This is a genomic window from Methylobacter psychrophilus (assembly GCF_025583945.1).
Taxonomy (GTDB): Bacteria; Pseudomonadota; Gammaproteobacteria; order Methylococcales; family Methylomonadaceae; genus Methylobacter_C; species Methylobacter_C psychrophilus.
On sequence record NZ_JAOEGU010000008.1, the window covers coordinates 1 to 57,671 of the forward strand.

40 protein-coding genes and 1 pseudogene (1 of these 41 running past the window's edge) are annotated in these 57,671 nt (G+C 43.0%); 28 read left to right on the forward strand and 13 right to left on the reverse strand.

Annotated features, from left to right (window positions below):
- Nucleotides 1-142 precede the first annotated feature (142 nt).
- From N7974_RS05840 to N7974_RS05860, 5 genes are all read right to left on the reverse strand, one after another.
- The gene (locus tag N7974_RS05840) at nt 143-1,522 is read right to left on the reverse strand and encodes a sigma-54-dependent transcriptional regulator (protein ID WP_262964710.1); all 1,380 of its coding nucleotides are present in this window, start codon (nt 1,520-1,522) and stop codon (nt 143-145) included.
- The gene (locus N7974_RS05845) at nt 1,516-3,300 is read right to left on the reverse strand and encodes a sensor histidine kinase (RefSeq protein ID WP_262964711.1); all 1,785 of its coding nucleotides are present in this window, start codon (nt 3,298-3,300) and stop codon (nt 1,516-1,518) included. Before N7974_RS05845 ends, N7974_RS05840 begins: the two co-directional genes overlap by 7 nt.
- A gap of 150 nt (nt 3,301-3,450) precedes the next feature.
- The gene (locus N7974_RS05850; protein ID WP_262964712.1) at nt 3,451-4,578 is read right to left on the reverse strand and encodes a calcium-binding protein; all 1,128 of its coding nucleotides are present in this window, start codon (nt 4,576-4,578) and stop codon (nt 3,451-3,453) included.
- Nucleotides 4,579-4,747: 169 nt separating this feature from the next.
- Nucleotides 4,748-5,377: a DUF3231 family protein gene (locus N7974_RS05855; RefSeq protein ID WP_262964713.1), complete on the reverse strand. Its 630-nt coding sequence runs from the start codon at nt 5,375-5,377 to the stop codon at nt 4,748-4,750.
- A 218-nt stretch (nt 5,378-5,595) separates the two neighbouring features.
- Entirely contained in the window at nt 5,596-6,246 is a 651-nt protein-coding gene (locus N7974_RS05860) for an NAD(P)H-binding protein (protein ID WP_262964714.1), read from the reverse strand.
- A gap of 437 nt (nt 6,247-6,683) precedes the next feature.
- Between N7974_RS05860 and N7974_RS05865 the strand changes: the two genes are divergently transcribed.
- From N7974_RS05865 to N7974_RS05880, 4 genes are read left to right on the forward strand one after another with little or no spacing between them, the layout of a single operon-like run.
- Nucleotides 6,684-8,720: a TonB-dependent receptor plug domain-containing protein gene (locus tag N7974_RS05865; RefSeq protein ID WP_262964715.1), complete on the forward strand. Its 2,037-nt coding sequence runs from the start codon at nt 6,684-6,686 to the stop codon at nt 8,718-8,720.
- Nucleotides 8,721-8,723: 3 nt separating this feature from the next.
- Complete coding sequence (locus N7974_RS05870) at nt 8,724-9,269, forward strand: YfiR family protein (protein WP_262964716.1); 546 nt, start codon at nt 8,724-8,726, stop codon at nt 9,267-9,269.
- A 58-nt stretch (nt 9,270-9,327) separates the two neighbouring features.
- A complete protein-coding gene (locus tag N7974_RS05875; protein ID WP_262964717.1) occupies nt 9,328-12,228 on the forward strand; it encodes a response regulator in 2,901 nt (966 codons plus the stop codon).
- An 8-nt stretch (nt 12,229-12,236) separates the two neighbouring features.
- Complete coding sequence (locus N7974_RS05880) at nt 12,237-13,991, forward strand: two-component system response regulator (RefSeq protein ID WP_262964718.1); 1,755 nt, start codon at nt 12,237-12,239, stop codon at nt 13,989-13,991.
- Between the two features lie 297 nt (nt 13,992-14,288).
- On the opposite strand, the gene N7974_RS05885 is transcribed toward N7974_RS05880, so the two are convergent.
- The 5 genes and pseudogenes from N7974_RS05885 to N7974_RS05905 form a co-directional block, all read right to left on the reverse strand.
- Nucleotides 14,289-17,729, reverse strand: a complete 3,441-nt coding sequence (locus tag N7974_RS05885) for an AAA family ATPase (RefSeq protein ID WP_262964719.1) — start codon at nt 17,727-17,729, stop codon at nt 14,289-14,291.
- Nucleotides 17,730-18,051: 322 nt separating this feature from the next.
- Nucleotides 18,052-18,513, reverse strand: coding sequence for an SAM-dependent methyltransferase (locus tag N7974_RS05890; protein WP_262964720.1), 462 nt, complete (start codon nt 18,511-18,513; stop codon nt 18,052-18,054).
- Nucleotides 18,514-18,607: 94 nt separating this feature from the next.
- Nucleotides 18,608-19,075, reverse strand: coding sequence for an SAM-dependent methyltransferase (locus N7974_RS05895; RefSeq protein ID WP_262964721.1), 468 nt, complete (start codon nt 19,073-19,075; stop codon nt 18,608-18,610).
- The gene (locus tag N7974_RS05900; protein ID WP_317451585.1) at nt 19,072-19,791 is read right to left on the reverse strand and encodes an HsdM family class I SAM-dependent methyltransferase; all 720 of its coding nucleotides are present in this window, start codon (nt 19,789-19,791) and stop codon (nt 19,072-19,074) included. Before N7974_RS05900 ends, N7974_RS05895 begins: the two co-directional genes overlap by 4 nt.
- 11 nt (nt 19,792-19,802) lie before the next feature.
- A pseudogene (locus N7974_RS05905) lies at nt 19,803-20,231 on the reverse strand (type I restriction-modification system subunit M N-terminal domain-containing protein); the annotation flags it as partial.
- Between the two features lie 303 nt (nt 20,232-20,534).
- Here N7974_RS05905 and N7974_RS05910 point away from each other — a divergent pair.
- The 14 genes from N7974_RS05910 to gspD all read left to right on the forward strand — a co-directional run bounded on the left by N7974_RS05910 (nt 20,535) and on the right by gspD (nt 36,686).
- Nucleotides 20,535-20,873 carry a P-II family nitrogen regulator gene (locus N7974_RS05910; protein ID WP_243220450.1) on the forward strand — a complete coding sequence of 113 codons (339 nt, stop codon included), beginning with the start codon at nt 20,535-20,537 and terminating at the stop codon, nt 20,871-20,873.
- Nucleotides 20,874-20,877: 4 nt separating this feature from the next.
- Complete coding sequence (locus tag N7974_RS05915; protein ID WP_262964722.1) at nt 20,878-22,170, forward strand: ammonium transporter; 1,293 nt, start codon at nt 20,878-20,880, stop codon at nt 22,168-22,170.
- A 190-nt stretch (nt 22,171-22,360) separates the two neighbouring features.
- Entirely contained in the window at nt 22,361-25,972 is a 3,612-nt protein-coding gene (locus N7974_RS05920; protein ID WP_262964723.1) for a DUF748 domain-containing protein, read from the forward strand.
- Nucleotides 25,973-26,050: 78 nt separating this feature from the next.
- Nucleotides 26,051-27,736, forward strand: a complete 1,686-nt coding sequence (gene gspE, locus N7974_RS05925; RefSeq protein ID WP_262964724.1) for a type II secretion system ATPase GspE — start codon at nt 26,051-26,053, stop codon at nt 27,734-27,736.
- 1 nt (nt 27,737) lies between these two features.
- A complete protein-coding gene (locus N7974_RS05930) occupies nt 27,738-28,955 on the forward strand; it encodes a type II secretion system F family protein (RefSeq protein ID WP_262964725.1) in 1,218 nt (405 codons plus the stop codon).
- Between the two features lie 14 nt (nt 28,956-28,969).
- Complete coding sequence (gene gspG, locus N7974_RS05935; RefSeq protein WP_262964726.1) at nt 28,970-29,398, forward strand: type II secretion system major pseudopilin GspG; 429 nt, start codon at nt 28,970-28,972, stop codon at nt 29,396-29,398.
- Between the two features lie 130 nt (nt 29,399-29,528).
- Complete coding sequence (locus N7974_RS05940) at nt 29,529-30,083, forward strand: GspH/FimT family pseudopilin (RefSeq protein WP_262964727.1); 555 nt, start codon at nt 29,529-29,531, stop codon at nt 30,081-30,083.
- Complete coding sequence (locus tag N7974_RS05945; protein ID WP_262964728.1) at nt 30,070-30,474, forward strand: type IV pilus modification PilV family protein; 405 nt, start codon at nt 30,070-30,072, stop codon at nt 30,472-30,474. Before N7974_RS05940 ends, N7974_RS05945 begins: the two co-directional genes overlap by 14 nt.
- Nucleotides 30,471-31,184, forward strand: a complete 714-nt coding sequence (locus N7974_RS05950) for a prepilin-type N-terminal cleavage/methylation domain-containing protein (protein WP_262964729.1) — start codon at nt 30,471-30,473, stop codon at nt 31,182-31,184. Before N7974_RS05945 ends, N7974_RS05950 begins: the two co-directional genes overlap by 4 nt.
- Nucleotides 31,181-32,158 carry a type II secretion system minor pseudopilin gene (locus tag N7974_RS05955; RefSeq protein ID WP_262964730.1) on the forward strand — a complete coding sequence of 326 codons (978 nt, stop codon included), beginning with the start codon at nt 31,181-31,183 and terminating at the stop codon, nt 32,156-32,158. The genes N7974_RS05950 and N7974_RS05955 overlap by 4 nt, the downstream gene beginning before the upstream one ends.
- A complete protein-coding gene (locus tag N7974_RS05960) occupies nt 32,133-33,239 on the forward strand; it encodes a PilN domain-containing protein (protein ID WP_262964731.1) in 1,107 nt (368 codons plus the stop codon). The genes N7974_RS05955 and N7974_RS05960 overlap by 26 nt, the downstream gene beginning before the upstream one ends.
- Nucleotides 33,232-33,840, forward strand: a complete 609-nt coding sequence (gene gspM / locus N7974_RS05965) for a type II secretion system protein GspM (RefSeq protein WP_262964732.1) — start codon at nt 33,232-33,234, stop codon at nt 33,838-33,840. Before N7974_RS05960 ends, gspM begins: the two co-directional genes overlap by 8 nt.
- Nucleotides 33,833-34,429, forward strand: a complete 597-nt coding sequence (locus N7974_RS05970; RefSeq protein ID WP_262964733.1) for a hypothetical protein — start codon at nt 33,833-33,835, stop codon at nt 34,427-34,429. The genes gspM and N7974_RS05970 overlap by 8 nt, the downstream gene beginning before the upstream one ends.
- Nucleotides 34,422-36,686: a type II secretion system secretin GspD gene (gspD, locus tag N7974_RS05975; protein WP_262964734.1), complete on the forward strand. Its 2,265-nt coding sequence runs from the start codon at nt 34,422-34,424 to the stop codon at nt 36,684-36,686. Before N7974_RS05970 ends, gspD begins: the two co-directional genes overlap by 8 nt.
- Nucleotides 36,687-36,748: 62 nt before the next feature.
- Here gspD and rpiA read toward each other — a convergent pair whose 3' ends face one another.
- Nucleotides 36,749-37,402: a ribose-5-phosphate isomerase RpiA gene (gene rpiA / locus N7974_RS05980; protein WP_243220464.1), complete on the reverse strand. Its 654-nt coding sequence runs from the start codon at nt 37,400-37,402 to the stop codon at nt 36,749-36,751.
- A 77-nt stretch (nt 37,403-37,479) separates the two neighbouring features.
- On the opposite strand from rpiA, the gene ilvA reads away from it, so the two are divergent.
- The 3 genes from ilvA (at nt 37,480) to N7974_RS05995 (ending at nt 44,492) form a co-directional block, all read left to right on the forward strand.
- The gene (gene ilvA / locus N7974_RS05985) at nt 37,480-39,015 is read left to right on the forward strand and encodes a threonine ammonia-lyase, biosynthetic (protein WP_262964735.1); all 1,536 of its coding nucleotides are present in this window, start codon (nt 37,480-37,482) and stop codon (nt 39,013-39,015) included.
- Between the two features lie 643 nt (nt 39,016-39,658).
- Complete coding sequence (locus tag N7974_RS05990) at nt 39,659-43,480, forward strand: response regulator (RefSeq protein WP_262964736.1); 3,822 nt, start codon at nt 39,659-39,661, stop codon at nt 43,478-43,480.
- Between the two features lie 19 nt (nt 43,481-43,499).
- A complete protein-coding gene (locus N7974_RS05995) occupies nt 43,500-44,492 on the forward strand; it encodes a response regulator (protein WP_262964737.1) in 993 nt (330 codons plus the stop codon).
- 287 nt (nt 44,493-44,779) lie between these two features.
- Here N7974_RS05995 and mpl read toward each other — a convergent pair whose 3' ends face one another.
- A complete protein-coding gene (gene mpl, locus N7974_RS06000; protein ID WP_262964738.1) occupies nt 44,780-46,147 on the reverse strand; it encodes a UDP-N-acetylmuramate:L-alanyl-gamma-D-glutamyl-meso-diaminopimelate ligase in 1,368 nt (455 codons plus the stop codon).
- 129 nt (nt 46,148-46,276) lie between these two features.
- Here mpl and apaG point away from each other — a divergent pair, with 129 nt between their 5' ends.
- Together apaG and N7974_RS06010 are read left to right on the forward strand one after the other, a co-directional pair.
- Complete coding sequence (apaG, locus tag N7974_RS06005; protein ID WP_262964739.1) at nt 46,277-46,654, forward strand: Co2+/Mg2+ efflux protein ApaG; 378 nt, start codon at nt 46,277-46,279, stop codon at nt 46,652-46,654.
- Nucleotides 46,655-46,658: 4 nt separating this feature from the next.
- Complete coding sequence (locus tag N7974_RS06010) at nt 46,659-47,522, forward strand: symmetrical bis(5'-nucleosyl)-tetraphosphatase (protein ID WP_262964740.1); 864 nt, start codon at nt 46,659-46,661, stop codon at nt 47,520-47,522.
- Between the two features lie 112 nt (nt 47,523-47,634).
- Here N7974_RS06010 and N7974_RS06015 read toward each other — a convergent pair whose 3' ends face one another.
- Nucleotides 47,635-50,121, reverse strand: coding sequence for a TonB-dependent receptor (locus N7974_RS06015; protein WP_262964741.1), 2,487 nt, complete (start codon nt 50,119-50,121; stop codon nt 47,635-47,637).
- A 343-nt stretch (nt 50,122-50,464) separates the two neighbouring features.
- On the opposite strand from N7974_RS06015, the gene N7974_RS06020 reads away from it, so the two are divergent.
- The 5 genes from N7974_RS06020 to N7974_RS06040 all read left to right on the forward strand — a co-directional run.
- Nucleotides 50,465-52,942 carry a TonB-dependent receptor gene (locus tag N7974_RS06020; RefSeq protein ID WP_262964742.1) on the forward strand — a complete coding sequence of 826 codons (2,478 nt, stop codon included), beginning with the start codon at nt 50,465-50,467 and terminating at the stop codon, nt 52,940-52,942.
- Nucleotides 52,943-53,004: 62 nt separating this feature from the next.
- Entirely contained in the window at nt 53,005-54,258 is a 1,254-nt protein-coding gene (locus N7974_RS06025; RefSeq protein ID WP_262964743.1) for a sialidase family protein, read from the forward strand.
- A gap of 358 nt (nt 54,259-54,616) precedes the next feature.
- The gene (locus tag N7974_RS06030; protein WP_262964744.1) at nt 54,617-55,342 is read left to right on the forward strand and encodes an ABC transporter ATP-binding protein; all 726 of its coding nucleotides are present in this window, start codon (nt 54,617-54,619) and stop codon (nt 55,340-55,342) included.
- Nucleotides 55,339-56,751 (forward strand): DUF3526 domain-containing protein, encoded by a 1,413-nt coding sequence (locus tag N7974_RS06035; RefSeq protein WP_262964745.1) that lies wholly within the window; start codon nt 55,339-55,341, stop codon nt 56,749-56,751. Before N7974_RS06030 ends, N7974_RS06035 begins: the two co-directional genes overlap by 4 nt.
- Nucleotides 56,748-57,671, forward strand: partial view of a DUF3526 domain-containing protein gene (locus tag N7974_RS06040; RefSeq protein ID WP_262964746.1) — the 5' portion only. Its footprint extends 465 nt past the window's final position; only the first 924 of its 1,389 coding nucleotides appear in the window; the start codon lies at nt 56,748-56,750; its stop codon lies beyond the right edge, outside the window. Before N7974_RS06035 ends, N7974_RS06040 begins: the two co-directional genes overlap by 4 nt.

Here is a 57,671-nt window from a genome sequence, read left to right on the forward strand (position 1 = left end):
TGGGTGCGAATGCTCTGTTAGAAGCGGTATTCTACCTTCTCTGACCTTTCTCCTTTCTCCTTTCTCCTTTCTCCTCCTCCTTCCTCCGATATCTATAAATTACTCATACCAATTGGCGAAGGTATTGACCTAACCGATCAATTTATTCAGAATTTCCTGCAGTTAATCCATATTTTTTGAGCTTGTACCAAAGTGTGCGCTCACTGATTTTTAGTATACGTGCAGCCTTGGCTTTATTACCGGCGGATTCTGCAAGGGCTTTATTTAAAAAGGTCTTTTCCAGTGTTGCTACCCCGGCTTCCAAATCCAGATCGTCATTATCGACAGCAGACAATACTATGACCGGAAATGTGGTGTACAGTATTTCTTGGGGTAAATGCCTGACGCCTACCTCAACGCCTTGGCTTAAAACAGCCGCACGCTCCATCATATTTTCCAGTTCGCGGACATTGCCAGGCCATGCGTAGCCCATTAATGCCTGAGTGACCTCAGTCGAGAGCTTAACAGAACCGCCACCAAGCGACTGTCGATATTTTTCCAGAAAATAATGTGCTAATAAAGGAATGTCTTCGCGTCGTTCCCGCAAAGGCGGTAATTGAATTCCCAAGACATTGATACGATAATAAAGATCTTCGCGTAAGCGCCCTGCCTGAACAGCTTCCAGTGGAGCGCGGTTAGTTGCAGCGATAATACGGATATCGATATCTATGCTTTGATTACTACCCAAACGATCAATACGACTTTCCTGGAGTACGCGTAGCAATTTGGCTTGAATAGATGGGTTCATCTCGGTAATTTCATCCAGAAACAAGGTGCCTTCGTGCGCCAACTCAAATTTACCAACCCGATCCTTATGAGCGCCGGTAAAAGCGCCGCGAACATAGCCAAACAATTCGCTTTCCAGAATATCGGCAGGAATAGCAGCGCAGTTTATGGCAACGAATAAGCCATGACGACCTGAATGAGTATGAATGGCACGTGCTACTAATTCCTTGCCGGTTCCGGTTTCACCGATAATAAATATGCTGGCTTTACTAGGCCCTGCTTGTCGAATCAATTCATATATTTTTTGCATGGCCGGACATTGGCCGACGAACTCCCCCCAACCTTTATTCATTTCATCGCGCAGGAATTCATTTTCCTGAAGTACCCTGTGCACCTCAAGTGCACGCCGAACAATCATTTCCACTTGCGCGACATCCAGTGGACGGATTATAAAATCAAAGGCCCCCAGTTTCATTGCGGCAACTGCATTTTCGACCGTACCGTAGGCTGTCACAACAATCACTGGAATGGTTTGATTTTCGCTACGCAGAGTGGCCAATAACTCTAAACCACTCATACCCGGCATATTAAGATCGGTGATCACTAAATCAATCGGTTTTTCACGAACTATTTCCATTGCTGTTTTTCCGTCGGGCGCGGAAAAAACGACACAACCGAATTTACGTAACAATATTTCCAGCATCCGTAACGCATTGGGTTCATCGTCAACGACCAGAACACGTGCACCGTTTAACATAACTTTCCTCCCTGTGAAAATGGTAAAAACAGCGTAAAACACGCGCCGCCCAACTCACTATTATCGGCAACCAGACGACCTCCGTGGATAGCAACAATTTGCCGGGTAACAGTTAAGCCAAGGCCAATACCCCCCTCGCGGGTGGTAAAAAAAGGATCAAACAGGCGAGCACAATTTTCCGGTGGAATACCCGGACCATTATCTTCTATAGTTATCTTTATTGCTTCGATATCCGAATAATCAGTACGTACCCGTATTCGTCCACCTACAGGAATAATTTGAATGGCATTTAGAATTAGATTTAGAAAAACCTGAACCAGTAATTCCTCATCACATTCGATAATCTCTTTATTTTCAGGTAACAACCAGTCTATCTGTAGCGCTTTTTTATGTGCCTGCGTAGCAAGTAACTCGATCACTCGCTGGATGATTTTAGGCAGATTTTTAGGTTGCATATTGGGCTGTCTCGGACTGGCGCAATCCAGTAAGGTCGAAATTAAACGGTTGAGACGAGCGCTTTCTTCAATAACCATTTGCGTCATTTCCCTGCCTTCAGAGCTTAACGCCGTTTCCCATTGCAACATTTGTGCGGTGGTTTGCAAAATACCTAACGGAGTTCGTACTTCGTGTGCCATTATTGCTGCCATTTCGCCAACTACGGCTAATTTAGCTGCATGGATGACTTGTTCACGTGATCGTGCTAAATCATCAATGAGTTGCCCGAAGGCTGCACTCAATTCTCGTACCTCTTGTGCACCGGATACCTTGGGGCCAGCATAATCTGACGATTTTTGGAAGCATTGAACCCAAGCGGTTAAATCCAGCAGGGGCTTGGCAATTCGTCCCGCCACCCATTGAGCAACACCGCCAGCGACCAATCCCGTTATAATAAAAGCACTAAAAAACAACCACCACAAGGCCCAGATAGGTTGAAATGCTTGTTGTGTAGACTTAATAACCAACAATGACCAACCCATATTTGCATAGCCTTGATAACCCTTGGAAACAGCATAACCAACCAATACCGATGAATCAGTTAATGGTTGTCCGGTATGAACAGTGGTGCCGTTTTGTTCTTGGAGTCTCCAGCTTGCGAAGGTATCAGTCAATAGCAATTTTTGGCTACGCACGGCATCCGACGCCGCTATTGTCCGACCATCGGCATCCATTAGTATCACAAAACGCTCACCGGCATCTGCATGACTGGCTTGATCGAACAACCGGAAAATCTGCCGAAGATCAAACACCCCAAACAGTTGTCCAATGTCCCCGGTTGCGTAGTTATCAGGCACAGGAGCCCGGATTAACAGATCAGCCTGTTCATAAGGAGCCTGTAGCTGTAGAGTCTGCAGAAAAACTTCGCCGTTTGGTACTTGTACGGGTAACCAGTCGCCTTGCGGGAGAAAAGAGCTTCTGGTTAACGCAGGATCTCCGGCGGCAACAATCCGGTTATCTCTATTTAAGTAAAATAAACTTCGGTATGCCCCCGGATAACCATACTCCAATTCCGCCAAAAATTGCGCCAGGCGCTTGTCCACATCACCAATACGGCCTTCTTGAATAATATCCAGATGGCTCCATGAATGGACATTTTGTAACCGCTCAAAGACCAACATATCAATTTGATCCATCAACATGGCTGCGTCATTTTTAAGACTTCGGCCAATTTCAACCTCTAAAGCAACTTTCGATGCATAAAATGAAAGCGCTACTATGGGTACTGTCGCTAGAAGCAAAAGTACCAGAAAAGAAGTTAACAAGATGCGGTGAATGTTCATGAGGCATTATAAAGGCTGTCATTCATACAGCAAAATCAGACAACTTAAAAATACCCCGAACACAACGATTCCAAACCCTAAGCTCAATTCAACATTAGCGATGCTATTAGGATATTGCTCAGGTAATAAATTTTAATTTATAAAATCCACTCAACCTATAAGCAAATAGCCATTTCCTGATACATCCTGTGAAACGCCTGTAGGTGTTTGAGCGATTGCCAAGCCAGTCAAGGTAATCGAGGTATCAATCTGTCCATCATTATTGAGATCATAGTGAAAAGTAGCACCTTTATAACTATCGGCACCCTGATTTTCCAATGCCATTACCTGCTTACTGATGCCTGCCTTCCAACCCCAAATATTAATGTGATCACCGGCACTAAAGTCTGTCAGGGTTGACCATGTAGTAGCTCCGCTACGACCGTCCAGAAATATTGTGTCGTTACCACTGCCACCGGTCAAGAAATTTGATCCAACACCACCATCAAGCACATCATCGCCTGCACCACCATTCGCCGCATCATCGCCATCGAGTAAATTCATAAAGTCGTTAGTTGTTGATCCGGTAATAACATCCCCTGTTGATTTGCCCAGTAATTCATAGTCTAAAAAAGTAACAGGACCGGCATATTTGGTAGGCAAAAGATAACTCGATGTACCGTCACTAGCACTTGAAGAAAACAAAACTCCTGGCGTGTACTGTGCAATCAACTCACTAATTGTTAAATTGCCATCCAAAAAATGCAGGTTTTCAATATGTAACAGGGTATCAGTACCGTCGCTACTTTTAATCATCAGAGTACCGTCACTTGCACGGCCTATTCCAGTCATTGCGCTCTTATTGCAATCAAAGTCCATGGTGTCATTACCATCACCACCGTCAAGATGATTATCTTGGCTGTTACCAGTCAGGTTGTCATCAAATTGACTACCCGTCACATTTTCGATACTGGTCAATGAATGATTGCTTCCACCACTGGTTGCCTTACCGGTTTGTAAATTAACAGCGACTGAGTGTGCAGACGTGTGGTAATCCACATCATCGTCACCCGCACCACCATCAAATGTATGGTCGCCACTGGTTCCCCCATCAAATCTGTCATGATCACTCGTACTGCCCAAATGACTATTATCTAACGAACTTTTGATTTCTGAATGGTTGCCAGTGTTATCGTTTAATTCGTTGCCTTGATTGTTATCATGTAATTCGTTATCTTGATTGTTGTCATGCAATTCGTTATCTTGATTGTTGTCATGTAATTCGTTATCTTGACTCATAGTGAATGTCTCTTTTAATTTGTGTAAGTGAAAGGGTAAAGTTATATAAGGTGTCAGACTCGGTGCGGGAAGTCGCTATTTTTGCGATAGATTTTTCCGGGCATCCTGTTAGAAAAATCAGCAAAAATCACGCGACAGCCAATGCTTTCGGCTGTTTTTACGCGTTGCCTTAGAAATTGCCTAGCCCAACGATAGCATTATTGGTATCAATAGTAACTTCGGCGGAATCACCATATTGGATAAGGGGCATGCCGCTCTGAATGCCAACTTTTGCCAAATCAACATCGCAAACACCTGCACTTGCTTGCAGAAAACCATTGCGGTCACTGATCTTGACTTCATACTCAGCAATAACACTAGATATTCCTCTCTTTGTTACCGTTTTAATATTTTTCATATCTAAATGACATTCTGCATAATCTACGCCTAAGTTATTACGCAAAACCAAAAACATCGTCGCACTATTGGCAACAGTAGAATCGGTTACTGCCAGTATACTGCTGGGTACTGGTATTTTAACTTCTGCCGAAAATTCGGTTTTACTCGTCTTTTGCTCTAACTTAATTTCACCTTGAGCCAAAGGTTCAACACCAGATGTCAAATAGCTCTTGAGCTTGGTTTTGCTACCGGGAGTTAAATTAACATGATTCTCGGCGTGATTACTGGCATGCGTTTCAATATGATTTTTTCCATTATTTTTGCCTCGATCATTCCCGGCGACTGCTGAAGCAGAAAAAGCCAAGGTTACAGCTATCACAAGAATTTTTAACGAAAATGAATCAGTATTTTTATTTAGCATAGTAATCTCTCAAAATTAAGGTTATACAGCGAATGCTTTATTCACTGACAATATTTATAAAGCACAAGTCATGCCAAACCTTATTTCATTGATTTTATTGACTTATAATACTAACGTTATAGACAACTACACTCTTATTTTTGCAACATGCGCAAATAATGTCTGCAATTTTGGTATGAAAGTAACTATCGACAGGACAAATACACAAACCGCACGTTTTAATTCTGAAGTTGTTCGGATTCGATAATACATTCACCCAATTGTTCTCTCAAAACTCCATCCAGTAGGGCAAGCGCAATACGCTCGGCTTTAACGGGCCGGTAGCGAAGTGGGATCAGTGGCCGGAAAATTCGTGCAACAATCAGGCCGATTTTTTCCCCAAGACGCACGTCTTCACGCGCAGCGTCAATCAACGATGGCCTTACTATCGTAAAAGCCGGATAGTTGATATTGCGAATTCCATCCTCTGCTTCAACCTTGGTGCGTAGGTAAAAACTTCCGGCAGAATTGGCACCAAGAGAAGAATTTAGCGCAAAATGTGTAGCACCTGCAGTTCTTGCCAGCTTTGCCACTTGAATTGGCAAGTCACGATCGACGGCAGCAAAGGCCGACTGTGAACCAGCCGCCTTAATTGTCGTACCTAACGTACAAATCACTGCATCAACATTCCACCAGGATGCATCAACGGGTAAATGGGTAAAATCAATGATTGGATTGTATAATTTTGCATGGTTTGGCAACGGACGACGAGTGGGTGCAATCACTTGCTTGATACGCGGATCAACAAGAGCCAAAGCCAGCACCTGTATGCCCACGGCACCAGTAGCGCCAACCAGAAGCAGACTCAGTGGGTTATTAAAATGTGTCATGTTAGTCCTTCATTAATTGGTAAGCAGATAATATCTAATAGTCGGTTACAACAGGTGTTAATTTCAATATATTAAGGCTAAATAATCAGATCAATTAGAAATAATTATACTGGTTTCAATTTCGATACAAATCATCAGCAGTAATATAAAAGTTATCCGGTATTTTATGGTTACTGTGTCCGATTTTCATAAAACTTGACAGGTAAATAACTTTCACCCGACTACTTATCATGTAAATTCTTCATATTTATGATGATTAATGACCATAAACCATCGCTAATCATTATTATTAATCATTAATGATATAGTATCATCCCGCCATTAATTTACTTTATATACTGCATATATAAATAATTATTGTGCTAATTGGCAAAGAAATAAATGGTATAAAATAAATTATTTTTACTTTTTTCCATAAAAATTGAAGATTGAGTTATATGATTAATAATAAAAAAGTAGTCATTGACTATTATCTATCCTTACTTATTTTATGTTTCAGCCCGCTGGTTATCGCTGAAAAACAAACTGAGGCAGTCGACTTGAGTGTCGAAGACTTACTTAATGTCGAAGTCACTTCCGTAGCCAAAAAAGCCCAATCCCTTAATGATGCGCCTGCCGCCGCGTTTGTTATTTCCAATGACGACATAAAACGCTCCGGTGCCACTAACATTCCAGATGCTTTACGCCTTGCGCCTGGTCTGGATGTAGCCAGAATTGACGCCAACCAATGGGCAGTCAGCTCCCGAGGTTTTAACGGCCGTTTTGCCAATAAATTACTGGTTCTTATTGACGGTCGTAACGCCTATAGTCGTTCTTTTTCCGGCGTGTACTGGGAAAACCAGGATGTCATGATGGAAGACATCGACCGCATCGAAGTCATCCGCGGCCCGGGAGCTGCATTGTGGGGCAATAATGCGGTAAATGGCGTTATCAACGTTATCACCAAATCATCATCCCAAACTCAGGGTGGCTTGGTAAATGCAGGCGGTGGTACCCAAGAACAGGGCTTTGGTTCATTGCGCTATGGCACAAAATTAGGTGAAGACACCACAGCAAGAGCCTATGTGAAAGGTTTCGATCGCAGCCAAAATACATTGCAGTCCGGTGGAAAAGCCGGCGATAACTGGGACAAAGTACAAGGTGGCTTTCGACTGGACTCGCACCTAAGCACGCAGGATGCACTGACAGTTCAGGGTGATATTTATCAAGCCAATATCAATCAGCTTGCCTTTTTTTCGCAAATCACGTCTCCTTATCAGGGCACCCAAAATGTTAAAAACAGCGACTCTGGCGGCAACCTCCTTAGTCGCTTACAGCATACTTTTTCACCAACATCGGATTACTCGCTGCAATTTTATTACGATAACTACTCTCACGATGAGACTATGTTTAATGATAGCCGCGATACACTGGATCTGGACTTCCAGCACCGCTTTGCCATGCTGGACTGGCATGAAATCATCTGGGGATCGGGTTACCGTTATGGTCATGACCGCATTGCAGGTAACCAGCTCCAAAATGGTTCAGCACCAATCGCAAATATAAATCCGGCCAGTGTCAATGACCAATTGTACAGTGCTTTTATACAAGATGAGCTGACGCTGATAAACAACAAACTTTGGCTAACGATCGGCTCCAGATTTGAACATAACGACTACAGTGGTTTCGAGGGTCAACCCTCGGCCAAAATCATGTGGACACCCCATAATAAGCATCGTCTGTGGGCTGGAGTTTCAAGAGCGGTTCGTACGCCATCGCGGGCCGAGAAAAGTGCCGCTATCCAGCTTGGCGTTACTCCCCCACAAGCACTACCCTTTCCTCCTTTTAGCTCGCCACCTGTGGTAACAGTAGCACAGGGCAACTCTGCTTATATGTCTGAAGAAGTCATTACTTATGAAGCAGGTTATAGAACGACCTTTTCCAAAGCGATGTCCCTGGATGTTACCGGATTTTACAATGATTACCGTGATCTTCGCTACACGAGTCAAGGAACCCCGTATTTCAACGGTAACGCCGTAGTTGTACCTCTGAATTTTACCAATGCTCTGTCAGGTAAAACCTATGGTGTCGAAATCGCTACTGTTTGGCAAATGCTGGACTGGTGGCGCTGGGATGTCAATTACAGTTGGTTACAAACACAATTGAATAACATGGACATCGTATCCACCAGTGTTAGTCCTCAGCAACGGATGTCATTACGTGGCGCATTCTCGCCCCAAGAGACGATAGATCTGGATTTCTGGCTCCGTTATGTGGACAGCAATTTTTCAGTGACCACATTAGGCAATATAACGATCAAAGACTACGTCACGCTGGATCTGCGTGCTGCTTGGCGGCCCATCAAGGATATTGAATTGTCATTAGTTGGCCAAAACCTGTTGGCACCAAACCATCTGGAATATGTAGCGGAAAATCAAACCTTTCCAACCTTAATTAACCGTGGGATGTATGGAAAAGTAAGCTGGAAATTTTGACATATGATAAATCAGGTCAAGAAATTTCTACCGCCATTACTGGGGTTAAGTTTATTACTCAACACTCACTCGCAAATGTATGCCCAATCATTGGAAGAACAAACGGTATTGGCAGCCCTGGCGCTGAATATTGTACGTTTCACCACTTGGCCTGATGAAGCGCAAACGCGCATCAAAGAATCAATTGATTTCTGTGTGATAGGCGATAACGTCGTACAAGAATCATTTACCAGTATTAACAATAAAGTCGTAGGCAATAAAACGCTACAAATTGTCAATCTATCGCGCTTGCGCAATTTTGAAGATTGTCACGTCCTATATATCAGCGAATTAAAGCAAAATATTTTGCTACAAGTATTTGTCGACATAAACAAACATCCACTACTAACCATTGGCCAAGGCTACGATTTTGCCGCGCAAGGCGGCATGGTTGGTCTGGAAAATGTGGACGGAAAAATTACCTTACATGTCAATTTGCCTGTGGTGCACGAATCAAATCTGAATATCAGCGCAAGATTATTAAAACTGGCCAAAATTATCGGTGAATGAAAAAATGACTATAAAGTGGTTTAATAACGCTCCGATACGGGTAAAGTTAATCTCGATCATGACTTTAACAACTATGCTGGCCCTGCTTCTGGTAACGGCTTCCGTAGTGATTAATGAATACTTCACTAAAAAACATGCGACCGAAATTCAGCTGTCGTTAATAGCCGATATTATTACCTGGAACGCTTCCGCCTCATTAACTTTTAATGATGTCAAAACCGGTCAGGAACTTCTAAACGGTATGCGTAGCCAGCCCAGCGTAATAACTGCACGTTTGTATGACAAGAACGGCACTATTTTTGCCACTTACCAATCATCCAAAGAGCCGGCAACAATACGGACCAGCGAAATCATAAAAAACATCATCGATGTTTCACAAAACAGTACGCAAACACAGAGTTTATTTCAATCTCTACAATCGCAATTAATCACTTGGTACAGTCAATTATTCCAGCCGAATGCAAAAGCTGCTCCCTTGCCACGTTATATACAAGTCATTACTTATGATGAAAAAAATATTTTAAATTTATTCAGTCCCATTTTACAGGATGATGAACTACAAGGTATTTTGCATTTAGCCGATGACCAAAGTGGACTACAAGCCTTACTTAACAGATTTTATTTAATCATTAGCCTGATTTTTATTGTTACCGGCATGGCAATTATCATTGTCTCTACTAAATTACAGCAGGTTTTTCTGGCACCTCTATTGGAACTGATGCTGGCTATGCAAACCGTGACCCGTGAGAAAAACTTCACCCATCGGATCACCAAAATCGGTGCGGATGAATTTGGTGAAATGGCAACTGTTTATAACAGCATGCTTGCCGAGGTTCAGGAACGTGACGAACAATTACAGCAATATCGAATACACCTGGAACAACAAGTAATTGCTCGTACCCAGGAGTTATCAGAGAAAAACCAGAGCCTTGAAACAGCCATCCAGGATGCGATCACGGCAAAAGAGCAAGCGGAAGCCGCCAGTAATACCAAATCCCAATTTCTTGCCAATATGAGCCATGAAATCCGCACCCCCATGAACGGGGTGCTGGGTATGACCGAGTTATTGCTACGTACCGACTTAACGGAAAAACAACGGCGTTTCGCGCTAATGGCGCATAAATCCGGTGAATTGCTGCTATCGATCATCAACGACATCCTCGATTTTTCCAAAATCGAGGCCGGACAATTGGCACTGGAAAATCTGGATTTCAAACTCCATAAAATCATTGAGGACATTGTTGAAATTTATGCCGAACAAGCTAATGACAAAGGCCTGAAACTGAACTACCGTATCGCGTCAGAAATACCCAAAATTTCCAAAGGCGATCCTACCCGGATACAGCAAGTTCTTGGCAACCTGATAAATAATGCCATCAAATTCACCGAACATGGTGAAATAATAGTTGATGTCAGTCTGAACGACACCCCGGAAGCATCCGCACAGTTAGCAGATGCCTCCCCGTTAAAGATTCGCATTGCCGTGTGCGACACCGGCATTGGCATCAGCGAAGATCAACTGTCACATCTATTTCAAGCCTTCTCTCAAGCCGACGGCTCAACCACTCGTAAATATGGCGGCACCGGTCTGGGATTAGCCATTTCCAAGCAATTGGTAGAATTAATGGGGGGAGAGATCGACGTAAACTCTTATCCTGAGCAAGGCAGCACCTTCTCCTTTACCCTGCCACTGTTGACAGTAAACGGATTCAAACCAGTCCATTCATTGGAGCCTTCAGGGCTGGTGGGCCTTAAGCTGCTGATCGTTGCAGATAATGATACCAACCGGGATATTCTGAAAACCTACGCAATGTCTTGGGGCATGTCGGTGGACGTCGTATCAAGCGGCTTATCGGCCTTGAGCTTGCTCAGAAAATCAGCCAATCACGAGTCTCCACACAATCTGGTGATAATTGATATGAAGATAGTCGACATGAATGGAGACGAATTAAGTCAACACATCAAAGCCGACCCGAAATTGGCACTCATACCGCTAGTTATGTTGATCTCCTCGCAATTTGAAGCCGAAGCCATCGAAGCAAAAACAACCAAATTTGCAGCATACCTCATAAAACCGATACGCAAGGTCGAGCTTTATCAATCTCTGTTAATCGCCTTTTTACATGACTCAAACCTGACGGGAACAGAAAATATCGACATTTCTTGCTCCACATCGACATCACCAGGCATACATATCCTGCTGGTCGAGGATAATTCCGTCAATCGGGAAGTTATCCAAGCCATGTTGGAAGGCTTCGGTTGCCTGGTTGACATCGCCCAAAACGGTCTGGAAGCACTCCAGATCGTTCAGCACAACTCATATAACCTGGTACTGATGGATTGCATGATGCCGGAAATGGACGGCTACGCTGCAACTAAGGAAATAAGACTCCAACAAAGCTCCGGCAAGTTACCCCATTTTCCCATTATTGCCTTGACAGCCAATGCGATAGAGGGTGATCGCGAAAAATGTATGATGGCCGGCATGGACGATTACCTGGCCAAACCGTTCAGAAGTGCAGCACTGCTCCGATTGATTAAACTATGGGTAAAAGCTTTCGCAATCATGGCCGATAACATAGCAGATCCTGCCATAACAGCAAAATTGGTCATCAATGACACCGCGCTGGTAGCAATCCGCGCCATAGGCGGTAATGAATTACTACATCGCGTAATTACGCTCTATCTGAGTAATGCCCACACACTCCTACAATCATTGGAACAAGGCTGGGCCGCAGGCGATCTCCATGCCATCCGCTCGGCGTCTCACACACTAAAGTCGAGCAGCAATCAGGTCGGTGCCAATGGGCTGGCCCAACTGTGCCGTGAGGTGGAAAACGATGCGCGGAATAATTGCTATGATACTTCGGAGCAAACGCTTTTACGTATAAAACAGGAATTCTCCAATACCCATGCGGCGTTGAATACGTATCTTGGGCAATCCTCACCCATTAATTAGGAACAGACATGCAAGTCCCATCCCACATTATTATCATCGACGATGACTCCCTGATCCGATTAGTGGTCGCCATGGCGCTTCAGGCGGCCGGCTTTATAACCAGCGAAGCAGCTAGCGGCAAAGAAGGTTTGCAATTATTCCATAAAAAAGGAGCGGACGCGATCTTGCTGGACGTCATCATGCCGGACGGCATGGACGGTTTTGAAACCTGTTCGGAGTTTAGAAAATTGCCGACAGCCAAGTACATCCCCGTGCTGATGATGACAGGCCTGGAGGATATGGAGTCAATTAATCACGCCTTTGAAGTCGGTGCGACCGACTTCATAACCAAGCCAATTAATATCCCGCTACTGGGTTACCGGGTTCGCTATATGCTTAGAGCCAGTCAAACTACCCGGCGCTTGGTAGAAAGTGAGCAACGTTTACACAACTTGGCTTATTTTGACAGCCTGACCCAATTACCTAACCGACATTTTTTTCTGGAACACTTACAGATCATGATTAATTTGGCGTATCGGAAAAAATTAAAACTGGCTGTGCTGTTTATGGATCTTGACGGCTTTAAGCGAATCAATGATACCTTGGGCCACCATCTAGGCGATTTGGTTCTTCAGACTACTAGCGACCGCTTGCGCAAAAACATACGAAGTAGTGATACCCTGGTACGAACCGGCGCAACCCAAGACGGACTCTCAATAGCAAGGCTGGGTGGTGATGAATTCACCGTACTCTTACCAATGATAGAGCGTAATGAGGATGCTGCAATCGTTGCCCAGCGAATATGTACCAGCTTGGCACAACCATTCATCTGTAATGATCAAGAACTCTACACCAGTACCAGCATCGGTATTGCCATATACCCGAACGACGGAGAGACCGCAGAGGAACTGCTAAAAAATGCCGATTTGGCCATGTACTACGCAAAACGCCTTGGAGGTAATACATACCAGTATTTCACGGCCAAGATGTCAGAAACGGCATTACTTCGACTCAATCTGGAAAATCATCTGCGTAAGGCCATAGAACTCAATGAACTGGAGCTACATTACCAGCCGCAACTCGATATTCGAACAGGTGAGTTTAGCGGTCTGGAAGCATTAATACGTTGGAACTGCCGGGAGTTGGGACGCCTTTCTCCAGATCAATTTATTCCTTTGGCAGAAGAGATAGGCCTGATCGTAAATATTGGTGAATGGGTACTGCGCGAGGCCTGCCAACAGGCAAAAAAATGGCGAGATCAGGGTATTCCTTTGAGCAACATGGCCGTCAACGTCTCGGCAATTCAATTCCTGCAAAAAGGCTTCTCTAAACAGGTAGCCGCAATACTGTCTGAAACGGGACTGGAGCCTGACGTGTTGGAATTGGAGCTAACCGAAAGCATTTTGATCAATGATGAAACTATCGTTCTGGACGTCCTGCGATCTCTAAAGAAAATAGGCGTCCAACTGGCGATAGACGACTTTGGGACAGGCTACTCCAGTTTGAGTCGACTCAATAATTTTCCTATCGATCGATTGAAAATAGATCAGAGTTTTGTTAGCGACTTGGAACTGAATTCGGACAGTGCGGCGATTGTAGTCGCTATCATCAACATGGCCAAAGGCATTAGCTTGAAAGTTATAGCAGAAGGCGTTGAGACTGAAGGCCAGCTGGCATTTTTGACCAATAAGGGCTGTAACGAAGTGCAGGGGTATCTTCTGAGTAAGCCTCTACCCATGGCACAAACCGAAGAATTTCTCATGAAGCAGATACATGGAAATTAAGAAAACCTGTCGTAAAGTCATGGAGCCCCAAAATCGTGTACAAGCTTGACTACAATGCTGAAAAAATCCGGTAAGATTTTCGGGAAATAGTAGAGTGGCCGAAAAAAATCAAACTTATAGATTTTCAGATAAATAATTTTGATGCCAACGGATAACATCCCTTGAAGGGATGGTATCCGTACGAGTTTGCAGCGATGTGAATTGGAAATTTAATTTCTGAAAGACTATAGTAAAAAAAATATGAGCAAAAAGACTTTAGGGAGCTACTAGAGCTTTTTTGTGGCATAGTGATTCCTATCAAGATGCTTTTTTCAGCTCACTCATACCATTGGGTTTTTTAACCATTTGAAGCTGGGCTTTAAAGCGTTTTTGTACCGCTTCAACATGAGAAATTACACCGACAGTTTTTCCGTGAGTATGTAAATTTTCCAGAGTACTGATTACGGTATACAGTGAATCGGCATCGAGATTACCAAAACCCTCATCGAGAAACAATGAATCGACAGAGCGCCCGTTATTGGCCAATTCTGAAAGGCCCAACGCCAAGGCCAAACTGACTATAAAACTTTCACCACCCGATAATGTCTTGGGCAATCGCCGGACATTAGCTTGATAAGTGTCCTCAATTTCAAGCCCGAAGCCTTGTTCCCCAAAGGCTTTTCGTAAATAATAACGACCGCTGATTTTTTCCAAAATGGTATTGGTTTGAGATAACAGCTTATCGGCAACCTGCCCCTGAACCCGACGCCGAAAAGCCATACCGTTTTCTGCTGTTATAAGTGCTGCGTCAACCAGATAAGGCTGTGATAAAACTTCCTGCTGTTGCACTTGTAACTGCACGGCATCATAAGTCTGTAGCAATTGCTGTTGTTCGCTGAGTAAGCGCTCCAGATGTTGAACTTCCATACTCGCTATCTCAACCTTCTCGGCAATAAGCGTCAACTGCTCATCGACATCGGTTTTATTTAAAATTGCTTCCGGTAGTATCAGATCAGCTTGTAACTGCTTATAACCGGCTTCCAACTCTATATTTTCGGCGTCAATTTCTTGCTCCAGCTCTGCCTTTCGACGCTCCAGTTTTGACTGGCTTTCTATCAGCTCCAGTGCCTGGCTAATCTCATGCAAACTGGCAAATTGGGTTCCTTGCATTTTTTCCTGCAACGCCTGATGCAAATTAGCGGCTTTAAACTCCTGCTGGGCAAGGAGCTGTTCTTTATCAGCAATCAACTTTTGCTTTTCAATAAGCGCCAAATGCAGGACGATAGTTTCTTCACTTTGTAGTTGATTGGTATAAATTTCCAGCAACTCATTACAGCGTGTTATTTCGGCTTGGCAATTCACCTGGTTCGCTTCCAAATCAGCCAGTTCTTCTGTTAAATTTTTGTGACGGAAAGTATAGCCATGGTAATCTTGCCGACGCACATTAAGCTTGTCAAACAACGCATCTTCCTGACCCTTACCAGGCATTTTTTCGCCCAACAACGTCAACTGTTCGAGTATTTTATCAGCCAGCTGTTTTGCTTCCTGCTCGCACTTCATTAATGCTGCTTCAAGGTCTATCTCTTCCTGAGTGACTCCTTGGCTATTTGAGCCCATTTGCTGAGCGCTTATCTGCAATTGCTCAATCGTAGTAATACTTTTGGCAATTAATGCCTTGGCTTTTTCTATACTTGCCAGTTTTCCCCAATATTTCGTAGCCAAACCGGCAATGTCGGCTAATTCGGCTTTCTCTTTTTTTATCAACTCCTTCATCAATGCTGATTTTTTGATATCAAGATCATCACTGACGATATTCAATCGGTTGCACAGAGTTAACCACTGCGCTCTAATCTGCAGTAACTGCGTTTGCCTGGCCTGATTTTTTTCAGACTGATTTTGTGCATTACTGATTTTAAGTCCGATATTGGCCGACTTTTCAATTAACGCTCTTATTTTTGTTTTTTGATCAATCAAGGCCTGCCTGGAATTACCCACTACCGGCGGATGTTTGGCGTAAGGATGTTGCAAGGCTCCGCAAAATGGACAGGGTTTACCGTCAATAAGATGGATTCTGTCGGGCGCCATTTTTTTTAATAACGATTCATGGATAATCGATTCATCAAGTACGCGTTTAATATTTTCTTCGCGTTTTATTTCCAATTTTAGTTTTTCAAGCTCAAGGCTTAGTACATCAACATCATGCTCCGGTTGTTCTTTACGTGTAAACAAAGAGAAAAAACCACCCCCGCCAGTTAATGCTTGATGTTTTTTAGCCAGATTATAAAGTGTTTCAAAATCCTTGACGCGTTCTTGCTGCTCTAATCTTAACGCATTAATATCATCAATGTTCTTGCCTTGTGCTATTGTCTCAAGCTCTTTTTCGTCAGCCTGTAACTTGAGTTTTAATTCGGCCTGTTTGTTAATTTCTTTGGCCAAAGCGGCGTTATTATTATTGACTGAAGAGGTGGTTTTTTTTGACTGCTTTATAAACAATACTTTTTTTGCACTGAGTTCAACCATCTCGGTACGAAGTTTTTTTAATTTACCCAGTTCAGGAAAATCTGTTAGCAGTAACGCTTCCGGTGCATGTTCTTCCAACCATGTTGATACCGTTACCAGCACAGCCTTCTTTTCCTCTGCCTGCGCTATCAAAGACTGCCTTTGGGCTGTTTCTGACTGCTTGTTTAAGCCAAAGCGACCAACCTGTTCCCGGGCATTATCCAGTTTTTTCTGCTGTTCAGTAAACGATAGCTCTGCCAAGTTGTCAGGCGCTGTTTTATTATCGCCAAGCTGATCTTTTAATTGCTTAAGTTCACTCTGAAAATCATCCAGAGTTGCTTTGCCTTGATGAATAACGTGGCTTATTAACTTGTGGGCTTCAATGTCATCCTTGAAGATTAACGCGCCTTGAGCGGCAGCAATCTGGTCCAATAAATCTTGTGTGTTTTCAACCTGTTGTTTGGCTTTTTCCAGGTTCTTTTCCTGCTCAACAATTTGCTTTTTTATCGCAGTTATTTCTGTTAGCAAGGCTTGCTGTTGCTTTAACGTATTTTGTTCAGCCTGTAACCCGGAAAATTGCTCTTTAAAATCGCTTAAATCATGCTCACTGGCTTCCCTTTTTTCAGGATCCATAAACTGAATAGCCGCTAACTTTTGTTTTAAAAGATCCAGTTCCTGTTGTGCATTTTCAGCCTTATCAAGTATGTCTTTTTTATAATCGGCATAAATATCGGTGCTGATTATTTTTTCCAGTATATCCATACGCTCACTGTCCAGCGCATTCAGAAAAGCCGAAAAATCACCCTGTGTCAACATGATTGAACGCGTGAAGTTACGGAAATTCATACCGGTAATTTCAGTCATCTTTGCACACACCTCATGATGCGTGCGGGCTAAAATCTCGTCATCTTTCAAGCGGATTAATTGCATTTCCGGCGGCATCAATTCACTGTCAGGATTACTCTCGGTACGTTGCACATGCCAACTGGATTTATATCTTTCACCACCCAGAGAAAACTCAATAGCTGCAAAACACTCTGTCGTGCGCTTGGTCATTACATGGCTTGCCGGCCGATTAAATCGAAAAGTTTCACCATACAAACCCAAAGTAATCACATCCAAAATACTGGATTTGCCTGACCCGTTAGGCCCGGTAATCGCAAAAACCCCGGTATCGGAAAAGGGCGCTTGCTCAAAATTGACCTGACTCTCGCCTTCCAGTGAGTTGATATTCTTGAAATGGATGTTGTGTATCTTCATAAATAGTTGTTTTATAGTATTATTCTTTGTGTATTTATAAAGCTTGGTACACACTTTTGATATGTCTACATGATACACGATGGGACTGTCCGAGAAAACCGCCACAAAAAGCCAGGCACAAAAAACCGCATTAATTGCGGTCTATAAATGTTCAGATAAATAATTTCGCTGCCAACAGATACCATCCCTTCAAGGGATTAAGAGTTATTATCTATAGATTTTTAGATAAATAATTTTGATGCTAACGGATACCATCCCTTTGAGGGATGTTATCCCTACCAAGCCTGCCCGGATAAAAATCCTACCGGCTAATAACAGTAAGTTAATTATCTATAAAACTATTGAGATTAGCATTAATCAACTGCTGAAAATCTAATGATTTGGCATCAAGACCTTGTAAACGTTGATGCAATATCAAAATTTCTTCTCCAAATTCTTCTTCGGTCATGCCGTCTTCTTCAATCACCACACCAACATAACGGCCCGGATTGAGTGAGTAATCCTGTTCCTTAATGTCCTCCAAGGTTGCCAGTTTACATAAGCCGATGACATCGTCATAAGCGGCATCAGGGAAACGTTCTTGTAACCAGTCGATTTGATGCAACCAGTAAGGTGCCGATTTTTCTAGGGTTTTAAATTCCAATGGCATTGCCGGATTAATAACTTCGTGAAAGTCGTTAAGCAAATCAGTGATTTTTTTAAAATCGCGTAACTTGCTATCTTTCCAAAACTTGTCATCCTTACTTTTTAATTGCTTGTCGGCGAATTTATAAAGTTTTTCCAATTGGCGATAGCTTTTATCCAGCGCTTTTTTAACGGTACGGGTTTTTTCAATCAGGGCGTGACATTAGGCAACACAGTGTTTTTGACCGGCATTGCTACGTTCGATATTTTGATAATGTGCCAACGCCTCCAATGCTTGTTGTTCGGCTGAATTTAGCTGTTCTAAGCGCTGGAACGGTAAAACTGTCACGCAGGTTGGTAAAGTCAAATGCTGCGATTAATTGCTGGTGCTCTTCTTGCCAATCTTGTTGTTGCGTCAAGTCATTTAGATTGGCGATATAATCGTTCAGGGCTTGGCAAAGTGCTTGATAGTTTTGTTTAATGAGCGGCAAAGTCAGTTGCGCTTGCTGTAAGTAGTCGTTAATCAATTCCAGATAACGTTCGCTTTGGCCTTGCTGCAAGCGACTGATGATGCCTAAATTTTGAATTTGTTCCTCGGTCAGTTCACGATGGGCGCGATCAATCTGCCGGAATACGTTACGCGCATCGACAAATAACACATCGGTATCCTTTCTGGTAGCTTTGGCCTTGTCAAAAAACCATAATGCCGCCGGTAAAGTCACCGTATAAAACAGGTTCTGGTCATTTGGCTGATTAAGCCATTTTCAAGCAAACGTATCCTGATTTCTTGTTCGGAGTGCCTTGCATCCGATGCCGAATTAGGCATGACCAAGGCGGCCCGGCCAGACTCATTTAATGAGGTAGCGAACAGGTTAATCCATAAATAATTGGCATTAGGAATGGTGTCTTTATCTTCCTTGCCACTACCGGTACTTTTGCTTTTATTTTGCGGAATACCGTATTTGTTGAAATAAGGCTTGTTTTTGACCATGTCCAGTTTAACGTCTTTGACATTAAACGGGGGATTAGCCATAACATAATCGTATTGCCCGACACAATCCAGATCGTCGGTGAAGGTGTTAGCTTCTTTAATTTCACATTTTAAACCATTAATCAGCAAATTCATTTTCGCCAGTTTTACGGTTTCACCGGTTTTATGCTGCCCGGTTACATAAATGGCTTTGTTCTCATCACCATAGTGTGACTTGTGCCGTTCGATAAATTGCGCCGATTGCACAAACATACCCGCTGATCCACAAGCCGGATCGAACAGTTTGCCATGATAAGGTTCGATAACTTCAACCATATATTTAACAACGGAGGTTGGCGTGAAAAACTCACCACCGCCTTGACCTTCGGATAAGGCAAATTTGCCAAGAAAGTATTCGTAGATTTTACCGAGAATATCGCCGGTTGCATCGTCAGGAATATCACCAATGTTTTTAACAAGGTCTTGAGCAGGCTGGTATCAGACTGGGTAATTTTAAAATACTCATCCTGCGGCAATACGTTTTTAAAATCATCCCGATCCAAACTATCCTCAATTGCCTGCATCGCTTCTTTAACTTTTTCCGCGTGATCGGTTGTGTCGGGTAAGTCGCGAAGATAGCTATATCGGGCATGTTCAGGAAGATAGAAACCACATTGCGCAATGGCAATTTCCTTTTCTGTCTGCTCAACCCGTGAACCTTGCTTGCTGATAAATTCCTGATTGATGGCGTCTTCAAATTGACGATATTTGATATCGGCGAATTTCAGGAAAATAAGTCCCAAAATAGGCGAAGCATATTCAGTGGCTTTTAATCCTGCGCCCTGACGCAATTGATTGGCGGCATCCCATAGATTGCTTTCCAACTTTTTAAGTTCTTGTGTATTCATTACGGTACTTGATGTATCTCTGGAGGTTTCAGGCTTGATGGGCCATATCTTATAGCGTTATTAATTATTGCACAGTGCTAAATGTTAATTATCTTATATTCTTGTCTTTCGCCAAACCGTTACCCGGATTTCGACTACTCCTTTAAAGTGGGTCGATTTTACCAATACCATCCTGTCAAGTGATGCTATCTGTCGCGGCTTAAGTTGGTTGCCTCGATTTCTACTAATTGTATGTTGATTGATAATTCATTATGATTGCAGCCTGAATAGCCAACTTTTTGCTCAAAAATATCAGGAGATAAGATGAAATTAATTACCGCTATTATTAAACCGTTCAAAATGGATGATGTTAGGGAGGCTTTATCTGAAATAGGGGTTGCAGGCGTTACGGCAACTGAAGTTAAGGGCTTTGGTCGCCAGAAAGGTCATACCGAACTTTATAGAGGCGCCGAATATGTCGTTGATTTCCTGCCTAAAGTTAAGCTGGAAATTGCCGTTGCTGATGATATGGTAGAAAAAGCAGTTAGCACTATCGTTAAAGCAGCCAATACCGGCAAGATTGGTGATGGAAAAATATTTGTGTCTAACTTAGAAGAAGTTATTCGTATCAGAACGGGTGAAACCGGAGAGGATGCAATTTAGAAAGATGGCGCTTACTACAACTAAAAAGTTAATTTCAGGCTTGTTACTACTTCCCGAATTAGCGTCAGCAAATCAATTAAACCAAGCAAATACGGCATGGGTTTTAACCTCTACTGCGCTGGTTTTGTTTATGACCATACCCGGCCTGTCTTTATTTTATGCCGGATTAGTCAGAAGCAAAAACGTCTTATCGGTATTAATGCAGTGTTTTACCATTACCTGCATGGTTTCCATTCTTTGGCTCGCTGGTGTTTACAGTTTTATTTTTGCTGATGGTGGCGAACTACAAAAATTTATCGGCGGAACCTCCAAAGCCTTTCTTCCCGACATAAACACAACTGTGTTAATAGGCGATATCCCTGAAACCGTTTATTTTATGTTTCAAATGACTTTTGCCATTATTACACCGGCTTTAATTGTCGGCGCTTTTGCCGAGCGCATGAAATTCTCGGCTATGCTTTGGTTTAGTGGCTTATGGCTGATCATTGTTTATTTACCCGTTTGCCACTGGATATGGGGCGGAGGTTGGCTAGCTGATCTGGGCGTAATGGATTTTGCCGGTGGCATCGTCATTCATGTCAATGCCGGTGTTGCCGCATTAGTTGCGGCTCTGGTTCTTGGCAAAAGAAAAGGTTTTCCAACAACGGCCATGCCACCTCATAATATGACCATGGTAGTAACAGGGGCAGGTATGTTGTGGGTCGGCTGGTTTGGTTTTAATGCCGGCAGTGCATTGACCGCAGACGGTCGTGCCGGAATGGCCATGTTGGTAACTCATATTGGTGCAGCCTCGGGGGCTTTAACCTGGATGTTTATTGAATGGCAACGTTTTGGCAAGCCCAGTGTTTTAGGCATCGTTACCGGTATGGTGGCAGGATTGGGTACTATTACCCCGGCGTCCGGCTTTGTTGGCCCTGCGGGTGCATTGGTCATGGGTATTACTGCCGGGGTGGTGTGTTTTTATGCAACCCAATATATAAAGCGTACGTTAAAAATAGATGACTCATTGGATGTGTTTCCTGTTCATGGCGTAGGTGGCATTGCCGGTTCATTATTAACCGGTGTTTTTGCCGCTGGTAGCTTGGGCGGACTCGGTTTGGCTGATGGTGTTTCCATCATGGATCAGGTTGGCGTTCAGGCTTTGGCTGTTTTTGTAACCGCTGCCTGGAGTGCCTTGTTCAGCTTTCTAATTTTGAAACTACTGGATAAATGGATAGGTCTGCGGGTGACAGCCGATGAAGAAGTACAAGGGCTTGACACCGTTTTGCATGAAGAAACCGGCTATCTTGATTTATAAGTCTTGAGGGCTGGAATATTCAGGAGAAAAAGCGGCTTTGGAGGCCGCTTTTTTATTTAAAAAATGGCTATCAACCACCTTAGCCGGGACAGATACCATCCCTTGAAGGGATGGTATCTGCAAGAACGACTGCTTTAAATGGTAGCCTAAAAAATGATAACAGGTAACACCAAAAAAATACTGGGGCCTTATGGAAACTCGACGCATATTAGCCAAAATTAAAAAGCCTTTTATCATCGTAAGCAGTATTTTACTACTCTATGCCGGAGCCAGTATTTATGTCTTGCCTTCACTATTATTATCGAAAATACCTGAACTTATCCGCCAGGAAACCGGACGGAATGCCTTAATTTCAAAAATTCAGGTGCAACCATTTCCGCTGTCTATAAAGTTACATAACTTTGAAATACAGGAACAGGATGGCCAACCCTTTGCTACATTTGATAGTTTTTATATCAAATTTTCCCTGCTGCAATCGATAGGCCGGTTGGCGCTGGTTTTTGATGAAATGGCACTAAAAAAACCTTTTATTCACATCGCCAGGCAAAAAAATGGCGTGTTTAATTTTCAGGATCTGCTTAAAGACAAAGCAGATGATAAGAAAAAAGACAGCCAACCATTCCCTGTTAATGTTACAAAATTATCCCTGTCAGAAGGAAAGCTGGCATGGGAAGACACCAGCATTAACGAGCCAATCAGAGAGGTTATTGATTCAATAGATGTCAATATTGAAAATTTGACGACTTATGGTGATAAGCAAGCCCTTTTGGTGTTGTCGCTGGCGCTCGAATCGGGTGGTCAATTGGACTGGAAAGGCACTGCCAATATAAAGCCATGGTCTTCAGCAGGGCATATCAAGTTCGACAAGGTAAAGCTAAAAACCATCATGGCATTGGCTTTGCCAGGCACCAGACCTTTTAATGTAGAAGGCTACGAGCTGCTTGAGACCGATTATAGTGCCAGCTATACCGAAAACGGCTTGAAGTTTGCAACCAACAAAAGCAAAGTTGAAATCCGTGATTTTCAATTTTTAGAACAAGGCCAAAACAAGCCGCTGATTAAAATACCGGTTTTTTCCTTGCAAGGAATTAATGTCGATGTTGAAAAACAGCTGTGTGTGATTGAGACTATTTCAGCCAATGATGGTGACTTTCAGGCATGGTTGAATGCTCAAGGTGCCATTAACTATCAAAGCTTATTCCCTGCAGGCAACCCCCAGGCCAACAGCACCAATAAAACCACGACCAATGCCGTTCAACCCAACGAAACACCCTGGAAAATCATGGTTAACGCCGTTGAATTAAATAATTTTGGACTGGCGTTTGAAGATCGGAGTATTAAAAATCCTGTCGTTATTAACCTTAAACCGATTAATTTTAAACTGACTAATTACAGTAGTGAACCCGGTACAAAAGTACCTTTTCAGCTCAGTACCGGGTTAACTAAAACCGGCTTAATCAACCTCGCTGGCGATACTGTTATACAGCCTTTTTCTGCAAAAATAGCCATTACCGCCAAAGATATCGCTCTGAAAAATTTCCAGACTTATGCCGATAAATATGTACAAATGGAAGTTGCTGATGGAAAACTGGCCATTGATGGCAATATCATCGTCGCCATACCCGAAAAAAAACCACTCGATGTTCAATTTAAAGGTAATACCAAGATAGCCAATTTATTAATTCGCGACCAACTACTTAAAGAAAACGGCCAAAACAAAACATTAATTAAGGCACCTGCGTTTACCTTGAACGGCATCAATTTTAACTTGGGTAACAAGACGCTGGCGCTGGACTCTATTTTAGCCAATGGTGCCGACTTGCAGGCATGGTTAAATCCCAAAGGCGTTATTAACTACCAATCCTTACTTCGAATATCTAACGCCGACAAAATCAGTATTAATGAAACCATAGCCGACACCATCAAACCTAAAACAGCAACCTGGAACATCAAGGTTAACGCTATCGCCTTCACTAATTTTGGTCTACGTTTTGAAGACCAGACGCTGGAAAAGCCTGCCTTTGTAAACTTTAAACCGATCAACCTTAAGCTGACTAACTACAGTAATCAAAGTGCTACAAAATTACCGGTTGACCTCAGTATTGGCATAAATAAAACCGGCCGGATACTACTTAAAGGCGATACCGTCATCGAGCCACTTTTTGCCAATTTAGATCTTGATGTCAAAAATATCGACATGGAAAGCTTTCAACCCTATTTCGATAAACTGGTACGCTTGGATATCATAGACGGGGATTTGCATGTTGACGGTAAAATAGCTATCGCAAAAAAAGGGCAGGATAAACTGGATGTTAAATTTAACGGCAATACCGGTATTACCCGTTTATTAACCCGAGATCAAACGCTGCATAAGGACTTTGTAAAATGGAAAAGTTTGACGTTAAAAGATGTAGATCTTGACTTATTGGCAAATCGCTATACCGCAGCAGCACTTGTTATCGATAAGCCTTATGCCAGGGTAACTATTGAAAAAGACAAAACCATTAACTTTAAAGACATTATTGTCAGCAATAAAAGCAAGCCTGAGCTTTCTGCCAAAACGGCACCAAACAAACCCTCTGATTTAAACAAACCTTATTTTAAATTAGGTAAAATTGAAGTGACGAACGGCTCTTCGGATTTTGCAGATCTATCATTAATTATGCCTTTTGCAGCACAGATTAAAAGTCTGGATGGCGGTGCAACTGACCTGTCCTCAGAACAAAAATCAATCGTTAAAATTGCTTTAAAAGGTAACGCTTACGACTTGGCTCCAGTAGATATCATCGGTGAGATTAGTCCTTATCTGGGCGATTACAAGGTGGAAATGAATTTTAATGGCTTGCCAATGCCGTTGGTATCGCCTTATATGGTGCAATTTGCAGGCTATAAGGTTGAAAAGGGCAAGATGACGCTCGGACTAAAATACCATGTTGCCAATAAAAAATTGACTGCATCAAACAATATATTAATTGATCAGTTTGAACTGGGAGAGAAAGTTGAAAATCCAAAAGCCGTTTCATTACCACTTAAACTGGCTGTCGCATTACTGAAAGATTCGAGTGGTAGAATAAAAATAGATGTACCCATTACCGGTAGTCTTGATGATCCCAAGTTTAGTATAGGAACTATTGTTACTGATGCGTTAATGAATGCGCTAAGTAAAGTGGTTACCTCGCCTTTTCGGGTCATTGGCTCGTTAATGGGTAGCCAAAAAGATATCAGCAGTATTAATTTTACCCCGGGCTATTCAGCATTGAATGATGAACAACAAGAAAAACTGGACGCTTTAGCCAAGGCACTAAAAGAGCGTCCGGTTTTAAATCTGGATATTAAAGGTGCCGCTTTTCAGGATCAGGATTGGCCAATTATTAGAGAAGACGCCTTGTATGAACAACTTAAAAAACGACGGGCAGTTGAACTCAATAAAAATAATGATAGGAAAATACGCGATCAATATGTCAAGCTATCTGATGATGACTATAAACGTTTATTGGCAGAGATGTTTATTGAAAAATTCCCTTTGTTGGCAGAAAAATCATTTTTGGGAACACCACAATTGATGAATCCCCAGGCAGGTGATTTTTATAAAATTGCCAAACAAAAGCTTTTTACGATTATTAAACCTGAGCCGGCGCGTCTAAAAGAACTTGCTACAGCTCGAGCACAAGCTATTGCAAACTATATCGTTATTAAAGGCGGCATAGCACGCGAAAAAGTTTATATTCTTGATACTGTCATTGATCCTGAAAGAAATAATAAAGAGGTCACCGTCACTCTATCGCTGAATGCAGGTGATTAAAAAACCATCAGTAAGATCTTATTCACCTGTCAATACAGTTCTTCTGATTGATGAAACCTTTAATCAAAAGACATAATAATGAACTATCAATCTTTACTGGCAACGTTACAGGCAAAAAATAAACTTTCCACTTCGGAACTGAAGAAAGTTGAACGGGTAAAAAAAACCTCGGTAGCAGAAAGCTTACCCCAGTTACTGGTTAAACTGGGGTTATGTTCGGAGCTTGATGTGGCTGATGCATTTGTCGAATCCGGTCATTTTGAAAAAATCACATCGGATCAATACCCGCAGGAAATGCAGTTAACCGAAACGGTATCCTTACGTTTTTTAAAGAACTATCATGTGATTGGTTTAAATAGTACTGAACATGACATTACTGTGGCAATGATGGACCCCGAAGATCAGTTTACTATCGACGCACTTAGATTGGCGACAGGAAAATCGGTCATTGCCAAAGTGGGTTTACTTTCAGAAATTGATGCCGCACTGGATGTTCAATATGGTGAAGACCGATCGAAAATGGATAAATTGATTGATGACCTGGCTATTGATGATTTGGGTGAAGAAGATTTAGAGCACTTAAAAGACTTGGCCAGTGAAGCTCCTGTTATCAAAATGGTTAATTTGATTATGCAGAGAGCCATTGAAACCAGGGCATCAGATATACATATAGAACCTTTTGAACAAACCTTAAAGGTAAGGCTGCGCGTGGATGGGGTTTTACAAGAAATTGATGCGCCCAACGTAAAATCAACCGCAGCAGTAATTTCACGTATCAAAATTATGGCCAAACTAAATATTGCCGAACGGCGACTGCCTCAGGATGGTCGGATTAAAGTGCAAATGTTGGGTAAAGAGCTCGATTTACGGGTATCAACCATACCAACCATGTATGGCGAAAGTGTGGTTATCCGTTTGTTGGATAAAGAAAATACGGTACTGGATTTTGCCGCATTGGGTTTTGCCGGGCGGCATTTACAGCAATTTATCGATGTCTTATCGCAGCCGCATGGCATTATTCTTATTACCGGCCCTACCGGTAGCGGTAAATCAACGACCATGTATGCGGCATTAAAACAACTCAATACACCTGAACGAAAAATCATTACCGTTGAAGACCCGGTAGAATATCAGATGGAAGGCGTTAACCAGATTCAGGCAAAGCCACAAATAGGCTTAACCTTTGCGTCAGCTCTACGCTCGATTGTTCGGCAAGATCCTGATGTTATTATGATTGGTGAAATGCGTGACCTGGAAACCGCAAGAATCGCCGTACAATCAGCGCTTACCGGCCATTTGGTGTTATCGACTTTACATACCAATGATGCTGCCGGCGGTATAACGCGCTTGCTTGATATGGGCTTGGAGGAGTATCTGCTAACGTCTACCGTCAATGGCATTTTAGCGCAGCGTCTGGTTAGAAAATTGTGTCCGGCCTGTAAAGTAGGTACTATCGCCGCACCGGAAATTGTTAAAGATCTACGTTTGCAACGCTTTGCTCCCGATGGCGACATCGTTTTATATAAACCGGTCGGCTGTTCTGCCTGTTCGAGCACTGGTTACCGGGGACGACTCGCCATTATTGAATTTTTGCCAATGACCGATCCCATACGTAAATTAATTATGGCGCACGAAGAATCTGGCGCTATTCAAAAGCTCGCCATTACCGAAGGTATGCAAACACTTTATGAAAACGGTCTGGTCAAAGTGATCCAAGGCATTACTTCGCTGGAAGAAGTTATGCGAGTCACGTCGGAAGCCTAAGATGTCTTTATTTACCTATAAAGCAATTAATAACCTGGGCGAAACGGAAGAAGGCATTAAAGATGCGATTGACGAACAACAGGTGATTGCAGCATTGCAGTCTGAAGGTTATATTCCGATTCGTATTACACCTGCCAACAGTCGATCGTTTTTTAGTTTAGGTCTGGGTAGCAAACGCTCCAAACTATCACAAAAAGATATTGCCTTATTGACCGGAGAGCTGGCAACCTTGCTGGAGTCAGGTTTACCTTTGGATAAATCCTTACTCGTGTTGATGGATCTGACTGAAGACAACGTACGTTTGAGTAAAATAATCGCCCGGGTTTTGGAAAAGGTTAAGGCCGGTGCCTCACTGGCTGATTCGCTGGAACAGCAGTCAGGTGTTTTCAGCAAATTTTATTTGAATATGATTCGTGCCGGTGAAGCCGGTGGCAGCCTGGATGAAGTGTTGAAACGTTTATCCGAGTATCTGGAACGCTCTCAGGAACTAAAAGATACCGTCAGTACGGCGTTAATTTATCCTATCATATTACTGGTGATGTCTTTGGCTTCTTTATTTGTAATGCTGACTTTTGTGGTCCCGCAATTTACCGAAATGTTTGAAAGTGCCGGCAAGGCCCTACCTGTCTCAACCCAACTTGTAGTAGGCTTGGCAAACTGGTTACAAAGCTATTGGTGGGCATTACTGGGGGGTATTATTTTTATTTCCAGCTATATGAAATTTCAGCTGGCAGACCCGATAACAAAAAAGACATGGGATGCCCGCTTTCTAAAATTACCTTTGGCAGGGACTATTATTACCAATAAAGAAACTGCCAATATCAGTCGAACCCTCGGCACGTTACTGGGTAATGGCGTTTCAATATTATCCGCCATGGTTATTGTTCGGGAAACTGTCGATAATCTGGTAATGGCTGCTGCCATTGCTGATGCGGAAGAGCAATTAAAACAAGGTAAACATTTATCGGCTGCTTTACTGGAAAAACGCATATTTCCTAAAATGGCGATGCAAATGATTAAAATGGGCGAAGAAACGGGACGTCTGGAAGAAATGCTGCTACGGGTAGCAAATATTTATGATAAACAGCTAAGAGTAGCTATACAACGAATGCTGGCTTTTCTTGAGCCAGCATTAATAATTAGCTTGGGACTAATGATAGCAGGTATCATCGTCTCGATTTTATTGGCTATCTTGAGTGTTAATGATTTGGCGACTTAACGGAAATAATAACTATGAAACATATTAAAAATTATTCACAATCTGGTTTTACCTTGCTTGAGTTACTGGTTGTACTGGGCATTATTGCCATGCTGGCGGGAATTGTCGGCCCACAAGTAATGAAGCATATGGGCGAATCCAAAACCAAAGCTGCCAGAGTACAGATTGAAGACCTGGCGGCTACGCTTGATATGTATAAACTGGATTTGGGCACTTACCCGACTACTGAAGAAGGTTTAAAAGCATTAATTGAATCACCTGATAGTGCAAAGCGTTGGAATGGGCCTTACTTGCGTAAGTCAAAAATACCACTAGATCCATGGCAACAAGAATATCACTATGTATCGCCCGGCGAACACGGTAAATTTGATTTATTTACCTTGGGTGCAGATGCTAAAGAGGGTGGCGAAGGCGAGGATCAGGATATTCTTGGTTGGCAATAATGCATAAGGCTCGAGGTGTAAGGTGATATCCAAGAATAAATATACCCAAGTGGCACAGGATTTTTATTTATTTACAAGGCGGAGAAATAGGCACGTAGCTGACTACGTAACTATTTTGACAACGCAGTAAATGAATAAAAAGACCAGCAAGCTGGGTATGTTATTCGCAGAAAATCACCTAAGGTTCAAGGTAAAAAAACCGCAGCACTTATACCTTGAGCCATCGACTCCGCACCTGAATAAAGGCTTTACTTTACTTGAGTTGATCGTTGTATTGTTTATTGTGGTATTAGGATTTTCTGCTATCAGTATTAATCTTTCATCCGGAAATGACGCAGCAGCACTTAAGGCTGCCGCCAGGGATATAGTTTCTGCCCTGCGTTATGCCAGAGGACAGGCTTTAATTTCTCATAAGGAAACAACAATTACCCTGGATCTTTACACAAACAGTTACACAGTAAGTAGCCGAGACAAGGTTTATGCTATCCCTAAAGCCATTAAGGTTACCGTGATCACTGCGCAAAGCGAAATCAACGATGAAGGTCAGGGTAATATTCGTTTTTTTGCCGATGGCTCATCAACAGGGGGCAGAATTACTCTCGCACGGGGTAATGCTGCCTGGCAAATCGATATAAACTGGTTAACCGGTAAAATTGAACTTAATGATACCGATGCCGTTAAATAAACAACAAGGTTTTTCTTTACTGGAAATCCTGATTGCTTTTTCCATTCTCGCGGTTTCATTAACTATCTTGTTAAAGATATTTTCTGACGGTGTTAATACTGCTGTCGTTGCAGAGGACTATACGGCAGCGGTTCAAATTGCTGAAAGCTTGATGGTTACGACAGGTGTGGAAACCCCCTTGGTGGCAGGCCAGAATTCAGGGCTGGAAAATGAAAAATATCATTGGCTGATTGAAGTCAGTCCGTTTGAATTTAATCCTGAGAATGTTGATAATACAACGCAAACAGCAGTCCTTTTTAAAGTTAAAGTCATCGTAAACTGGGGCAATGATAGTGCTAATGATCGGCAGGTTAAATTAACCACTTTAAAATTAACCAATAAACCCTTATGAGAATAAATAAGGTAACAGCTACCGGTTCTTTTGATCATTTGCACCTGCGTGGCTTTACCTTGATTGAAGTACTCATCGCCATGACGCTGCTAAGCATTATGATGGTGTTATTGTTCACCAGTTTAAAAATTTGTGCTGACAGCTGGGAGAGAGGTGAAAGCAAGATAACCGATGTTAATGAAATGGCCGTTGTTTATAATTTTTTTCAACGGGATTTGTCGGTAGCAAAGCCGTTATGGAATGATCTGCCCGCTGAAGAGGAGAAAAAGTTTTCCTTTCAAGGCAGTAGTCAATCTTTACAATTTGTTTCCGCTTTTCCTGCCAGTGCAGGTCGACCCGGTTTGCAGTTGTTTTCCTTAAACTTGTCAGAAGAAAATAATGAGCAGGTAATCAACGTAACACTAGTTCCGTTTATCAAGCTCACAGAGGGTGCAACATCACAAAAGGAAGAGGTTACGCTAATAAAACATGTCAGTGATTTTACGCTGGCTTATTTTGGTTCTTCGAATGAGATTAGTGAGGGTGCCTGGACCGAGGAATGGCTGAACAAGGAAGCTCTGCCGCGTCTGGTTAAAATTAACATCAAACTGGACAATGGCATATACTGGCCGGCGATGATTATTGATCTTAAGGTTACCGGGGCAACTGACAACGCAAACCTTGATACAGGAAGTACAGCAGATATAAATCAACCCGAGACCTTTCAATGATGCCGCAAAAAGGTATGGCACTGGTTTTGGTACTGTGGATATTAAGTTTATTAACCATAATGGCAGGAAGTTTTGCTCTCAGTATGCGCAGGGAATCAGCGATTGTTGCGGGCATTAAAAATAATGCTCAAGCCAGTGCCGTTGCAGAATCAGGGATTGCAATGGCGGAAATGATGTTACTGAATGTTGATCCTGTTAAAGGCTGGCAGATGGATGGCAGTATTTATGAAATAAGCACTGCGGATGCCAAAATCCGGGTACGACTGTCATCTGAAGCAGGTAAAATAGACATTAATAAAGTGGATGAAAAATTATTAAAAAACCTCATGATCAACGCCCCAATAGATGAAGAACAGCAAAACAAGTTAGTTAGTGCTATCCTTGACTGGCGTGATGCAGATGATCTGGTGCATATAGATGGTGCCGAAAAACAAGAATATCAAGATGCCGATTTAAACTATCAACCTGGAAACAAGCCTTTTCAGTCGATTGAAGAATTACAACTGGTCATGGGCATGAATAAATCTTTATTTTTATGGCTTGAGCCGTTAGTGACTATTTATTCAGGTCAGCCGCAAGTCACCGCGCAAGTCGCGACTAAAGAAGTGTTGCTGGTAATGCCTGATTTAGATAAAGGCTTGGTAGATTCCTATGTTACTGCCAGACTTCAAAGTGCGATAAATAACCTGCCTGTTCCGCCATTTCCATCAGTTTCAGGAATAAATCCCACCGGACAAAACATCCCCACCGGGCAAAATAATGTGCTTACCGTCGTTTCTGAAGCAATTATGAATGATGAATCAAGAGCCTCTGTACGTGCGGTGATAAAAAAATCCGACAACACACAAACAATCTCAACTCCATTTGAGATATTGAAATGGCAAAATATAACGGCAAATAGTGCATCATTATTTACTGATGCGATGAGTGAATTATTAGTGAAACAGTATGCTGAACCTGAACTCAACAATTGATCTGAATTTTAAGCAGTTATTTAGTTGGTGGAAGCGAGAACTTGGCTTTTTAGTCCCTGAAAAAATAAAGCTGTTTCTTAATGACCAACAAGGCTTCATCATCGTCTCTCCTGATGGCCGTGATTTAAAGCTGACCTATATAAATAACGGGCAAATTAAAGCGCTGGAGTTACCGGAAAGAGGTGCCAGAGATCTGACATTTCAGCGTCTATGTGAAAAAGACGAGCGCTTGGCCAAGGCCAAGGTAATAATCAGGTTAACGGATCAGCATGCTATTCAAAAAGAACTTGGCCTGCCCGTTGCCGCAAAAGAAAATCTTGATCAGGTTATCGCTTACGAACTTGATCGCTATACCCCGTTTAAGGCAGAACAAGTTTATTTTGCTGTTAAACCGCTGCCTGGTGTAAACGAGCCCGGACAGCTCAAAGTATTGCTAATATTAACAACCAGAGAAGCTCTTGATGGCCTCTATAAGGATGTAAAAGCACTAGGCTTGTCGCCGCTACTTGCCGATTATCAGGACTCTGCAAATAATCTTGATAAACTGGATCTCGCTTACAATCTTTTACCGGCCAGGCTAGGGCAAAAAACGGCACAGTTACCGCAATTGATTCACTGGGGACTGACAACCTTGACCTACTTGTTGCTAATGGCTGTTATAGTCGTGCCGGTATGGTTTGAATATCAAACCGTTAATGCCTTACAGGTAAAAGCAGATTCTCTGGAAAAAGAAGCCAAAAAGGTTAAAGCCTTACAATCAGAAATTGAGGCGGTAATAGACGAAACCCGTCAGTTAATTAAAGAGAAAAATGCGACACCTGAAGTAATTGCTATATTGAATACCTTAAGCTCGCTAATTAAAGATGATACTTGGTTAAGCTATGCACAATACTCAGACGGGCATTTGCAAATACAAGGAGAATCGCCCGAGGCTTCAACACTCATTGCCGTTCTGGAAGCATCTGAGTTATTTGTTAATGCCCGATTTGCTTCGCCGGTAACTCAAGACAGAATTAGTAAACTTGAGCGATTTCAAATTACTGTTGATGTTGCCAATGCAGGAGTCGTTACCAGTGAGTAAAGATAAGAAAATTGTCCTGTTTACACCTGAACGCCAACAACGCTGGACTGCCGTAGGTTTGTTAATTACCTTAGTAGTAGTTATTATATTGGTTATTATTGTGCCTGTGTTTAGCAAGGAAATGGAGCTACATGAAGCTAAAAACAACCTTATTTTCAGGCTGCAGCAATATGAACGGATTTTAGCAAAAAAAGATGCTGTTATTGCTAGTGTAATTAACATAAAACAGCAACAAGAGAAGCAAGGTTATTTTAACAGCCAAAACACCGATGCTTTAGCGTCTGCGGAGATGCAGGAATTTATAAAAAAAGCCATTGTCGATGCAGGCGGTCAATTAAGCAGTACTCAAGCACTTCCCGTAAACAATAAAGACAAGTTTAATCGAATAACCGTAAGAGTCAGAATGACCGGAAATAGTGAAGTATTGAGGGCCGTACTTTACAAAATAGAAACCTCCACACCATTGATTATTATTGACCAAATAGACATAAGACCCATGCGTGGCATCAGAAATAGAATAACCCGCCAAATCGAGTCAAGCAACGAATTAAATGTTAATTTTCAAGCGGTTAGTTTTATGAGAAAACAATCCAATGAATAATAAACTAATGTTTATCCTGGCCTCTTTTTGCCTCTTGTGTGTCTTTATTATTATCGCTGAGTGGATATATGCCGAGCAGTCACGAAAACAGATTCTGACGACATCAATCCCGACAGAAATAAAAATAGCCAACGATGAAATGCCTAACATAGAGCTTACGCGGCAATCTGAGGAAAGTTATGCTGATATGGTTGCCAGACCCTTATTTATTAAAGGCAGAAAACCCGTAGACGAGCCCAGTCCTGAAGAAATCCAAAATATGGCTGTAGCTAATGTCTTTGATTGGCAAGTTAACGGGATTTATACGACAAAAAAAGGCCTATCTGCTCTGTTCAGTCGCTCTAAATCCAAAGTTGCCAAAGATAATCATCGAAGGGTTCTCATCGGCGGTGATCTTGATGGCTGGAGACTGACAGAAATCCACTCAGACAAAGTCATACTTAATCAAGGTAATGAGCAAAAGGAATTACTCCTCAGAAAGCCAAAGTTAAAAGATTTATCAAAGAAACCCAATCAACCCAATGCTACCCAACCAGAAGATAGTCAACCACCGCCCGCAGAAGGCGAACCTGAGAATACTAATGAATAATTTTAACAAAATAACAACAGCATCCTGCTTTCTGGTTATGGGTTTATCGCTGGTCAGCTGTGAGTTATTGCCGTTTAAGCAAGTTGCAAAATTACCGTTGAATCCCATAAAAAAGGAACAACCTGAAGTTTTCAGTCAATTGCAAAACAAACCGCCCGTTACTGAAACAACCAATGAACTATATCCAGGAACAGACCGTTTCGTATCCGGTACTCTACAACAAAACAGAAAAACTACGCCAACGGGAACCGGTTCCTACAGCCTTAATTTTGATGAGGCTGACCTTGGTGAAGTTGCAAAAGTTATCTTGGGTGATATTCTCGGAAAAAATTATGTCCTAAGCCCCAAAGTAGCTGGTAAAGTCACTCTGCAAACCACTGAACCCTTAACCAAGGAAGAATTGCTGCCTACCCTGGAAATGGTGCTGCGAATGAATAATGCGGCCTTGGTTAAGGATAGCAAAATTTATCATATTGAGCCTTCCTCGGAAGCCTTATTTATTTCTGATCTGAATAGCCGGTCAGGGTATCAAACTCGGGTTATACCTGTTAAAAATGTAGCGGTTCAGGATATTGCCGACATTATGAAACCCTTGGTACATGAAAAAACCATCCTTAATGTAGATGCCAAACGCAATATTATGGTGGCTTCCGGCACAGCCGATGAAATAGCCAGAGTAATAGATCTGGTCGGCACTTTTGATATTGATGTGTTAAAGGGGCGCTCTTTTGGCTTGTTCCCTTTGAGTCACGTAGACCCAAAAACCGCTATTGAAGAACTGCAAACTGTTTTTTATCAAAAGAGTAAAAGTGATAAAGCTGATTTTTTTCAGTTTATCCCCATACAGCGCTTAAATGCTATTTTGGCCGTTACTTATCAGGCGCGCTATCTGCAAGATATTGAAAACTGGATACTTAGGTTGGACAAAGCCAACACAGCTTCTGGCGGCGGGGTTAATGTCTATAAAGTTCAGCATGCTGATGCAAAAAAATTGGCGGCCACGCTCAATCAGATTTTTACCGGTGCCAAAGGCAAAGATACAGCCGCCTCAATTGCACCTGGCGAAACAGCCGATACCCTGTCTAATCAAGATCCTACCAATACGGGCAATACACCGTCGAGTACGAGTAATTCTTCATCCAATATGAGTAGTAGCCCATCCGGCAATCTGGGGAGCTTTGCCGTTAATCAAGTTGATGAAAATTCATCAGCAATCAATCCAGGTGCCTTCGCCGCCAATGACTCTGATAAAGAAGCATTGGCCGGCAATTTAGCGACTGCGGGTGGATCAATATCCAACATGGGCAAAGTAAAAATCATTGCTGATGAAGCCAATAATTCGATCATTATTGTTGCTACCGCGCAAGACTACGATGTAATACTGCCAGTTATTACCCAGTTGGATATGATGCCGCTACAAGTGCTCATTGATGCGACAGTCGTACAGGTTAGCTTAACGGGTAACTTACAATACGGTATCTCCTGGTATTTTAATGAGGGGAATAGCCAGACCCTAATCAATAGTGCAGCATCAATAGCAGGAGCAGTTACCACAGGAGGGCTTAGCACTTTTTATAATGCGGGCTCGGTTAAAGCCCTTTTAAGAGCAGAGGCCAGTTTGGATAATATCAACGTAATTTCTTCACCATCGTTAATGGTATTAAATAATCAAAAAGCAAAAATTAATGTCGGTCAACAAGTGCCCATAGCAACCGGTTCGTCAACGACTCCTCTTTCCAGTGGCAGCATTCTGACAAGCCCAACCTCAGTTCAATCCAATACGATTCAATATAAAGATACCGGCGTTACTCTTGAAGTTACACCAAGAGTGAATGCAAACGGTATGGTAATTATGAAACTTAAACAAATTGTCAGTAAGGTAGTAACAGTCACTGATCCTACGTCAACACAAACGCAATCGCCTACTATTGATAAAAAAGAAGTTGACAGTTCCGTGGCGGTTCATGATGGAGAAACAATAGTATTAGGCGGCTTAATTGATGAAGGGCTTACTGTTAACAGGACAGGCATTCCCTGGTTCTACGATTTACCGGTAATAGGGTCATTATTCGGGGGAACGAAGAAGAACAATATAAAAACAGAATTGGTTATCCTGATCACGCCACGCGTGGTAGCAAGCAAGCAGGATTCCAGGGTAATTTCTAATGAGTTTAAACGTAAATTAACCGGGATTTATCAGGAAGAAGCATCACAAAATCCAACAACCATAATCGAGCGGCAAAGTGTCATTCATTAATTAATTACTCATGTAGTTGTGTGATGGGCAAATAAGCATTGCTCATCACACGGCAAAACTAATTACTGCGTAATAACCTCATTGCCTTTGCCGATTAACACGACATCAGCAGGGCGCAGCGCAAAAAGGCCGTTGGTAACAACGCCGGTAATATTGTTGATGATTTGTTCCAGCTTTATTGGATCTAAGATAGTCAAATTGTGAACATCAAGAATAACATTGTGGTTATCGGTAATAAAATTTTCTCGCCACACAGGTTGACCGCCTAATTTAACCAACTCTCTGGCAACATAACTTCTTGCCATCGGAATCACTTCAACCGGCAGGGAAAAGGCACCCAACACATCAACGCATTTAGTTTCGTCGACAATACAAATAAACTGCTTGCTGGCTGCGGCAATAATTTTTTCACGGGTTAAAGCGCCACCGCCACCTTTAATCAAATGCTTGTGAGGACTCACTTCATCAGCGCCATCAATATAAACATCCAGCGTACCAACTGCATTCAAGTCAAATACCGGAATACCGACTTTTTTTAATTGTGCAGTACTGACTTCAGAACTGGAGACTGCACCCTCAATATCGGCTCTAAAATCGGCCAAAAAATCGATGAAATGTTTTACTGTAGAGCCTGTACCTACACCGATAATGGCAACATCTTTAATATAATGCAAAGCAGCTTGAGCCACTTTTTGTTTTAATTCGTCTTGTGTCATGGTGCGCTTCCGTAATAAAGTAATTGGTGTGCGATAATACCGCAGAATCAGACATTCTTCAGCCGATTTTTTAATAAATGCCCCCAAACTACATAGAAAAAATTTTACGCGCCAAAGTTTACGATGTTGCCATAGAAACCCCGCTGGATTTCGCCCCTTCTCTGTCAGAGCGTCTGGTAAATCGCATTTTTTTAAAACGGGAAGATTTACAATCGGTATTTTCGTTTAAATTGCGCGGTGCTTATAACAAAATATCCATGCTGGATGAACCGTCCAGAGCCAAAGGTGTGATTGCCGCTTCTGCCGGAAATCATGCTCAAGGCGTCGCGTTGGCTGCAAAAAGGCTGGCGATTAAAGCCTTGATCGTGATGCCGACCACAACGCCGGAAATCAAGATAAAATCCGTTAAGGCAATGGGTGCCGACATCATTTTATTTGGTGATTCCTACAGTGAAACTTATACCTATGCGCTGGAATTATCGACACAAAATGAAATGGTGTTTATTCATCCCTTTGATGATCCCGATATAATTGCCGGACAAGGCACCGTTGCAATGGAAATACTAAGGCAGCATCCAGGTGATTTACACGCTATTTTTGTACCGGTTGGTGGTGGTGGATTAATCGCGGGTATTGCCGTCTATGTAAAATTTGTTCGTCCCGACATAAAAATCATTGGTGTTGAGCCTGATGATGCTGATTGCCTCAATCGCGCCTTAAAAGCCAACAGCCGCGTCATTATTGATCAAGTTGGCTTATTTGCCGATGGCGTTGCCGTTAAGCAAGTGGGCGCAGAACCTTTTCGACTGGCGCAAAATTTTGTTGATGAAGTGGTTACCGTTAATACCGATGAAATATGTGCCGCCATTAAAGATATTTTTGATGATACCCGTTCAATAGCAGAACCTGCCGGCGCACTGGCTATCGCGGGTTTAAAAAAATATGTCGAGCGCGAACAACTAACCGGACAAAGCCTGATTGCCATCGACAGTGGTGCCAATATCAACTTTGACCGTTTACGCTATGTAGCTGAACGGGCGCAAGTCGGCGAACACCGGGAAATTTTGCTGGCAGTCAGTATTCCGGAAGTTCCGGGCAGTTTCTTGGCGTTTTGTAAATTATTGGGCGGACGCAGCATTACCGAATTCAATTACCGCTATTTTGACGCAACCATGGCGCAGGTTTTTGTCGGCATTTCCAGCAGTGGCCTTGAATCAGATCGTGCGGCCGTCATCGGGCAATTACAGCAACAGGGCTTTCAAGTCACCGACATGACGGCCAATGAATTAGCTAAAGAACATAGCCGTTATATGGTGGGTGGACACGCCCCTACTGAACTTAACGAACTGGTCTATAGTATTCAGTTTTCTGAACGACCGGATGCCTTATTAAAATTTTTAACCCAATTGGGTGGACGCTGGAATATCAGTTTGTTCCATTATCGCAATCATGGCGCGGCATTTGGCAAAGTTTTAATGGGCATACAAACAACCCAGGCAGAACAACAAGCCTTTCAACAGTGCCTTGATGAACTGGATTTCACCTACAGCGATGAAACAGAAAATCCGGCTTACCAATTATTTTTCGGCGGCATTAAGTCTCACCTTATTTAAGAAATAAATGCAACATAACATCTGAATTTATATTTAATATAAAATTAATAAATTAATTTTTATGTGATGTTTTTTATGGCTTTAACCAATTGATTATAAATAGCTTTTATTTATAGGCACTTACCCTGGCTATAAAGAGTCCTTGCTTTACTTCAGTTAATGCATAAGATGTAAGCCACATCAGTATTTTTTACGTAGGCCTTCTCTTGCTTTGGTGCTATCAACGTTTCCAGATAAAACACTTGTTAATTGCAGTATTTATTCCTATTTTGGCTACATTTCTTCAGTAAACCCTGAAGATTCATACTGAAAACAGGGAATCGGATGTTATCAACAGGTTTTTACGCAAAAATTACTATCCCTTTGAGTTTTGGATATCCAAAAGATTATGTTAACAAGGTGATATTCAGAAATTAATATGCCCAAATGGCGCAGGATTTTTATTTGTTTACAACGACGGCAAGGATGCAGGAGCAATTGCCGAGACGAAAAAATAGGCGCGTAGGATGGCTACGTAACTATTTTGGCAACGCCGTCAATGAATAAAAAGAGCGGCAAACCGGGTATATTATTAAAAGAATATCATCCAAGTCTTTTCTCGTACATTATTCGACTAATCACTGAGGTTTCTTCTGGTTTCAATATGAATACGTCAAAGAATTCTCCTAAATCATTTAATTTACTTGTTTTTATATTGATTCCGATATTCGCCGGGATCATAAAATGGCAAGTACCCTCATATTTACCCGAAGGTAGCTGGGTATTTTTCTATGCAGCCGTGTTTTTTTCTGCTTCGATTGGTGGCTTTGTTGGTGGCCTTATTGCAATCGTAGTATCGGTTACGATCAATACCTATTTCTTTATTCCACCGATATTTTCGCTGCAAATCACCGATGAACGCCTGTTTTTTTCACTAGTCTCTTTCATAATTTTGAGTCTGGTGGTCAGTGTAGTATTTGAGAAATTGTACCGATCAAGGATGAAGCTTAAACACTTAAGTTCACTGCAATTAGATAATACTCAACATCGTCTGACACTGGCTCTATCTGCCGCCAACGCAGGTCTTTGGGAGTGGGATACTCAAACCCATAAACATGAATGGACTAAAAGTCTTTGGGAATTATATGGCCTGGATCCAAATAATCAAGCTGCTAGTTACGAGCTCTGGCGTAGCATCATACATCCGACAGACCTAGTCGCTGCCGAGTTGTTACTAAAAAACGCCGTTGAAAATCCTGATGACTTCAGTTTTGAGTGGCGATTGGCTGCGCCGGTAGGAGGAAAGGAGCGCTGGTTAATGTCACGTGGTCAGCCCGACTATAACAGCAAAGGCGAGTTGCAACTATTCCGTGGCATAGTCATCGACATTAGCGATCGTAAGTTAATCGAAAAACAGCTAACGGACAACGAACAGCGACTCAACTTTGCTTTCGAAACACTTAAAGCCGGGGCTTGGGAACTAAACCTGAGTAATAAAACTGCCTTCCGCACACTTCAACACGACCAGATTTTTGGCTATAACACCTTACAGCCAAAATGGGATTATGGGATTTTGCTCAGTCATGTAGTGCCTGAGGATCGTCCAATAGTTAAAAAATGTTTTATTGACGCCAAAAAAAATCATAGCGATTGGAATATAGAATGTCGTATCTGCCATGCTGACGGATCAATCCACTGGATTTCGGTTTTGGGTCGGCACAAGTTCGATAAATCAGGATATCCGTCCACTATAAGCGGTATGGTTCAGGACATTACCGCACGTAAACAGGCAGACGACCTTCGGGATTTACAAGCTGCAGCGTTAGAAGCGGCTGCCAATGCCATTATGATTACCGATCCTAAAGGCGTTATCGAATGGGTCAATCCGGCATTTATAGCAATGACCGGGTACACCTCGCTGGAAGCGATTGGTAAGACACCTGAATACTTGGTTCATTCCGATAAACAAGACCCTTCTACTTACCTTGATCTTTGGCAAGCGGCCAACAGCGGTCGAATATGGCATGGCGAACTTATTAACCATCGCAAAGATAATTCGCTGTATGTGGAAGAACTGACTAACACACCCGTTATTAATGGCCAGGGTGAAGTTCAACATATTATTTCAATCCAGCAAGATATTACTGACCGGAAAATGCAGGAAGAAGAGCTACTTCAACACCGTGATCATCTTGAAAAGCTGGTTAACAAACGTACCGAAGAGCTTAACGAAGCACGCAAGCAAGCCGAACATTTGTCTCAGGTAAAAAGTAATTTTCTCGCCAACATGAGCCACGAAATTCGCACACCCATGAATGCCGTATTAGGCTTTAGTTATCTATTGGAGCAGCAAGCGATAAGTCAGGATGCCCGTAATTTAGTGCGCAAGATTAATGGTGCCGGCCATTCATTACTGGCGATCATCAATGATATTCTGGATTTTTCCAAAATTGAAGCGGGAGGCCTGGAGGTTGAAAAAGTACCCTTTTTACTGCTGGATCTTCTTGATCATTTAGCCGCACTGATGTCGGCCTTGGCTAACAACAAAGATCTCGAATTGAACATTGTGCCGCCTATTGATATAAATTCCTTGATCGGTGATAGCCTGCGCATACAGCAAGTGTTGGTTAATTTGCTCAGTAATGCGATTAAATTCACTGATCAAGGCGGGGTGGAGTTACGCGTTACTATTGAGGCGGAGCAGAACGAGCAAATCAAGCTCCGCTTTGTGGTAAAGGATAGCGGCATCGGCATCTCCCTTGATCAGCAAAAAGATCTGTTTTCTGCATTCACTCAGGCTGACAGCAGTATTAACCGCCGTTTTGGCGGTACAGGCCTTGGTTTGACCATTAGTCAAAAATTGGTAAATCTGATGGGCGGTGAGCTGCAACTCGATAGTACCATTGGTGAAGGTAGTGAATTTTCGTTCACGCTGCAACTACAGAGAAATACTGAATTAGAGCGTACGCCTTCCAAACTGGCTAATCTTAATATTTTGATCGTCGATGACAGCAGCATCGCTCGTGAAGCTTTGCTAATGACCGTCCGTAGTTTGGGATGGCATGCCGATGCAGTTGAATCGGGGCCATCTGCGATAATGCACATACAGGAACGCCTTAATAGTCAAAGACTTTACGATTTAGTGTTATTGGACTGGAAAATGCCCGGACTGGATGGCTTGGAAACCGCTGAAGCCATTCGTCAGGTGATGAGCAATAAAAAAAATCACCCAAACTATAGCCCCATTATACTGTTGGTTTCTGCCTATTCCCAAGAAGCACTCAAATTATTACCCGGCATTAGCCATATTGATGCACTATTAAGCAAACCCATTTCACCATCCACGCTTTATAACACTGTTGCAGGCTTGCTGAAAAACTCCGGCATAACTGTGCTGGAAGCACCCATAAAAATATCTAGCCAAAAAATCCCCGGTGTGAAGGTGTTGGTGGTCGATGATAGTGAAATTAACCGTGAAGTAGTGCAACGTATTCTTGAGGCAGAAGGGGCATTGGTCAGTACGGCTAATGACGGCGAGGAAGCACTGCAATGGCTCTCAAAGCATCCCCATAATGTGGATATTGTCCTGATGGATATTCAAATGCCGCTTATGGATGGTTATGTCGCAACCCAAAAAATACGCCAGAATCCTGATTTTGCAGAGCTGCCGGTAATAGCATTAACGGCCGGTGCCTTTAAGAGCCTGGAAGATGATGCACTGGCTGCGGGTATGAACGATTTTATAGCCAAGCCCTTCAACGTACCGGAGTTAATGACACTGATTCAGCGATGGACGGGATGCGCCTCAACATTATTTAACGTAACTGAACAGACTGCCGGCAGGCTGGATATTGAGTTTCAGCCTGATAAAAATCAAGTGGCGCAAACCTTAGCAGATGAGGCTACTCGAAACTTACCGGGAATTGACATTGAAACAGGATTAAAAACGTGGGGACAGGTTGATGTTTATCAAAAATATCTGTCCCGATTTATCGATGAATACCATGAAGCCGGACAGAACATTGTCAATGAAGATCAGGATGTCCTTGATACTGCAAAATCATTGGTTCATAAATTGAAAGGAGCTGCCTACAGCTTGGCATTAACAACCGTTGCCGCGCGTTGTATTGACGTAGAAACAGCAATAACTGCCGGAAAATCAGTAACCGGTACCGCCAAAGCTTTGCAAATAGCAATTACCGAAGTATCGGCCAGTTTAGCCGCATGGCTGGCAGTCGCTCCCCCACTTGAAAAAAACATACCAGCTAATACTGACAGTAATAACACTGATGAAATTATACAGTTAACGAATCAATTACTGGCAGCCTTGAGCATTAATAATCCCGGCCTTGCCGAATCGCTATTAATAATTTTGGAAGTCCGACTAGGTACTGATTTAATTATCCCGATTAAAGCACAAATTGATGATTTCAACTTTCGAGAAGCTGAAGTGTTGACCCGACTTTTAATTCAACAAATAAAATAACCCAGGAATCCATATAACAATGTCTAGTCACCCGATAATGATAGTTGATGACGAGACGGTTAACCTCGCTATGTTTCGCCAAATTCTCGAACCTCAATACGACCTTGTATTTGCGCGTAGTGGCCGGGAAGCACTAACCATAGCTGCAAAGCTTCCACTGAGCCTTATTTTGCTTGATATTGAAATGCCGGATATAAACGGTTATCAGGTGTGTAAGGCTTTAAAATCGGATCCTGCCACAGAGTCCATACCGGTTATTTTTGCGACTTCACAGTCCGAGACAGGCAATGAAGAGCACGGCTTTGCGGTCGGATGTGTCGATTATCTGTGTAAACCGGTGGTACCCAGCCTTGTTCTGGCCAGAATACGTACGCATTTATCACTGGTTCGGACTACAGAACTAGAACAAAGTCAACGCGATGCGATATTTATGTTGGGTGAAGCCGGACACTATAACGACAACGATACCGGCGTACATATCTGGCGAATGGCTGCGTATTCAAAAGCACTGGCAACCGCATTGGGCTGGACAATTTCAAATGCTGAATTAATAGAATTGGCTGCACCCATGCACGATACCGGAAAAATCGGCATTCCTGATGCGGTGTTACAAAAACCAGGAAAATTGGACACTGGCGAGTGGGAAATTATGCGGCGTCACTCTCAGATAGGTTATGACATTCTGTCGAAAAGTGTTGCCCCGGTATTTAAACTGGCCGCAGAAATAGCCTTGAATCACCATGAAAAATGGGATGGTAGCGGCTATCCGAACGGTTTGGCAGGTACCGCCATACCTGAATCAGCCCGAATTGTAGCACTCACTGATGTATTTGATGCATTGGCCATGCGCCGCCCTTATAAAGAACCTTGGCCATTGGAAGCTATTTTTGCAACTATACGAGAGGGTTCCGGGCGACACTTTGATCCGAGAGTCGTCAGTTGTTTTTTTGATATTCAAGCGGAAATTCTTGAGATTACGGATGCATGGGTGCTACGCAATGGAGAAATTTAATCTGGAGCAGAGTCACTATGTCTTTCAGAAATTAAATTTCCAATGCACCTCACTGCAAACTCGTACGGATACCATCCCTTCAAGGGATGTTATCCGTTAGCATCGAAATTATTTATCTGAAAACCACTATGTCTGCCTGATAGTAATGATTAAAAGTAGAAAATATATCGGTAACCCGATCTTCACATTTTTAATTTTCTAAAAGCGTGACAGGATTTGCAATCCCGTCACTTCTGTTTTCAAGACGATATTATTTAACAGTATGCCGCTGGCTAACAATCACCAGTCTACAATTCATCCTGCAGGCGTTGATAAATACCCCCAAAACTGCCGTTACTCATTAATACAAAATGCCCGCCTGAACGCGCTTCAACTTTAAGTTTGGCAATAATGTCATCAAGCGACTGACAGATTTCAATATTATTGGCATAATTTTTCAGCTGGCTTAAATCCCAATCCAGATTTTCGGGCTGATAAATAATGGCCAGATCGGCATCACCCAGCGATTTTGCCAGCGTTTCTGTATGCACACCCAAACGCATGGTATTTGATCTGGGCTCGACAATGGCGATAATACGCTCCTGCCCCACCTGTTTACGTAAACCATCCAGTGTCGTGGTAATCGCCGTCGGGTGATGAGCAAAATCATCGTACAGCGTTACGTTATTAATTTTGGCAATTACTTCCATGCGCCGTTTAACATTGATAAATTGACCTAAAGCGGCTATGGCATCTTTCGGCAGAATACCGACATGGTTTGCCGCAACGATGGCAGATAGCGCATTGTAAACATTATGCTCACCGGTTAAAGGCCAATCGACTACACCTTGCTCCTTATCTTCAAACTCTACCGAAAACTGGCTGCCATCGGCTTTAAGCAGTTTTGCATTCCATAAGGCATTGGCATTGATCGAGGTTTTTTCAACCGGCGTCCAGCAACCCATAGCCAGAACATCGTTGATATTGGCATCACACTCGGGACTGATAATTAAACCTTCGCCGGGAATGGTTCTAACCAAATGATGGAACTGTCGTTTTATCGCATCCAGATCAGGAAAAATATCAGCATGATCAAATTCCAGATTATTCAGTATTGCCGTGCGTGGTCGGTAGTGAACAAATTTTGAGCGCTTGTCAAAAAAAGCGGAATCATATTCATCTGCTTCAATGACAAAAAAACCGGGCTTATTTTCCGGTTCAGGACCTCCCAAACGTGCTGAAATACCAAAATTTAGTGGAATACCACCAATTAAAAATCCCGGATTAAAGCCCTGATGCTCAAGTATCCAACTCAACATACTGGCTGTGGTGGTTTTACCGTGAGTTCCGGCTACACCCAGCACCCACTTATCTTGCAACACATGCTCTGCCAGCCACTGCGGCCCTGATACATAATGCAGGCCTTTATTCAGTACCGCTTCAACTTCGACGTTGCCGCGTGACAAAGCATTGCCAATAATGACCAGATCGGGATTGCTATCCAGATTTTCAGCGCGATAGCCGTCCATCAATTGAATGCCCTGCTGTTGCAATTGTGTACTCATGGGTGGATAGACATTCTGGTCAGAGCCACTGACCTGATAGCCCAACTGCCTTGCAATCACGGCAAGTCCGCCCATAAATGTTCCGCAAATACCTAAGATGTGAATATGCAATGTCGTGTCCTGATGATTGTAATAAAAGAAGGGGTTTTTATGGATTATTTATTGATCTGAAATAGTTACTTGCGTTTAATGATAAGTTGCTGTGAAATATTCATAAAATAATCCCTATATGATCTGATAATGACCGAAAAAAACAAAATAATAGTTGAAGCGACACCCTATTTCATAGCCGAACAATCGGCTCCTGAAAAGGATCGTTATGTGTTCGCCTATACCATCACTATCACTAACGAAGGCACTGTGCCTGCACAACTGCTTAATCGTCACTGGTTAATCACCGACTCCAATGGTAAAGTTCAGGAGGTAAGGGGCGATGGCGTTATTGGCGAACAGCCTTATCTTAAACCGGGAGAAATGTTTCGTTACACCAGTGGTGCAATACTTGAAACTCCGGTTGGCACCATGCAGGGCCAATATACAATGCATTCGGATGAAGGCGATAATTTTAATGCCCAAATCCCCCAATTTACTTTATCCATTCCAAGGACACTGCACTAATTAAATGTCTATTTATGCTATTGGTGACATACAAGGCTGCTTTGATGATTTACTAAGGCTCCTTGATACCATTTCTTTCAATGAAAATACCGATCAACTGTGGTTTGCAGGTGATCTGGTTAACCGTGGACCCAAGTCCTTGGAAACCTTGCGCTTTGTTAAGTCGCTGGGCAATTCGGCCGTTACCGTGCTCGGTAACCATGATATGCACTTACTTGCTGCATCGTGTTTACCTAAAGTGGCTGATAAAAAAAATACTCTCTGTCAAGTACTTGAAGCGCCTGATCGGGATGAGTTAATTGATTGGTTAAGACATCGGCCACTGTTTCATTATAACGATGATTTCTGTTTACTTCATGCCGGCTTACCGCCTCAATGGGATTTTAAAAAAACCCAAAAGATGGCCTTGCTGGCAGAAAAAACATTAAAAAGCCCTGATTATCAAGACTTTTTAAAACAAATGTACGGAAATAAACCTAATATCTGGTCAACCAGCTTAAAAGGCGTATCAAAATTACGTTTTATTATTAACTGTTTTACGCGTATGCGTTATTGCGATGTTAATGGCCGCCTTGACTTTGCCAACAGCGGGCCTTTAGGTTCTCAACCTAAAAATTTGTTACCGTGGTTTGAAGTGCCAAAACGCAAAAATGCCAATATGCGCATCATTTTTGGACATTGGTCTACGTTGGGCTACTATGAAGGTTCAAATTGTTATTCCATTGATACCGGTTGTTTGTGGGGTGGACAGCTGACTGCAATAAAGCTGGGTGAACAGGTACAGCGAATCAGTATTGATTGCAAAGGTTATAAAAAACCCAACAAAAATGATTATATTGCCACACCTGCTCTTGAAGAAATGGCTTAAACGCCCCGAGTGTTGACAGAAACAGGATCATTGTTGGCACTTTTTAAACCATAAAAACCGGCTGCCTCCGGGGCTGATCTTTCAGGCACCGAAAACAGCGGTAGAGCGTTGTTTAAAACTTGTAACCGGCCTGCATAATGAACGTGCGTTGCGGCAAGGGATGGTTGAAAAATGCCTGATAGTCGTTGATATTATCTATACCCGCCGACACATGGCCTTTTTTATCATTAAAATGATAAGTGGCTTTTAAATCCACATACACCGATTCATTAAAGGCTGCATAGTAGGGTAATTGTAAATCCTTATTATCCAACTGCGAATACATTCTGCCCTGATAGCGGGTGCCCACCGAAAAGTCCAGATCCCTACCATAGTGATAAGTCGCCAACAGGTTGGCCCGAAAATTAGGCAGCAACGGAAAACTTTTTCCAACATAATTAAGGTCATTATCGTTTTTCAGAATTTCCGAGTTTAGAATAGTGGTATCGAGTTTAATATCAAAATTGGAATTAAAAACCTGGTTTTGATTAACGGTAAAATCGATACCATTAATCTCGACTTCACCAATGTTGGACAGTGAACTGGTATAGTTGCCTGCGGGTACTTTGCCAAGCGCCGAGTTTGATATGTACGAGCTATAAATGGCATTACTCACATTCTCATGAAACAGGTTCAGTCGAACATAGCCGTTATCAAAATCATATTCGCCCAACAAGTTGTGATGCATGCCGTCTTCCGGCTTAAGTGAGGCATTACCAACCGTTGAACTACCGGTTAAACTATTGGAATTATCAAATAATTCACCCACCATTGGAAACCGGTAAGCCTGACCCAAAGAGTAACGAAATTTCATGCGTCCCGGCTCGTAACCCAAGGAAAATTTAGGCGAGAAAGCGGATGACTGTTGATTTGCCGGTGCATTATTTACCGTCTTGGTAATCGCATTTACGGCATTAAGTGTATTGGCGGTGTATACACCATCAGACATATTCCAACGCTCCAGACGGGTACCAAAAGTAGCATCCCAATCCGACATAAAACGCCAGGTTAACTGACCGAATATTGCATGCGTATCGGTTGCACCACCACTGCGTAGCGAGAGATTGGTTTGCTGGCTGTCAAGATAATTATTCGACCCATATTGACTGGTATACATTTTTGAATGTTGGTACTCGTAGCCGGTAGCAAATGACAACGATTTAAAGCCCAAAAACTCCTGGTTATCGAATTTTGTCGATACATTGACCCAACCCATACTGTCAACATTGGTAACCTGGCCTTGATTTCTGTTTAATGGATCATTGGGATTTAACGTGGATGAAACCGATTGATCGTTAAGTACATCAAACCAACTGATATTGGTATTGGTATTCCAGTTACCAAATATATTACCTTTTAAACCGCCACCCAACGTAAAAGTCTGTCTATTCTGTTGACTGGTTCCAAAGCTGTTAGCTGCAGGAACTAATTTCAAGCCATTGTAGTTATAAGCCGTAGAGCCACTACCATAAACCGGTTTGCCTGCAGCATTGGTCAGATAAGTCTGGCCGGTACTATTTACATCAAGTTCTTCAAAAGCAGTGGTAAACAAGGCATCCAATTTTGGGGTGATCGCATAACCACCTTTCCATTTATAGAGATTATCCACTGAGTGAGCGATACCCGAATCACCATAAGAAATACGCGGCTGGCCGGCATATCCACCTTGATTTGCCTGCGTACCAATAGCTTTGGGATTCTGCTCCATATAAGCACCATTGACTACGCCAGCACCTCTAGCGGCGGGTAATAATGGCCCACCGTTAGGTCCGGCTGAATTGGAATAGCCATAAGTTGTCATTGGCTGCCCTTCATTCTCCAGATGGTTATAGGAAAAATAACTACTAAAATCACCAAACTTGTCGCCGTAAGAGCCAAAGGTTTTAAAGCCTTGGAGATTTTTATCCGTTCCCTGATATTTATACGGTTGCAATATATAGGTTGCTTCGGTATAAACCTCGCGCTTTTGCGGTAGCAGAGTATTGATATTGATAACGCCGCCCATCGCATTACCGCTATATTCAGCTGAAAAAGGCCCGGAAAGAATATCAACCGACTTAACCTCTCCAGGTCCAACCAAACCCCAGCGTGGAGAGCCGTTAAAGCTATACTGCAATGAATTCCAGATCGGCATGCCATCCATCATCACCATCACCCTACCACCCTGATAAGGATTGGAGCCACGCATACCGACAGGGGCATTAGGGTCGCCAATATAGCGTTGACGAACAACGATTCCCGATTCGTATTTAATGGCATCCGAGGTAGTGACGGCATTGGTTTTCTCAATGTCTTTTTTAGTCACCGTCGTTTTAGGGCTAGAAAAATCGGTTTTTGACGGCCTTTCAGGTCGGCCATCTTCAGAGTCAGACACACCGGTGACGACCATATCTGACAATGCCATTGTGGCAGCTTTTTTCTTTTTATCCGTAGAGTCTCCTTTCTCGGTAGGCTCGCTATTCTGCGTAATTTCGCCAAAGACTAAAGGCGAGCTCATCATAAGCACACAAATCAGGGTATTTCGCACATTGCGCGGAAAAGGTGGATTACTATAGGCCATCGTCAAATATTCCATTTAAAAATTAAAATAAAAGCTACTTTCTTTCTATTTTATCAGTAGCGACAAAATTTTATAGCACTATTTATGCCAAAATATTCTGCCCCCCTTATTTTAATGGACTAGCGTTGATTTATATTAGTAATAACCTTGTAAGTTATGACTTGCCTCATAAAACTGTGTCATATGACACAGTTTTATGAAAAAACAGGTTATATAACACAGTTTTTATAAAAACACATTTACCATAAAAGACTAAATAATTGATTAATAAGGGTCGCAGAGATTTGGCCTGATATTTGCTAATATTAAGTTTCAATATTAACTCTGAGCCCAGAAATTTAAGATGACTCCTATCAAGCCACCTTTCCCGCTTAATCGACGACACGCACTAATCTGTTTACTGATACTGACAACACCATTGGCTGTTGCAGAAACACCAAAAAACGTTACCGGCAAAAAAGCCACCGCAGATAATGCGAAAGCAGAAATGCCGACCATAACGGTCACGGAAAAAATAATACCTACCGCTACTGCCAAGGAAGTCTACCGACTGCCAACTACGACAGAAAGCGTGACCAGCGAAAAAATTGATAACACTATCAATGCGATGACCGCCGAAGATGTTATTAAATATATGCCCAGTATTCAGGTTCGTAAACGTTATATCGGTGATACCAATGCACCGGTGGGTTGGCGCACGTCGGGCACGGGTGCCAGTGCTCGCGGCTTGATCTATGCCGATGGCATTTTGCTGTCATCCTTGCTGGGCAACAACAACGGCAACACCGGTTCACCGCGCTGGAATATGGTATCGCCCTCGGAAATTGAGCGGGTTGATGTCATGTATGGGCCTTTTGCAGCAGCCTATTCCGGTAACTCAATGGGCGGCGTGATTGATATTAAAACCAAAATGCCGGAAAAATTTGAGGCTGGTGGTGATATAAAATCAACCTGGCAGGATTATGGTTTTTATGGCAAGAAAAATACTTACGATAGCCAGGAATATTCTTTTAATGTCGGGGATCGTTACAAAGACTTCTCCTTCCGTTTTGATGTAAGCCACCTGGATAGTCATAGCCAGCCGATAACGTTTATTAATCCATTGGCAACCGCTTATTCAAATACGGTAGTGAATGGCAGAGTTACCAGAACAGCAGCACAAAATAAAGCAACTGCTTTAGCCGGAGCAACCGCAGTCACTGGAGCCATTGCCAACAAAAACCCGTATGGCGTTGATGCGCAAGTATTGGGGGCGGGAAATCTTAATCATACCGTGCAGGACAATTTTAAATGGAAATTTGGCTACGATATTACTGACACCATCCATGCGGCTTATACGCTGGGTTTATGGCAGAATGATAACAATGCCGGTTTTGAAAGCTATCTACGTGATAGCGCCGGTAATGTGATCAATAGTGGTAATGTTAAAGTTGGCGGCAATGTCTACGCGACCAGTTTTGCAGAAACCAGAGCAGAACAAATGCATTGGTCACACGGCATGAACCTTAAATCCGATACCGGCGGAAAATTCGATTGGGATTTGGCAGGCAGCGTGGTTGAATATGGTAACGATTTAAGTCGAACCTCGACACAAACGCCTTTGCAAGCCGCTAACAGCGGTGCCGGCACGGTTACCAGTTTAACCGGAACCGGTTGGAATACTGCCGACGCCAAGGGTATATGGCGACCCGGCGTGAGTCTGTTGGGCACGCACGAAGTCAGCTTTGGTTTTCACCATGATTTATACAATTTGGACAATCCGCAATATGCGGTTAGTAACTGGCAAGCCAACGATACCGGTATCATGAGATCCAATTCACAAGGCAAGACCCAAACCGAAGGTTATTGGCTACAAGATGCCCTGGATTTTAATAAAGACTGGAACTTTACCTTGGGTGGGCGCCTGGAAAACTGGCATGCTTTCGATGGCTATAATTCGGCTTTAGTCGGCACCAGACTGCAAACAGTGAATCAATCAAACCGTAATGACTTGCAATTTTCGCCCAAGGCAAAATTGACCTGGAAGCCTTTAGAGCGAGTACAAACCGGTCTGGCCATCGGTCAAGCCTATCGCTTTGCAACGGTAACCGAGTTGTTTCAAACAACTACCGTTACTACCGGCGGCGTGACCAACATTATCAATGGTAATCCCAATCTCAAGCCTGAAGAAGCCCTGTCTTCGGAGTGGTCTAACGAATATTTCCTGGATAACGGCAAGTTGCGTCTTAGCTTGTTTCAGGAACGCGTAAAAGATGCTATTTTTACTCAACAAACCTTATTGTCCAACAATAGCGTTTCCAGTGTCCCTTCAAATGTCGGAGAAACTCAAACCTACGGTATTGAAGTTGCTGGTGAAGCCACTGATGTCGGCATACAAGGTATTGATCTTTACGGTAATGCCACCTGGGCTGATTCTAGAATTACCGACAATGCCGATGCCGATGCGGCTGCTGTTATCGCCGGCCCTACTGCCGCCAACCCCAATGCCAATCAGCCGTCAACCGGAAAACGTCAACCCCGGGTTCCCGAGTGGCGTGCCAGCGCAACGGTTGCTTATCGTCCGACCAACAAGATTACCACCTCAGTCAGTGGGCGTTATAGTAGTGCACAGTTTAGCCAGTTAAATAATAGTGATATCAATGCTGCTACTTATGCATCTGGTGGTACGGCTTACTTTATTGTTGATTTACACGCCAAATATCAAATCACCAAACAAGTGAGTGCTGCGGCAGGTATTGATAACGTTAACAACCAAGAGGTCTGGTTATTTCATCCCTTCCCGTCACGTACTTACTTTGCCCAGATAAAGTATAATTATTGAGCATAACATAGTAGTGTGGGTAGACATTTGTTTGCCCACCACACACATTTATTAAAAATATCATGATAAAACCGACTACTGCTTTGCTATTACTTGCACTACTGACCTTAACCGGTTGTGTAACAGGTACGGATATAAAATCTGCCGACAACGCAAAACCCATGCATCAACATGGTCAACCGCCAGCGAAAAAAGCCATTTGTACCAATCCTGCTGCAGCACCATCAAGCCTGTGTTCTGATTCCGCCACAGCGGCCTTTGACAGCAACGGCATACTATGGGTTACCTGGGTAAACAATGACTTTCTTTATGTGCAATCATCGCCTGATAAAGGCTTAACCTTTACTACACCGGTTAAGGTCAACGCGATCGCTGAAACGATTGCGGCCAAAGGGGAAAGTCGCCCAAAAATAAAACTGGATAATAACGGTGTTATTTATTTAACCTGGGATCTTACCCTGGATAAAAAGCGCAGTACCCATATACGCTTTAGTCGTTCAACCGATGGCGGCCAACATTTTTCCAAGCCAGTCACCGTTAATGATAATCTTGAGATAATACGACATCGCTTTAACAGCATGGCAATTGGTAAAAATGGCGAAGTTTTTATTGCATGGTTGGATGCCCGTCATACCGAAGCCGACAAGAAAGCCGGTAAAGAATTTAAAGGTCTGACTCTTTATTACACCTGGTCTGATGATGGCGGTAAACATTTTCAGCCAAGTAAAAGTATTATCGACCATGCCTGTGAATGCTGTCGTATAGATACGGCAATGGCTCCAGATAACACGCCCGTTATTATTTGGCGGCACATTTTTGACGGCAAAATACGTGATCATGCCCTCGTTAAATTTAAAAACTGGAATACCCCAGGGCAAATGACTCGTTTAAGCCATGAAAACTGGGAAATTGATGCCTGTCCTCATCATGGTCCGGCACTATCCATAACTGATGCCGGTGCCTATCATGCCGTATGGTTTAGCAATGCCGAATCCAAACAAGGTTTGTTTTATGCTTACTCAAAAGATGCCGGACAAAGTTTTTCCGAACCGGTAAACTTTGGTAATGATGGTGCCAGTCATCCACATGTTTTGGGATTAGGACTTCAAGTGGCAGTGGTTTGGCAAGAATTTGACGGCACCAACAACACGATTCAAATCATAAAATCAACGGACGAAGGCAAAACCTGGACCAACCCCGAAATGATAGCCCAATCAACTGAAATGATTGACGAACCATTTCTGGTCAGCGATGGACAAGCTATTTATCTGTCATGGCATTCATTGCAACATGGTTATCAATTAAAACACCTATAAATTTTTAGGCATTACATTTCCAATTAGCGTAGCGGTAAGCTGATACAGGTACCATCCCTTGAGCGGATGGTACCTGTCGATATAGAATTATTTATCTGAAAATGTATATCGTCTTTCAGGCATTAAACTTCCATTACATGGGATTTTGAGTCCGTACGGATACCATCCCTTTGAGGGATGGTATCCGTTAGTATCGAAATTATTTATCTGAAAATGTATAGCTAAAATTTGCATCCATTAATAATTTCTCATTATTTGCCAGATAGTCGCAAACCCGGTTTTAAAATCTGCGTAGCTTTGACAAATACATCCTGTCATTAATGAACAATGACTCGTTACCTAAACTTAAGTAGTCATCATGTCATCCATTACACCTGTACTCGAAGCCAGAAATCTTGTCGTTAACTATAAAAACCACCGTGCCATTGATGGCCTTAATTTATCCGTGCCGGCAGGTACTGTTTATGCTCTTTTAGGCGGTAATGGCGCAGGAAAAACCTCGACTATCAGCACTTTTTTGGGCTTTAATAAACCGACCAGCGGCAATGTCTATATAGACGGTGAGTCACCAGACGAAAATCCGGCAGGCGTTCGTGCCAAACTGGCTTACTTACCTGAAAATGTCGCTCTCTATGATTATATGAGCGGACTGGAAAATCTGACTTTTTTCTGCGCCCTGGCGGGTATTCAGGTAACCCGTCAACAAGCGTATGAACAACTGTTAAATACCGGCCTGCAAGCTGATGCTCATGACCGGCGCGTATCAACCTACTCAAAAGGCATGCGCCAAAAAGTGGGCCTGGCTATTGCCTCGGCAAAACATGCAAAAGTTATGCTGCTGGATGAACCTACCTCAGGCCTTGACCCCAGCGCAGCAAATGATTTTGCCAAACAGATACGTGCAGCCGCCGATTCAGGACTGGCGATATTAATGGCCACCCATGATCTGTTCAATGCCAAGCAAGTTGCCGATCGCATCGGTATTATGAAAGCCGGACGTCTGGTCGAAGAATTTGATGCTCATACAGTGGCACATGATGAACTGGAACAAAAATATCTGGCACATGCACGGGGCTTGCAATGATCCTGTCGATTGTACGCAAAGAGATGCTCTCGGTACTTAGAGATGGCAGACTTTTGCTATTGGCATGTTCCGTGTTTGCGGTATTAACCGGCTTTTTTCTGGCGTCTGCCAATGAACAACAACAGATACAACAAGAAAAACAGAGGGTAGGCCAGACCGCCAAGGAACAATGGGATAGTCAGGGTGTCAAGAACCCTCATGCCGCTGCGCATTTTGGTATTTATGTATTCAAACCCGACTCCGCGCTGGCATCGATTGATCCCGGCTTAAGGCAATATACCGGTCAGGCACTCTGGCTGGAGCCGCACAAACGCAATCGGGTGCGCTTTAGTCCTGCCGCCGATCAAGGTCTGGCAAGTCGTTTTGGCCAGTTAACGGCAGGCTTTGTATTATATGCATTACTGCCATTATTGATCATTGGCCTGGCTTTTAATGCCGTGACCCAAGAGCGTGAGCAAGGTACATTGCGCATGCTGCATAGTTTGGGCGTATCGGGCACCAAGCTGTTATTGGGCAAGTTTACCGGCTTGTTATTTGTGTTTGTGGTGGTATTGATGCCTGCCATGCTGGTCGCCATCATCATTTTGTATCAAAATTTTGCTCTCACTGGTGACGATCTGCTCAGATTGCTTGCCTTAAATAGTACTTTTTTGGTTTATTACGCGATATTTGCCGCTTTGGCCATGGCGGCTTCAGCGTGGCTTAAAAGCAGCCGACAGGCACTGTTTATCTTGCTGGCATTTTGGTTGGCCAGTGTTTTGGTTGCACCACGACTGGGTGCGACAACGGCAGAGATAATACTACCCATACCCACAGCGACGACATTCTGGAATGCCATCAAACAAGACATTCAGCAAGGTTTGGCAAGCGATGGCGATCATGATGCACGAGCTGCGCTATTTAAGGCCCAAACACTAAAAGATTACGGCGTAACCAGTGTTGAAGAATTGCCGGTAGGCTTTACTGCGCTCAATCGCAACTTTAATGATCGCTATTCCAGCCGTGTTCACGCGCTGCATTTTGATAACCTCAGTGAGCTATGCCAACGGCAAAGTCGCCTTATTCATATCGCATCACTACTGGGCCCGACCATAGCAATGCGCTCAATATCCATGACCCTTTCCGGTATGGATTTGGCACACCAACGTCATTTTGAAGATGCTGCCGAAAATTATCGACATTACTTTATTGATTTAACCGATGCCTGGGATGGCGAACGTAGCCACGGATCAGGGCACAATGCTCAAGGCCATGATACTGACTGGCACAGCGTAAAAGCATTTAATTATGTATCGCCTTTACTTGGCTTTGCCCTACATACTGCCTGGCTGGATCTATTGGTATTGCTAGGCTGGCTGATGGCTGCGCTAATACTGTTGTTACTGTCAGCAAAAAGGCTTAAACCATGATTTTATTATTACATGCCGAGTGGATACGCTTTATACGTAACCCCATCAATTTATGGGTTATTGGCGTATTTTTTATGTTATTGGCCAGTAGCGCAATCTGGTCAGGGCTTGCCGCCAGCCAATTTCGGGAGCAGGCTCTGCAGCATCTGGTTAAATCTGCCAGCCGGCAAGTACAGGCAGGAATGCACGATGCTCCCGGTAACAATCAACATCAGCATAAAGAATCATCGGCATTATCTGTCAGCAATACCGCCGAACCGTTGCGTCTTGCTACCTTGGGGGGACTGGCCCTGAGTGTACGACAAGCAGACTTGTCTGGTACCGAGATAAATACATCAACCCGCAGTCGGCATACCGATGGACGCAATAGTGATCAATTATTTAACCCGTTATTACGTGAACTGGGATTACTCGATTTTGCTACAATACTGGCATTATTATTGCCATTAACCGTCATTGGGCTGACCTATGGCTTGGTGCAGGAAGATAGGGAGAAAGGCATATGGAGCATGGTTTGTGCGCAAATGACACGACCCTGGCTATTGGTATTTGCGGCACTCTTCGTGCGCCTGATGCTGGTATTACTACCGTCAATTGCAGCGTCACTGCTGGCATTTTCTCTGGATTCAGGCGCCACTATGCAGGCAACACTTCACTGGATCGCCTTTATCACTGTCTTCACTGGCGTGTGGATTTTGGTTTCCGGACTTTTTCTGTTGTTGCCGGTTTCATCCGGAGCAGCAGCGGTGGGTATGTTGGGAGTATGGTTGATTGCGACTTTTGCCGTGCCGGCGGGTTTAAGCTGGGCGGCCAACAACCATGACCCGATGCCGTCCCGTTTAACAACCATTGTTGATATTCGACAACTTCAGGAACAATCGTCAAAACAACGAATGGAGTTATTATCAATCTGGTATCAG

Coding starts and splice junctions, on each gene's coding strand:
- N7974_RS05970 (WP_262964733.1), top strand. CDS start 33,833: ATGAATAATAAACTAATGTTTATCCTGGCCTCTTTTTGCCTCTTGTGT.
- N7974_RS05870 (WP_262964716.1), top strand. CDS start 8,724: ATGATAAATCAGGTCAAGAAATTTCTACCGCCATTACTGGGGTTAAGT.
- N7974_RS05940 (WP_262964727.1), top strand. CDS start 29,529: ATGAATAAAAAGACCAGCAAGCTGGGTATGTTATTCGCAGAAAATCAC.
- N7974_RS05840 (WP_262964710.1), bottom strand. CDS start 1,522: ATGTTAAACGGTGCACGTGTTCTGGTCGTTGACGATGAACCCAATGCG.
- N7974_RS05845 (WP_262964711.1), bottom strand. CDS start 3,300: ATGAACATTCACCGCATCTTGTTAACTTCTTTTCTGGTACTTTTGCTT.
- N7974_RS05915 (WP_262964722.1), top strand. CDS start 20,878: ATGGCGCTTACTACAACTAAAAAGTTAATTTCAGGCTTGTTACTACTT.
- N7974_RS05880 (WP_262964718.1), top strand. CDS start 12,237: ATGCAAGTCCCATCCCACATTATTATCATCGACGATGACTCCCTGATC.
- N7974_RS06025 (WP_262964743.1), top strand. CDS start 53,005: ATGATAAAACCGACTACTGCTTTGCTATTACTTGCACTACTGACCTTA.
- gspD (WP_262964734.1), top strand. CDS start 34,422: ATGAATAATTTTAACAAAATAACAACAGCATCCTGCTTTCTGGTTATG.
- N7974_RS05920 (WP_262964723.1), top strand. CDS start 22,361: ATGGAAACTCGACGCATATTAGCCAAAATTAAAAAGCCTTTTATCATC.
- N7974_RS05950 (WP_262964729.1), top strand. CDS start 30,471: ATGAGAATAAATAAGGTAACAGCTACCGGTTCTTTTGATCATTTGCAC.
- N7974_RS05990 (WP_262964736.1), top strand. CDS start 39,659: ATGAATACGTCAAAGAATTCTCCTAAATCATTTAATTTACTTGTTTTT.
- rpiA (WP_243220464.1), bottom strand. CDS start 37,402: ATGACACAAGACGAATTAAAACAAAAAGTGGCTCAAGCTGCTTTGCAT.
- N7974_RS06030 (WP_262964744.1), top strand. CDS start 54,617: ATGTCATCCATTACACCTGTACTCGAAGCCAGAAATCTTGTCGTTAAC.
- N7974_RS05955 (WP_262964730.1), top strand. CDS start 31,181: ATGATGCCGCAAAAAGGTATGGCACTGGTTTTGGTACTGTGGATATTA.
- N7974_RS05885 (WP_262964719.1), bottom strand. CDS start 17,729: ATGAAGATACACAACATCCATTTCAAGAATATCAACTCACTGGAAGGC.
- N7974_RS05850 (WP_262964712.1), bottom strand. CDS start 4,578: ATGAGTCAAGATAACGAATTACATGACAACAATCAAGATAACGAATTG.
- N7974_RS05875 (WP_262964717.1), top strand. CDS start 9,328: ATGACTTTAACAACTATGCTGGCCCTGCTTCTGGTAACGGCTTCCGTA.
- N7974_RS05860 (WP_262964714.1), bottom strand. CDS start 6,246: ATGACACATTTTAATAACCCACTGAGTCTGCTTCTGGTTGGCGCTACT.
- N7974_RS05930 (WP_262964725.1), top strand. CDS start 27,738: ATGTCTTTATTTACCTATAAAGCAATTAATAACCTGGGCGAAACGGAA.
- N7974_RS06020 (WP_262964742.1), top strand. CDS start 50,465: ATGACTCCTATCAAGCCACCTTTCCCGCTTAATCGACGACACGCACTA.
- N7974_RS06035 (WP_262964745.1), top strand. CDS start 55,339: ATGATCCTGTCGATTGTACGCAAAGAGATGCTCTCGGTACTTAGAGAT.
- N7974_RS06015 (WP_262964741.1), bottom strand. CDS start 50,121: ATGGCCTATAGTAATCCACCTTTTCCGCGCAATGTGCGAAATACCCTG.
- N7974_RS05960 (WP_262964731.1), top strand. CDS start 32,133: ATGCTGAACCTGAACTCAACAATTGATCTGAATTTTAAGCAGTTATTT.
- ilvA (WP_262964735.1), top strand. CDS start 37,480: ATGCCCCCAAACTACATAGAAAAAATTTTACGCGCCAAAGTTTACGAT.
- N7974_RS06010 (WP_262964740.1), top strand. CDS start 46,659: ATGTCTATTTATGCTATTGGTGACATACAAGGCTGCTTTGATGATTTA.
- gspE (WP_262964724.1), top strand. CDS start 26,051: ATGAACTATCAATCTTTACTGGCAACGTTACAGGCAAAAAATAAACTT.
- N7974_RS05945 (WP_262964728.1), top strand. CDS start 30,070: ATGCCGTTAAATAAACAACAAGGTTTTTCTTTACTGGAAATCCTGATT.
- apaG (WP_262964739.1), top strand. CDS start 46,277: ATGACCGAAAAAAACAAAATAATAGTTGAAGCGACACCCTATTTCATA.
- N7974_RS05995 (WP_262964737.1), top strand. CDS start 43,500: ATGTCTAGTCACCCGATAATGATAGTTGATGACGAGACGGTTAACCTC.
- N7974_RS05910 (WP_243220450.1), top strand. CDS start 20,535: ATGAAATTAATTACCGCTATTATTAAACCGTTCAAAATGGATGATGTT.
- N7974_RS05865 (WP_262964715.1), top strand. CDS start 6,684: ATGATTAATAATAAAAAAGTAGTCATTGACTATTATCTATCCTTACTT.
- N7974_RS05855 (WP_262964713.1), bottom strand. CDS start 5,377: ATGCTAAATAAAAATACTGATTCATTTTCGTTAAAAATTCTTGTGATA.
- gspG (WP_262964726.1), top strand. CDS start 28,970: ATGAAACATATTAAAAATTATTCACAATCTGGTTTTACCTTGCTTGAG.